This window comes from Streptomyces sp. NPDC020780, from assembly GCF_044334475.1.
Taxonomy (GTDB): Bacteria; Actinomycetota; Actinomycetes; order Streptomycetales; family Streptomycetaceae; genus Streptomyces.
Genome location: NZ_JBIRTB010000011.1, coordinates 55,737 through 113,407, shown reverse-complemented (window position 1 = coordinate 113,407; position 57,671 = coordinate 55,737). Strand labels below are relative to the sequence as shown.

47 protein-coding genes (2 of these 47 cut by a window edge) are annotated in these 57,671 nt (G+C 72.2%); 20 read left to right on the top strand and 27 right to left on the bottom strand.

Features of this window, described 5'->3' with window-relative positions; genetic code table 11:
- Window positions 1-550: the 3' portion of an aldo/keto reductase gene (locus ACH4VO_RS22290; RefSeq protein WP_360992296.1), read on the top strand. The gene continues 284 nt to the left of window position 1, outside the view; the window shows 550 of its 834 coding nt (coding positions 285-834); the start codon falls outside the window, past its left edge; the stop codon is at window positions 548-550.
- Window positions 551-989: 439 nt separating this feature from the next.
- Here the strand turns inward: ACH4VO_RS22290 and ACH4VO_RS22285 are convergent, their stop codons facing one another.
- On the bottom strand, window positions 990-1,295 hold the full coding sequence (locus tag ACH4VO_RS22285; protein ID WP_360992299.1) for a 4a-hydroxytetrahydrobiopterin dehydratase: 306 nt from the start codon (window positions 1,293-1,295) through the stop codon (window positions 990-992).
- Window positions 1,296-1,354: 59 nt separating this feature from the next.
- Between ACH4VO_RS22285 and ACH4VO_RS22280 the strand changes: the two genes are divergently transcribed.
- Window positions 1,355-2,173 carry a helix-turn-helix transcriptional regulator gene (locus tag ACH4VO_RS22280; RefSeq protein ID WP_360992302.1) on the top strand — a complete coding sequence of 273 codons (819 nt, stop codon included), beginning with the start codon at window positions 1,355-1,357 and terminating at the stop codon, window positions 2,171-2,173.
- A gap of 93 nt (window positions 2,174-2,266) precedes the next feature.
- On the opposite strand, the gene secD is transcribed toward ACH4VO_RS22280, so the two are convergent.
- From secD to ligA, 4 genes are all read right to left on the bottom strand, one after another.
- Window positions 2,267-4,579 carry a protein translocase subunit SecD gene (secD, locus tag ACH4VO_RS22275; RefSeq protein ID WP_360992305.1) on the bottom strand — a complete coding sequence of 771 codons (2,313 nt, stop codon included), beginning with the start codon at window positions 4,577-4,579 and terminating at the stop codon, window positions 2,267-2,269.
- 36 nt (window positions 4,580-4,615) lie between these two features.
- Entirely contained in the window at window positions 4,616-5,332 is a 717-nt protein-coding gene (locus ACH4VO_RS22270) for a hypothetical protein (protein WP_360992308.1), read from the bottom strand.
- Window positions 5,333-5,400: 68 nt separating this feature from the next.
- Window positions 5,401-6,240: a rod shape-determining protein gene (locus ACH4VO_RS22265; protein WP_360992311.1), complete on the bottom strand. Its 840-nt coding sequence runs from the start codon at window positions 6,238-6,240 to the stop codon at window positions 5,401-5,403.
- 210 nt (window positions 6,241-6,450) lie between these two features.
- Window positions 6,451-8,559 carry an NAD-dependent DNA ligase LigA gene (gene ligA, locus ACH4VO_RS22260; RefSeq protein WP_360992314.1) on the bottom strand — a complete coding sequence of 703 codons (2,109 nt, stop codon included), beginning with the start codon at window positions 8,557-8,559 and terminating at the stop codon, window positions 6,451-6,453.
- Window positions 8,560-8,696: 137 nt separating this feature from the next.
- Between ligA and ACH4VO_RS22255 the strand changes: the two genes are divergently transcribed.
- Window positions 8,697-9,749: a LacI family DNA-binding transcriptional regulator gene (locus ACH4VO_RS22255; protein WP_360992316.1), complete on the top strand. Its 1,053-nt coding sequence runs from the start codon at window positions 8,697-8,699 to the stop codon at window positions 9,747-9,749.
- 11 nt (window positions 9,750-9,760) lie between these two features.
- Here ACH4VO_RS22255 and ACH4VO_RS22250 read toward each other — a convergent pair whose 3' ends face one another.
- Together ACH4VO_RS22250 and ACH4VO_RS22245 are read right to left on the bottom strand one after the other, a co-directional pair.
- Window positions 9,761-12,130 (bottom strand): phage holin family protein, encoded by a 2,370-nt coding sequence (locus ACH4VO_RS22250; protein ID WP_398441221.1) that lies wholly within the window; start codon window positions 12,128-12,130, stop codon window positions 9,761-9,763.
- Between the two features lie 47 nt (window positions 12,131-12,177).
- Window positions 12,178-12,594, bottom strand: a complete 417-nt coding sequence (locus ACH4VO_RS22245; RefSeq protein WP_360992321.1) for a hypothetical protein — start codon at window positions 12,592-12,594, stop codon at window positions 12,178-12,180.
- 344 nt (window positions 12,595-12,938) lie between these two features.
- Here ACH4VO_RS22245 and ACH4VO_RS22240 point away from each other — a divergent pair, with 344 nt between their 5' ends.
- Window positions 12,939-13,715, top strand: coding sequence for an MBL fold metallo-hydrolase (locus ACH4VO_RS22240; protein ID WP_360992324.1), 777 nt, complete (start codon window positions 12,939-12,941; stop codon window positions 13,713-13,715).
- On the top strand, window positions 13,712-14,332 hold the full coding sequence (locus ACH4VO_RS22235; protein WP_360992327.1) for a VTT domain-containing protein: 621 nt from the start codon (window positions 13,712-13,714) through the stop codon (window positions 14,330-14,332). Before ACH4VO_RS22240 ends, ACH4VO_RS22235 begins: the two co-directional genes overlap by 4 nt.
- 12 nt (window positions 14,333-14,344) lie before the next feature.
- Here ACH4VO_RS22235 and ACH4VO_RS22230 read toward each other — a convergent pair whose 3' ends face one another.
- From ACH4VO_RS22230 to ACH4VO_RS22215, 4 genes are all read right to left on the bottom strand, one after another.
- Window positions 14,345-15,370, bottom strand: coding sequence for an MBL fold metallo-hydrolase (locus ACH4VO_RS22230; RefSeq protein ID WP_360992330.1), 1,026 nt, complete (start codon window positions 15,368-15,370; stop codon window positions 14,345-14,347).
- 13 nt (window positions 15,371-15,383) lie between these two features.
- A complete protein-coding gene (locus ACH4VO_RS22225) occupies window positions 15,384-16,622 on the bottom strand; it encodes an aminotransferase class I/II-fold pyridoxal phosphate-dependent enzyme (protein WP_360992332.1) in 1,239 nt (412 codons plus the stop codon).
- A 98-nt stretch (window positions 16,623-16,720) separates the two neighbouring features.
- The gene (locus ACH4VO_RS22220; protein ID WP_360992335.1) at window positions 16,721-17,569 is read right to left on the bottom strand and encodes an SMP-30/gluconolactonase/LRE family protein; all 849 of its coding nucleotides are present in this window, start codon (window positions 17,567-17,569) and stop codon (window positions 16,721-16,723) included.
- Window positions 17,566-18,339 carry an IclR family transcriptional regulator gene (locus tag ACH4VO_RS22215; protein ID WP_360992337.1) on the bottom strand — a complete coding sequence of 258 codons (774 nt, stop codon included), beginning with the start codon at window positions 18,337-18,339 and terminating at the stop codon, window positions 17,566-17,568. The genes ACH4VO_RS22220 and ACH4VO_RS22215 overlap by 4 nt, the downstream gene beginning before the upstream one ends.
- A 215-nt stretch (window positions 18,340-18,554) precedes the next feature.
- Between ACH4VO_RS22215 and ACH4VO_RS22210 the strand changes: the two genes are divergently transcribed.
- The 3 genes from ACH4VO_RS22210 (at window position 18,555) to ACH4VO_RS22200 (ending at window position 21,423) form a co-directional block, all read left to right on the top strand.
- On the top strand, window positions 18,555-20,051 hold the full coding sequence (locus ACH4VO_RS22210; RefSeq protein ID WP_360992340.1) for a phosphatase PAP2 family protein: 1,497 nt from the start codon (window positions 18,555-18,557) through the stop codon (window positions 20,049-20,051).
- A gap of 107 nt (window positions 20,052-20,158) precedes the next feature.
- The gene (locus ACH4VO_RS22205; protein ID WP_360992343.1) at window positions 20,159-20,968 is read left to right on the top strand and encodes a methyltransferase domain-containing protein; all 810 of its coding nucleotides are present in this window, start codon (window positions 20,159-20,161) and stop codon (window positions 20,966-20,968) included.
- Between the two features lie 101 nt (window positions 20,969-21,069).
- Window positions 21,070-21,423, top strand: a complete 354-nt coding sequence (locus tag ACH4VO_RS22200; RefSeq protein ID WP_069170304.1) for a VOC family protein — start codon at window positions 21,070-21,072, stop codon at window positions 21,421-21,423.
- 72 nt (window positions 21,424-21,495) lie between these two features.
- On the opposite strand, the gene ACH4VO_RS22195 is transcribed toward ACH4VO_RS22200, so the two are convergent.
- The 9 genes from ACH4VO_RS22195 to ACH4VO_RS22155 form a co-directional block, all read right to left on the bottom strand.
- Window positions 21,496-23,757, bottom strand: coding sequence for an N-acetylmuramoyl-L-alanine amidase (locus tag ACH4VO_RS22195; RefSeq protein ID WP_398441268.1), 2,262 nt, complete (start codon window positions 23,755-23,757; stop codon window positions 21,496-21,498).
- 237 nt (window positions 23,758-23,994) lie between these two features.
- Window positions 23,995-24,561 carry a GNAT family protein gene (locus tag ACH4VO_RS22190; protein ID WP_360992346.1) on the bottom strand — a complete coding sequence of 189 codons (567 nt, stop codon included), beginning with the start codon at window positions 24,559-24,561 and terminating at the stop codon, window positions 23,995-23,997.
- Between the two features lie 133 nt (window positions 24,562-24,694).
- The gene (locus ACH4VO_RS22185; protein ID WP_360992349.1) at window positions 24,695-25,267 is read right to left on the bottom strand and encodes a dihydrofolate reductase family protein; all 573 of its coding nucleotides are present in this window, start codon (window positions 25,265-25,267) and stop codon (window positions 24,695-24,697) included.
- Between the two features lie 143 nt (window positions 25,268-25,410).
- Window positions 25,411-27,240, bottom strand: coding sequence for a CocE/NonD family hydrolase (locus ACH4VO_RS22180; protein WP_360992352.1), 1,830 nt, complete (start codon window positions 27,238-27,240; stop codon window positions 25,411-25,413).
- Between the two features lie 167 nt (window positions 27,241-27,407).
- Window positions 27,408-28,352 (bottom strand): LD-carboxypeptidase, encoded by a 945-nt coding sequence (locus ACH4VO_RS22175; RefSeq protein WP_360992355.1) that lies wholly within the window; start codon window positions 28,350-28,352, stop codon window positions 27,408-27,410.
- A complete protein-coding gene (locus ACH4VO_RS22170) occupies window positions 28,349-30,343 on the bottom strand; it encodes a prolyl oligopeptidase family serine peptidase (RefSeq protein ID WP_360992357.1) in 1,995 nt (664 codons plus the stop codon). The genes ACH4VO_RS22175 and ACH4VO_RS22170 overlap by 4 nt, the downstream gene beginning before the upstream one ends.
- 20 nt (window positions 30,344-30,363) lie before the next feature.
- Window positions 30,364-31,707: a M20/M25/M40 family metallo-hydrolase gene (locus ACH4VO_RS22165; protein ID WP_360992360.1), complete on the bottom strand. Its 1,344-nt coding sequence runs from the start codon at window positions 31,705-31,707 to the stop codon at window positions 30,364-30,366.
- Entirely contained in the window at window positions 31,700-32,533 is an 834-nt protein-coding gene (locus ACH4VO_RS22160) for a M55 family metallopeptidase (protein ID WP_360992363.1), read from the bottom strand. The genes ACH4VO_RS22165 and ACH4VO_RS22160 overlap by 8 nt, the downstream gene beginning before the upstream one ends.
- A 187-nt stretch (window positions 32,534-32,720) precedes the next feature.
- A complete protein-coding gene (locus ACH4VO_RS22155) occupies window positions 32,721-33,722 on the bottom strand; it encodes an aldo/keto reductase (RefSeq protein WP_360992365.1) in 1,002 nt (333 codons plus the stop codon).
- Between the two features lie 127 nt (window positions 33,723-33,849).
- Between ACH4VO_RS22155 and ACH4VO_RS22150 the strand changes: the two genes are divergently transcribed.
- On the top strand, window positions 33,850-34,743 hold the full coding sequence (locus tag ACH4VO_RS22150) for a LysR family transcriptional regulator (protein WP_360992368.1): 894 nt from the start codon (window positions 33,850-33,852) through the stop codon (window positions 34,741-34,743).
- A 178-nt stretch (window positions 34,744-34,921) separates the two neighbouring features.
- On the opposite strand, the gene ACH4VO_RS22145 is transcribed toward ACH4VO_RS22150, so the two are convergent.
- Window positions 34,922-37,369: an MFS transporter gene (locus ACH4VO_RS22145; protein ID WP_360992371.1), complete on the bottom strand. Its 2,448-nt coding sequence runs from the start codon at window positions 37,367-37,369 to the stop codon at window positions 34,922-34,924.
- A 200-nt stretch (window positions 37,370-37,569) separates the two neighbouring features.
- The gene (locus tag ACH4VO_RS22140; RefSeq protein WP_360992374.1) at window positions 37,570-38,013 is read right to left on the bottom strand and encodes an SRPBCC family protein; all 444 of its coding nucleotides are present in this window, start codon (window positions 38,011-38,013) and stop codon (window positions 37,570-37,572) included.
- A gap of 148 nt (window positions 38,014-38,161) precedes the next feature.
- Between ACH4VO_RS22140 and ACH4VO_RS22135 the strand changes: the two genes are divergently transcribed.
- Window positions 38,162-39,214, top strand: a complete 1,053-nt coding sequence (locus ACH4VO_RS22135) for an Rv2578c family radical SAM protein (RefSeq protein ID WP_360992377.1) — start codon at window positions 38,162-38,164, stop codon at window positions 39,212-39,214.
- A gap of 338 nt (window positions 39,215-39,552) precedes the next feature.
- On the top strand, window positions 39,553-41,157 hold the full coding sequence (locus ACH4VO_RS22130) for an alpha/beta hydrolase (RefSeq protein WP_360992379.1): 1,605 nt from the start codon (window positions 39,553-39,555) through the stop codon (window positions 41,155-41,157).
- Between the two features lie 143 nt (window positions 41,158-41,300).
- On the opposite strand, the gene ACH4VO_RS22125 is transcribed toward ACH4VO_RS22130, so the two are convergent.
- Together ACH4VO_RS22125 and ACH4VO_RS22120 are read right to left on the bottom strand one after the other, a co-directional pair.
- Window positions 41,301-42,275, bottom strand: coding sequence for a hypothetical protein (locus tag ACH4VO_RS22125; RefSeq protein ID WP_360992381.1), 975 nt, complete (start codon window positions 42,273-42,275; stop codon window positions 41,301-41,303).
- A gap of 66 nt (window positions 42,276-42,341) precedes the next feature.
- On the bottom strand, window positions 42,342-42,692 hold the full coding sequence (locus ACH4VO_RS22120; RefSeq protein WP_360992383.1) for a hypothetical protein: 351 nt from the start codon (window positions 42,690-42,692) through the stop codon (window positions 42,342-42,344).
- A gap of 165 nt (window positions 42,693-42,857) precedes the next feature.
- Between ACH4VO_RS22120 and ACH4VO_RS22115 the strand changes: the two genes are divergently transcribed.
- The 4 genes from ACH4VO_RS22115 (at window position 42,858) to ACH4VO_RS22100 (ending at window position 47,845) form a co-directional block, all read left to right on the top strand.
- Window positions 42,858-43,322, top strand: a complete 465-nt coding sequence (locus tag ACH4VO_RS22115; RefSeq protein ID WP_360992386.1) for a hypothetical protein — start codon at window positions 42,858-42,860, stop codon at window positions 43,320-43,322.
- Between the two features lie 353 nt (window positions 43,323-43,675).
- A complete protein-coding gene (locus ACH4VO_RS22110; RefSeq protein ID WP_360992389.1) occupies window positions 43,676-44,710 on the top strand; it encodes a serine/threonine-protein kinase in 1,035 nt (344 codons plus the stop codon).
- Between the two features lie 92 nt (window positions 44,711-44,802).
- Window positions 44,803-46,539: a DUF262 domain-containing protein gene (locus tag ACH4VO_RS22105; protein ID WP_360992392.1), complete on the top strand. Its 1,737-nt coding sequence runs from the start codon at window positions 44,803-44,805 to the stop codon at window positions 46,537-46,539.
- Between the two features lie 37 nt (window positions 46,540-46,576).
- The gene (locus ACH4VO_RS22100; protein WP_360992395.1) at window positions 46,577-47,845 is read left to right on the top strand and encodes a HipA domain-containing protein; all 1,269 of its coding nucleotides are present in this window, start codon (window positions 46,577-46,579) and stop codon (window positions 47,843-47,845) included.
- On the opposite strand, the gene ACH4VO_RS22095 is transcribed toward ACH4VO_RS22100, so the two are convergent.
- On the bottom strand, window positions 47,832-48,104 hold the full coding sequence (locus tag ACH4VO_RS22095; protein WP_360992397.1) for a hypothetical protein: 273 nt from the start codon (window positions 48,102-48,104) through the stop codon (window positions 47,832-47,834). The two genes, ACH4VO_RS22100 and ACH4VO_RS22095, sit on opposite strands and share 14 nt — an antisense overlap.
- An 846-nt stretch (window positions 48,105-48,950) precedes the next feature.
- Window positions 48,951-49,523: an adenylosuccinate lyase gene (locus tag ACH4VO_RS22090; protein ID WP_360992399.1), complete on the bottom strand. Its 573-nt coding sequence runs from the start codon at window positions 49,521-49,523 to the stop codon at window positions 48,951-48,953.
- Window positions 49,524-49,888: 365 nt separating this feature from the next.
- Here ACH4VO_RS22090 and ACH4VO_RS22085 point away from each other — a divergent pair, with 365 nt between their 5' ends.
- Together ACH4VO_RS22085 and ACH4VO_RS22080 are read left to right on the top strand one after the other, a co-directional pair.
- Window positions 49,889-51,670, top strand: a complete 1,782-nt coding sequence (locus ACH4VO_RS22085) for a 3-hydroxybutyryl-CoA dehydrogenase (RefSeq protein ID WP_360992402.1) — start codon at window positions 49,889-49,891, stop codon at window positions 51,668-51,670.
- A 115-nt stretch (window positions 51,671-51,785) separates the two neighbouring features.
- On the top strand, window positions 51,786-52,601 hold the full coding sequence (locus ACH4VO_RS22080; protein ID WP_360992405.1) for a TetR family transcriptional regulator: 816 nt from the start codon (window positions 51,786-51,788) through the stop codon (window positions 52,599-52,601).
- Between the two features lie 168 nt (window positions 52,602-52,769).
- Here ACH4VO_RS22080 and ACH4VO_RS22075 read toward each other — a convergent pair whose 3' ends face one another.
- A complete protein-coding gene (locus ACH4VO_RS22075; RefSeq protein WP_360992408.1) occupies window positions 52,770-53,534 on the bottom strand; it encodes a restriction endonuclease in 765 nt (254 codons plus the stop codon).
- Between the two features lie 155 nt (window positions 53,535-53,689).
- Here ACH4VO_RS22075 and ACH4VO_RS22070 point away from each other — a divergent pair, with 155 nt between their 5' ends.
- The 3 genes from ACH4VO_RS22070 to ACH4VO_RS22060 all read left to right on the top strand — a co-directional run.
- Window positions 53,690-54,481, top strand: coding sequence for a GNAT family N-acetyltransferase (locus tag ACH4VO_RS22070; protein ID WP_360992411.1), 792 nt, complete (start codon window positions 53,690-53,692; stop codon window positions 54,479-54,481).
- Window positions 54,482-54,845: 364 nt separating this feature from the next.
- On the top strand, window positions 54,846-56,183 hold the full coding sequence (gene ccrA, locus ACH4VO_RS22065) for a crotonyl-CoA carboxylase/reductase (protein ID WP_360992414.1): 1,338 nt from the start codon (window positions 54,846-54,848) through the stop codon (window positions 56,181-56,183).
- An 8-nt stretch (window positions 56,184-56,191) separates the two neighbouring features.
- A protein-coding gene (locus tag ACH4VO_RS22060) for a protein meaA (RefSeq protein WP_360992417.1) crosses the window boundary here: on the top strand, window positions 56,192-57,671 show its 5' portion. The gene runs 533 nt beyond the window's last position; only the first 1,480 of its 2,013 coding nucleotides appear in the window; its start codon is at window positions 56,192-56,194; its stop codon lies off the right edge, out of view.

Here is a 57,671-nt window from a genome sequence, read left to right as displayed (position 1 = left end):
CGACAAGCTGGGCCTGGACTACGTCGACCTCTACCTCATCCACTGGCCGCTGCCGGCCAAGGACGCCTACGTCGACACGTACAAGGCCCTCGAGAAGATCCACGCCGACGGCCGGGCGAAGTCCATCGGTGTGTCGAACTTCCTGCCCTCGCATCTGGAGCGGCTGATGGGCGAGACGTCCATCGTCCCCGCGGTCAACCAGATCGAGCTGCACCCGCAGTTCCAGCAGGCGGAGGCCCGCGCCTTCCACGCCCGGCACGGCATCGTGACCGAGGCCTGGTCGCCCCTGGGGCAGGGCAAGGGCCTGGGCGGCCCGACCATCGGGGCGATCGCCCACAAGCACGGCCGGACGCCGGCCCAGGTGGTGCTGCGCTGGCACCTGCAGACCGGGCACGTCGCCATCCCGAAGTCCGTGACGCCCTCACGGATCGTGGAGAACCTGGACGTGTTCGGCTTCGAGCTGGACGCCGACGACCTCGCCGCGTTCGCGGCGCTCGACGAGAACAAGCGCATCGGCGCCGACCCGGCCACGTTCGACGCCGGCGCCTGACGCGCGCGGCACGGAGCCCCCGCCGCGGGTGAGCCCGTCCTCCCCCGTGTGGCGGGGGCTCACCGCCACCACCCGGCCGATGCCACCTGCCCGGCGGACGACCGCGGTTCCCCGCCACCGAGGCCGTGGCGAGGGCGGGGCGGGTGCACCCTTTCCGTGGACGCGGAGGCGGTGCGACAGGCACGCACCCCGGGCAGCCGATCGCCCGCGTTCCGGACTGCGGGCCGGCGCTCCGACGCGCGGGGCCGCAGTCCGAAAGTCACAGCGGTGCGTGGCTGAGGGTTGTCCCGCACTTCCCGGTGGATCAGCGCACGGCGTCGGATGCGGGGCATCGCACGACGGAGGGACGTCCGCATACGGGATGTATGAGGACGCTCCGACAACGCGGCGAGGTGCCGTAGCTGTCGTCGCGCGCCCGCCGCGAAGTGCGGGACAGCCCTTACTCGGCGCCGTGCCCGGCGGCGATCGCCTCCACCCGCCCGGCCAGCCTGAGGTCCTTGCTCGTGACCTTGCCGCCCGCGTCGTGCGAGTTCACCGCCAGGCGCACGGTGTTGTACCCCAGGGTCAGGTCGGAGTGGTGGTCGAGCTCGTCCTGGATCCGCGCGACGTGGACGGTCAGCGCGGCCGCGGCGAAGTGCGAGGGGAGCCGGTAGGTCCGGGTGATCCGGTCCCCCTCCACCTGCCAGCCGGGCAGGTCGCGCAGCCCCGTCTCGATGTCGTGCGCGGACAGCGGGTCAGCGGCCATGAAGCGGCTCCTGTCTGGGTCGGTGTGAACAGCGGTGTCCGTGACGCTACGGTCTCCGTATGACGACTGTCGCGCTCGACACGGGGGTAGGGCCGCTGTTGCGCGGCTGGCGGGAGCAACGGCGGATCAGCCAGCTGGAACTGGCGCTGCGCGCGGACTCCTCGGCCCGGCACATCTCGTTCGTCGAGACGGGCCGTGCGCGTCCCAGCGAGGAGATGATCCTGCGGCTGGCAGAGCATCTCGACATCCCGGTCCGGGAGCGCAACGCGCTGCTGGTGGTGGCCGGTTACGCGCCCCGCTTCGGGGAGACGGCACTCGACGATCCGGCGATGGAGGCCGTACGCGGGGCGCTGGAGCGGCTGCTCCACGGGTACGAGCCCTATCCGGCCCTCGTCGTCGACGCCACCTACACCGTGGTGGCCGCCAACCAGGGCATGCGGCTGCTGCTGGAGGGCGTGTCGCCGCAGCTCCTCACCCCGCCGCTGAACGCCATGCGGATCACTCTGCACCCCGGAGGGCTGGCCCCGCGCATCCTGAACCTGCCGGAGTGGCGCGCCGATCTGCTCGCGCAGATGGAACGGCAGATCGCCCTGCACCGCTCCCCCGAACTGCGCTGCCTGTACGACGAGGTTGCGGCCTACCCCGCCCCCGCTCCGCCGCAGGACCGTCCGGCGGGCGGAACGGCCGGGGCGGGCGCGGGGCTGCCGTCGCTCGCGCTGCCCCTGCGGATCGCCCACCGCGGGCGCGAGCTCTCCTTCCTCTCGTCCATCGCGACCTTCAACACACCGATGGACGTCACCGTGGCGGAGCTGGCCATCGAGACGTTCCTTCCGGCCGACCGGGCCACCGCGGAGCACCTGCACACGCTCATGCCGTGACGGGCGGGGCCCGGCGCCCCCACCTCCCCGCGGCGGACGGTTCGCTCCGGGCCGGCCGGGGTCCCGGCCGGCCCGGAGGCCGGGTCAGGCGCGCTACACCCGCGCACCGTTGTCGAACGGGTCCCGGGGTGCCCGCGGGGACCCGGGCGCACGCCGCGGCCCCCGCTTCCGGGCGGGGGGTGGGGCCTTGCTGCTCCTCTCCAGGACGAGCGCACCCGGGACGGCGGTCATGACCGAGGAGTACGTCCCCACACAGATCCCGATGAGCAGGGCCAGTGCGAAGTCGGCGAGCGAGTCGCCGCCCAGCACCGCGAGGGCGATCAGGATGAACAGGGCGCCCATGCCGGTGTTGACGGTGCGCGGCACGGTCTGGAGTACGGCGCGGTTGGCCACGTCGGCGACGGGGGTGCGCCTGCTCCTGGCCCACAGCTCGCGTACGCGGTCGAAGACGACGACCGAGTCGTTGACGGAGTAGCCGATGACGGTGAGCAGGGCGGCCAGGAAGATCCCGTCGACGGGACGCCCGAGCCAGGCGAACGCGCCGACCAGGATGACGACGTCGTGGACCAGCGCCCCGACCGAGGCCACGGCGAACGTCCACCGGAATCGGGCTGCCAGGTAGGCGAGTTGGACGAACACGGCGACGGCCAGCGCGATCAGCGCGTTGCGCCGCAGTTCGTCGCCGAGACTGGGCCCGATCAGCTCGTCGCGCACCTTGGTGGTCTCGCCGCCTTCTGCGGCGAGGGCGGCTCGCAGGGCGTGCTCCCCGTCGTTGTCCAGCTTCCCGGTCCGTACGGAGAGGTCGCGCTCCCCCGCGGTGGTGACCTCCGCGTCGCCGAATCCGGCGGCGGTGATGGCCTCGCGGGCCGTGTCGACGTCCACGGGACGGCTGGTGGAGTACTCGACGAGCCGTCCCCCGGTGAACTCCACCCCTAGGTTGACCCCGCGCAGGACGATGCCGAGTACGGCGACGGCGACGAGGGCGGCCGAGACCAGCAGCCAGCGGCGCGGCGACCGGAACAGTTGCGGGTCCCGCGCGGTCAGCCAGGTGCGGATGCGGCCGGGCCGGGCGATGCCGTTGACGCCCCGGTAGTCGCGTACGAAGCGGGAGCACGTCGCCGTCTCGGTGAGCGCGCGGGCGATGACCAGCGCGGAGAACATCGAGGCGAGGACGCCGATGGCGAGGGTGACACCGAAGCCCTTGACCGGTCCGGAGCCGAGGAAGAAGAGCAGGCCGGCGGCGATGAGGGTGGTGACGTTGGAGTCGGCGACCGCACTCCAGGCGTTGCGGAATCCGGCGGTCAGCGCGGAGCGCAGCGACCGTTTGGGGTGGGCCGCGCTCTCCTCGCGGGCCCGCTCGAACACGAGGACGTTCGCGTCGACCGCCATGCCGATCGCGAGGACGAACCCGGCGAGACCGGGCAGGGTCAGCGTGACACCGAGGACGACGAGCGCGGCGTACGAGATCACGCCGTAGGCGGCCAGGGCGAGGGCGGCGAGCCCGCCGAAGAGCCGGTACATGAAGGTGATGAAGAGTGCGGTGGCCGCGGCGCCGATGAGGGCCGCCCGGGCACTGGCGTCGATGGCGGCGGCGCCCAGGGTCGGGCCCACGGTCCGCTGTTCGACGATCTCCACGGGGACGGGAAGGGCGCCTCCCTCGATGAGCAGGGCGAGATCACGGGCTTCCTCGGCGCTGAAGGAGCCGGTGATCTGGGTGGACCCGGAGGGCAGGCCGACCTTGCAGCCGATCGACGGATCGACCTGGGGTGAGGAGATGACCTTGCCGTCGAGCACGATCGCGACCCGGCGCCGTTCGTCGCCGGCCGGGCTGCAGGCGGCCTCCCCGGTCAGCGCCGTCCACTTCTTGCCCGCGTCCTTGTGGAAGTCGAGCGAGACGGTCCATCCCGCGCCCTGCTGGGCGTCGAAGGTCGCGGAGGCGTCCTTGACGCCCGCGCCGGAGAGCGCCACCGGGCCCAGCGAGAGCAGGCCGCCCTGTTCGTCGGGGAGCGTCGGTCCGTCCTTCGCCGTGGCCTCTTCCGGCTTCGGTTCCGTTCCCGGTCCCTGGACCGCGTGGAAGGCGAGCTGGGCGGTCCTGCCGAGGACGTCGGCGGCCTCGCGCGGGTCCTGTACGTCGGGCAGTTCGACGATGATCCGGTCCTCACCGGAACGGGTCAGGGTCGGTTCGGCGACACCGAGCGAGTCGATGCGGCGGCGGAGCACCTCCAGGGTGCGGTCGGTGCCGGCCCGGTCCGCCTTCGCGGTGTCCGAGTCCTTGGCCTGCAGCACCATACGGGTGCCGCCCTGCAGGTCCAGGCCGAGTCTGGGTGACATGGTCAGCGTGATGAACACGGAGACGAGCAGCACGGCGGCAGCCAGAACCGCTCGCACCGTGGTGGCGCGAGTCATGGGGATTCCTCCGGGAGGGCGCCGTCCGCCCTCCTCTCAGAGGACGCGGGACGGCGGGTCTGTGGAGCAGGACCGGTGAAGGACCGGCTGACCGGCCGCGCTCCCGGGAGGACCGCGCACACCGGGCAGCGCCGCCCCGGTGCGGCCGGGTACGAGGACGGCGGCGCCCGCCGGCCCCTGCTGGACGGTGCAGGGTACGAGCAGGCCGGGCGCCCGGGGTGGCAGCGCGCCGTGACCGGGCGGGGGGAAGTGGTGCGGCGCGTGCGGACGATCGGCGCCCGCCCGGGGGCCGGGCGCGGGAACGGCCTGGGCCCACCACCCCGCACCGTCCAGCCCGGCCGCCGGCGCTCCGGCCACCGGCCCGGGGTCACGGGAAGCCTCCGGGGCGGAGACGGCGGACCACGGAGGGCCGGAGGGGAGGTCCGGTGCCGTGGAAGGTCCGGATCCTTGCGGGGCGACAGCGCGGGGCGCCGACGGGGCGGTCCACCGGCGTGCCGGGGAGGCGACGACGGCACGGTCCGGCGGCGCGGAAACCCGTAGACCGGGCGGGGCGAGGGCAGAACGCGCCGGCAGCGCGGCGACCTCGCGTGCGGGTGCCCCGGCCGGGGCCGGCAGGGCCGTCGTGGCCGGGTGGACGGATGTGGGCGGGTGCCCGGTGACCGCCCCCGGCGGGGGCACGGCGTCCGCGGCGGCGGGCACGCCGCCCACGACGGTGAGGACGGCGAGCAGCAGCGCCGCGAAGGCGTCGCGCACCCGGTGCCCCGGTGCGTCCGGCCGCCCCCGTGGGGGCGCGTTCCCCCGGGGTGCCCCCGGGAGGGGGCTCACCTCAGCCGGCCCGGAAGGGCGGGCACCGTGCGCGCACCGGCGGAGTGCAGAACGGCGTCCAGGATCAGCCCGGCGCCCCGTACGACGGCGGTCGAAGGGTCCTCGTCGAGGCGCACCCGGACACCGAGACATCCCGCGATGCGGTGGGTCACATCGGCGCGCAGCGCGCCGCCTCCGGTGAGCACGGGGCCCCGACGCAGCGCGCCGCGTACCGCTCCGTGCTTGTCCTGCCGCCACATGGCCATGATCATATCGAGCACGTTCCGGACGAGTTCGGCGGGCAGCGCGGCCGGTTCGACGTCGCTCAGGCCTATCTCGGCCTGGCGGGCGTCGGCGACCATCCCGTCGACGAGCAGGGTGACCTCGGTCAGCTCGGCCCCCATGTCGACGACGAGCAGCGGACCTCCGGACCCCGGCCCGGCGCTCGCCGCGGCGGCCCGGGCACTGTTGAGGACCACCACGCCGGACGGGCCGAGCGCGGCGAGGAGTTCCCGCGCGAGCCCGCGGTGTTCCGGCCCGGCCAGGACCGGGTGGCTGAGGACGATGACGCTGCCGTGGCGGTCCTCGCCCAGGGTGCTGTCGGCGAGGTGCCGGAGCAGTCTGCCGCAGGCTTCCGGGTCGACGATGCGGCCGCGCCGGACCGGCCTGCCGGTGCCGGCGTCCCAGGGGGAGCCGGCGACGAGCCCCTGCCCGGGGACCCAGGCGCGGGCCCCCGAGCTGCCCAGGTCGATGGCCAGCCCGCGCGACGCCCCGGGGTGGCGCGCCTCAGCGGTGTGTCCGCCCCGCAGCGGGTGGAGGGGCCGGCTGCGCCGCCGTCCGTCACGCAGAGAACGCATCGCCCCTCGCCCCCGGCTCGCCCTCGCGGCCGTTCATCACCCGATGACCCGCTGATAGCGAGGCATGACCGAACCCTCACTATGCAATATCGGGCATAGGAAAGCCACTCCCTCGACGATTCCAAGGTTCGGTCCCGGCATGGCGCCGCCCGGCCACCCGCTGCCGCTCCCCTCGCCTCCCCTCCCGGTCACGCCTCACCGCCCTCCCGGTCACACCTGCGGAGTCAGGTAGGCGGAGATCAGCTCCGCGAACGCGTCCGGCGCGGTGATCGTGACGCCCAGGTCCTCGGCCTTGGTCCGCTTCGAGCCGGCCTTCTCCCCGGCGACCAGCAGACTCGTGCGCTTGGAGACGCTGGAGGAGGCCTTCCCGCCGGCCCGCTCGATGAGTTCGTTCATCTCGTTGCGCGAGAGCTTCTCCAGGGCGCCGGTCATGGCGCCGGTGACCACCACGGTCATGCCGTCCAGGGGCAGCCCCGCCGTCCGGTCCCCGGTGCCGGCGGTGTCCTCGCCGTCCTCGCGCACGGCCCCGGCCTCCGGCGGCGGAGTGGCACCGGGCTCCGTCATGTTGACGCCGGCCGCCACCAGCTTGGCGATCAGCGGGGCCAGTTCGCCCAGCTCCGTGACGACCCCCGCCGCCTTCTCCTTGCCGATGCCGTCGACCTGCTGCAGCGTCTCGGCGTCGGCGGCGACGATCCGGTCCATGGTCGCGAAGTAGCGAGCGATACGCCGTGACATGGACCGGCCGGTGCCGCGTACGCCCAGGGCGCAGAAGACGCGGGAGAGCGGGCGCTCGCGGGCCGTCCGGATGGCCGCGAGCAGATTGTCGGTGGAGGTCTCCCCCATCCGCTCCAGGGAGAGCAACTGCTCCCGTTCCAGGGTGAAGAGGTCGGCGAAGTCCTGGACGAGGCCCGCCTCGACGAGCTGGACGACCCGGGTGCCGCCGAGGCCCTCGATGTCCAGCTGGTCGCGTCCCGCCGCGTACGAGATGGAGGCGACCAGGCGGCAGTCGCGGCCGCGGGTGCAGCGCCAGCGCTGCTCGCTCGTGTCGATCTCCGAGCCGCACCGGGGGCAGGTCTCCGGGAACTCGATCGGCTTCTCGTCGCCCGTCCGCAGGTGCACGACGGGCGCCTCGATACGGGGGATGATGTCGCCCGCCTTGTAGACCATCACCTGGTCGCCCAGGCGCAGATCGCGCCGTGTGATGTCGGCCGGGTTGTGCAGCGTGGCGTAACTGACGGTGGATCCGTCGATCTCCACGGGCTCCAGCACGGCGCGCGGTGCGATGATGCCCGTCCTGCCGACGTTCCACTCGACGTCCAGGAGCCGGGTGACCTTCTCCACGGCCGGGAGTTTGTACGCGATGGCCCACCGGGGTGCCCGCGTGCCGGAACCGGCGTCGGCCTGGTCGGCCGCGAGGTCCGCCTTGATCACGATGCCGTCGATCCCGAACGGCAGCGAGGCGCGCAGCGCGGCGATCTCCTCGATCCGGGCCTGCACCTCTTCGGCCGTGGAGACGGTGCGCGGCGCCACGGCCGTGTCCGCAGCGGTGTGGACGCCGAGCCCGGCGACGTACTCCAGGGCCTCGCTGTGCGGGAGTTCGGCCAGGGTGCCAGTCAGCTCGCCGGAATCCGGCAGGGCGAGGGCACCGTAGGCGAAGAAGGTCATCTCGACGCGGTAGGGCCGGTCCTTGGCGCGCAGGGTGCCCGCCGCTCCGTTGCGCGGGTTGGCGAAGGGGGTGCCGCCGTGCTGCGTGCGCACGGTGTTGGCCTGCTCGAACTGCTCGTCGGTCATGAGGATCTCGCCGCGCACCTCCAGGGTGGCGGGGGTGCTCAGCTGCCCGGGAAGACCGGTCACCGTACCGATGGCGTGCGAGACGTCCTCCCCGGCCGTCCCGTCACCGCGGGTGATCAGCTGTTCGAGGCGGCCCTGGCGGTAGCGCGCGGCGACGGCCAGACCGTCGAGCTTGGGCTCCACGCTCCAGACCGCGACGGGTCTGCCGATCCGGCGCTCCACGGACGCGGTCCACGTGACGAACTGCTCGGCGGAGAAGACGTTGTCCAGCGACAGCATCGGCACCGTGTGCGGCACGTCGCCCACCGCGGCCCCGCCCGCGACCTTCCCCGTCGGTGAGGCGGCCAGCGTGTCCTGCGGATGCTCCTGCTCGTAGGCGGCGACAGCCCGCGCCAGCCGGTCGTACGCGTCGTCGTCGAGGGTGCTCTCGCCCGTTGCGTAGTACGCGGCGGCGGCCTGCGTCGCCTGCTCCACCGCGGCGGCGTAGGCGGCGGCATCGGCGAGCACAACAGCTGAGTTCGTCGTCATGCCCCCATCCTGCCGCCCACCACTGACATCGATCCTCGTGCACGGTCTCGGTCCGTCGGCCGGCGGCGGTCGGCGGGCAGGGCGCTGACGTGCCGGAACCCTCCACGCACTCCTCGGAGCACCGGTATAAAGACTCCATGCCTGCCAATGTTCCGCCGCCCCCGCGCCCGGCCACCCTGGAGGACGTGGCCGCGGTGGCGGGCGTCTCCCGCGCCACGGTCTCCCGGGTGATCAACGGCGCGCCCACGGTCGATCCGGCTCTGCGCCGGGTCGTGGAGGAGGCGGTCGCCACCACGGGCTACGTGCCCAACCGCGCGGCCCGCTCGCTGGTGACCCGGCGGACCGACTCGATCGCGCTGGTGGTGTCCGAGCGTGAACGGCGCCCGGACGTCGAGCCGTTCGTCGGCCGGATGTTCTCCGACCCGCACTTCGGCCGCGTGGTCGCGGGACTGCTCGACGTACTGCGCCCGGCCGGCGTCCAGATGGTGTTGATGCTGGCCGACGACGAGGCCTCCCGCAAGCAGCTCCTCTCCTATCTGCGTCAGGGGCACGTCGACGGGGTGGTGCTGATCTCGTCGCACGGCGAGGATCCGTTGCCCGGCCTCCTCCGGGACACCGGGCTGCCGGCCGTGCTGGCCGCCCGGCCACGGGATCCCACGCCGCTGACCTGTGTGGAGGCCGACCAGCGTGCGGGGGCGCGGCTGGCCGCCGACCATCTGGTGTCCCTGGGGCGCCACCGCGTCGGCACGGTCGCGGGGCCGCAGGACGTGCCCGCGGGTCGGGCACGGCTGACCGGATTCCTGGACGCGCTGACCCGGCACGGCGTCGAGGACGTGGTGATCGCGGAGGGCGACTTCACCCAGGCGGGCGGGGCTTCGGCCATGCGGCACCTGCTGCGGGAGCGGCCGGACCTGGACGCGGTGTTCGTCGCCTCGGACCTGATGGCGCTCGGGGCCCTGCCCGTGCTGCTGCGGGCGGGCCGGGACGTGCCCTCGGACGTGGCGGTCGTCGGCTTCGACGACAGCAGTGCGGCGGTGGCCTGCGACCCACCCCTGACGACCGTGCGGCAACCCGTGGAGGAGATGGCGGCGGAGATGGCCCGGCTCCTGCTGGAGCAGATCGGCGGACCGGGCGGGCCCGCGCGGTCCGCCGTCTTCCAGCCGACCCTGGTGCGGCGCGAGTCCGCGTGAGGCATCAACCCTCAGCCGCGGGCACCCGGCCCGACGCCGCCCGCGCTAGGACCCGGCACGGCATCGCTCCCGCCCGGCCCCGGCACCGCGCCACTCCCGCCCGGGGGCGGCACCGCAACGCTCCCTGCTGGGGGCGGCACCGCACCGCCCGCGCCCGGCGGCACGGCGGCCCCCGCCGCCGCGCCTTCCCCTCCGCCGCGGGGGGCCGCACCGGAGGCCGGAAAGGGCTCGTCCGCCGGCCCGGCGCCGCCGTAGCCCTCGGCCAGCAGCGGCACCTGGGGCCCGGAGAGTTCCCGTAGCCAGCGCGCCAGCACCCGGTGCACGCTCTCCGCGCCCACCAGTCCGGCCGCTGTCTCCGTCCCGGACGCGGCATCCGCCGCCACGGCGTCCAGCGGGTCCGTCAGGGTGCGCGGCGACAGCAGGAACGGCCGGGACTGCGCGCCCCCCAGCCCTCCGTGCGAGCCGATCTGCTCCTCGAACGCGTGCACGCATCCGGTGTCGGGGTCGTACATCGAATTGACCATGACATCGGCGACGTGCGGGAAGCCGTCGGTCCGCCGCACGGCCTGGGCCGCCCCCGGCCCGTAACCGGCGAGCGGGCCCTCCCCGTCCCGCAGCTCCGACACCGGGACCTCGACGCCGTGCCCCAGCACCACGGAACCGTGCCGCTCGCTCCGCACGAGCAGGAAGCCGATGCCCGGGTGGTCGGCCAGGGTGCTGAGCAGCGCCGGGTGGCGGTGGTCGAGCTCCTCGCGCGAGGCCCGGCCCGCGATGTCCGGGAAGGACAGCAGCCCGAGGTTGCCCGAGGCCAGCACCACCGGGTCCGACGGCGTGGCGGGATGCTCCGCCTCCCCGTCGCCGACGGGCCGGTGCAGGGCGATGCGCACGGCGTCCCGCGCCTCGGAGGCACTGCGGGTGCGCTGAGCCCTGCGGGGCACCGGAAGCCCGCAGCCCGCCCGTACGAGGTCCTTGAGGGTGAGCCCGTAGCGCCCGGCGAAGGTCTCCCCCGGGCTCTGGCCGTGGTCGGAGAGCAGCACGATCCGGTAGGTACGGGGGGTGTGGTCGGCGACCTTCGTGATGAGGCCCAGCGAGCGGTCGAGGCGCTGGAGGACCTTCTCCGCGTCCCTGCTGTGCGGCCCGGAATGGTGGGCGACCTCGTCGTAGGCGACGAGGTCGGCGTAGACCGCCGTGCGCCCCGCGAACATGTCGCCGATCACCGCGGAGACCACCACGTCGCGCTCGACGACCGTCGCGAAGGCCCTGATGAAGGGGTACAGCCCGCCGCGTTTGACCCGGGGTGACGCCCTCCTCGCCCGGGCCGCGGTGGACTGGCCGATCTCGCGGACCACCTCGGCGACGAACGACACGGCGGTGCGGACGGCGTTGGCCGGGTCGGAGAAGTAGGCGAAGTAGCCGGCGCGCGAGCGCCGGCCCTTGCCGCGCCGGGCGGCCATCGACAGGACGAGGGCGAGCTGGTCGGCGCCGCCGCTGAAGAGGTTGCCCCGGCTCGCCCCGTCCATGGTGAGCAGGCCCCCGTCGTGAGTGCGGGCGATGGCCCTGCGCTGGAGTTCCAGGGCGCTGGCCGGCCGGCTGGAGACCATGAGGGTGCCGGTCTCCTTCTCGTACCAGCGGAAGGCGGGCACGTCGAAGGTGCTGCCGTGCAGGATGCCGAGCTGGCTGGCGCCGGTCTGGCTGGACCAGTCGGTGGTCCACGGCGTGAGCCGGTGGCCCGCCTCGTCGGCCAGCCGGGCCGCCACGGTCGGCATGAGGCCGGCGGCGGCCGCCCGTACGAGGACGTCGTGGCCCACACCGTCGAGCTGCACGAACACGATCCCGGGCGGTCCGCCCCGCCCGCCGTCCGCCGTCCCCGGCGTCCCGCTGCGCCGGCGGCGGCGGTCGGCCAGCCGGGAGAGTCTCCGCCGGTAGGCGTCGTCGTCGCGGACCGCGAGGGCGGTGGAGGTGGCCGAGGCGACGGCGGACATGACGGCCGCCACGACGACGGCGTTCTCCGGGCCGGCGGCCCCGCGTCCGTCCGGGATGAGCCGCAGGGCTATCAGCAGCAGAGAACCGTTGAGGAAGAAGACGAGGGCGCCCAGGACCAGGGCGGGGACGACGAGCAGCGCCCTGACGAGGACGGGCCACACCACTGCGGAGAGCAGGCCGAAGGCGCCCGCTCCCCAGGCCGCGGTGAACGCGGTCCTCGTGACGCTGTCACCGTCGTCGGACTGGAGCTGGAAGTCGGGCAGGATCCCGGCGAGCGCCAGCATCGTGAGCGTGGAGACCGCCCACACCGCGGCCACGCGCAGGAGGGCCCTTCCCGCCGTACGCCATCTCCCGTCAAGCACGCCGTTCCACCTCACGTCCGGGCCCGGTGTCGTCATGGGCCCGCGTCCACCCTGTCACAGCCGGTCCCGGTACCCGCCGGGGGTCAGGAACCGTCGTACCCGGCGGTGGGCATGGACAGCCTGCGGTGGACGCCGGCCTTGTCGCGCGCGGTGTACGCGGGCTCCTCGAGCCCGGCGAGCTCCAGCCGTACGCCGCGCCGCTCGCACTCCGCCGCGAAGTCCGCCGCGGAGAGGAGTGCCCGGGCGAGCACCCGGTCGTTGGGCGCCACGAACAGCTCGACCTCTCCCTCGTCGACGTCGGCCCACAGGGCGTGGTGGTCGGGGCGCAGGCCGTAGACGCGCAGCTGCCGGGTGATGACGTACCCCCGGTCGGCGGCCCAGTGTGCGCACATGGCGTGCTGGCTGCGGGTGTCGACGAGGAAGGGGTCCTCGTCGAGCTCCTCCAGCGGTGTGAGACTGGCGATGGCCGCCACCCGTACGTCACCGACGACGTCCCCCATCGGGCCCTCCCCCCGCGTGCGGACACTGGGCCCGACCTTACCGGGCCGATAGCCCTCCGTGACCACGCGTGTCCGCACCGGAACCGGCGGGAAGGAGTGCACCGGCGTGCCGGGGGCGCGGAACGCCCAAGGCCTGTTCCGTCATCCCTGGTGGATCAGCGCGCGGCGTCCTTTGCGGTGCACCGCAAAGCGGAGGGACGTCCGCGTACCGGATGTATCCGGGCGTTCCGACAACGCGGCGAGGCGCCGTAACTGACACCGCGCGCCCGCCAGGGATGACGGGACAGCCCTTACGCTCGTACGCGTACGAACGACGGCTGGGGCACGGGCGAGGAGGCGGGACGGTGGAGGTCACGTGGTGGGGGCATGCCACCTGCACGATCGAGGACTCCGGGACCAGACTGCTGACCGACCCGCTGTTCGTCAGACGGTTCGCGCATCTGCGCCGCCGCAGGGGCGAGGTGCCACCGCCCGAGGCCGCGTTGGCCGACGCCGTCCTGATCTCCCATCTGCACTCCGACCACCTGCATCTGCCCTCCCTGGCCCGTCTCGCCCCCGGCAGCCTGCTGATCGTTCCCAGGGGCGCGCTCGGGGCGGTGCCGGGTCTGCGGGTGCTGCGCCGGATGCGGGGGCTGCGGATCGCCGAGGTCGCCCCGGGCGACGAGGTGCGGGTCGGCGGGGTGCTGGTCCGGGCGGTCGTGGCCCTGCACGACGGACGGCGCCTCCCGGTGGGCCCGCACCGCGTTCCCGCCCTGGGGTACGTGGTCGAGGGCGGCTCGCGTACGTACTTCGCCGGGGACACCGGGCTGTTCGACGGCATGGCCGAAGCGGTCGGGCCGGTGGACGTGGCCCTGCTGCCGGTCGGCGGCTGGGGCCCGTACCTGGGCCACCACCACCTGGACCCGGCGCGCGCCGCCCGGGTGCTGGCGCTGTTGGCCCCGCGCTCGGCGGTGCCGGTGCACTACGGCACGTACTGGCCGATCGGGATGGACGCGGTCCGGCCGCACGAGTTCCACTCGCCGGGTGACGAGTTCGTCCGGCACGCGGCGCTGGTGGCACCGGAGGTGGCGGTGCACCGGCTGGGACACGGCGAGCATGTGAGACCGGAGGCCCGTAGGTGATACAGGAGTGGGTGCGGCAGCTGCCGACGGAGTCGACCCAGCAGGCCGTGGGCTATCCGTCGCTGTTCCTGCTCGTGGCACTGGGTTCGCTGGTGCCGGTGGTGCCCACGGGGGCACTGGTGAGTTCGGCCGCCGTGGTGGCGCTCCACCGGATGTCACCGTTCGCCCTGCTCGTGGTGTTCGCTGTGGCCTCGTGCGCCGCGTTCCTGGGCGACCTGTGCCTGTACTGGCTGGGGCAGCGCGGGGTGCGGTCCAAGAACGGCTCGAAGTGGCTGGCGGCCATCAGCCGCCGGGCCGCTCCGGACCGTCTCGCGCAGGCGCGGCAGAAGCTGGAGGAGCACGGCACGGTGGTGCTGGTGCTGTCCCGGCTCGTGCCGGCCGGGCGGATACCGGTGATGCTGGCCTGTCTCCTCGGCCGGATGCCGCTGCGGCAGTTCGCCCGGGGTGACGTGCCCGCGTGTCTGGCGTGGGCGGCGACGTACCAGCTGATCGGGATCCTGGGCGGTTCGCTCTTCCCGGAGCCCTGGCAGGGGGTGGTCGCGGCGGTCTTCCTGGCGCTGCTGATCAGCGGGACGCCCGCGCTCTGGCGCCGGCTGCGGACGTGCTTCGCGCACTGACGTGGCCGGCTCTCAGGCGCCCAGCACACGGGAGCCGCCGACCGGCAGGTCCCAGAGGCTCCCGCGGGGGTGCCCGGCCCGGCGCCAGGCGGTGCGGAGCCGGGTCAGGGGCTCGAGGACGGGTTCGGCGGACAGCAGGAACGTCGCCCAGTGCATCGGCGCCATCGCGCGGGCGCCCAGATCCTCGTATGCCTGCACGGCTTCCTCGGGGTCGGTGTGCACGTCCGAGAGCCACCAGCGCGGCTCGTACGCCCCGATGGGCAGCATGGCGAGGTCGAGTCGGGGGTAGCGGTGGCCGATCTCCCGGAACCAGTGGCCGTAGCCGGTGTCCCCGGCGAAGTAGATCCGCCGCCCCCACCGGTCGCCGATCACCCAGCCGCCCCACAGGGAGCGGCAGGTGTCCAGCAGGGTGCGCTTGGACCAGTGGTGGGAGGGCACGAAGTCGAACCGGACGCCGTCCAGCTCCGCCGACTCCCACCAGTCGAGTTCGGTGACGCAGGTGAAACGGCGGCGCCGGCACCAGCGTCCGACGCCGGCGGGGACGAACAGCGGGGTGTTTCTGGGGAGCCTGCGGAGTGTGGGGGCGTCCAGGTGGTCGTAGTGGTTGTGGCTGATGAGGACCGCGTCGACCGGGGGCAGCTCCTCCCAGGCGACACCGACCGGGGTGATCCTGGCCGGGGTGCCGAGGATGCGGCGCGACCAGACGGGGTCGGTGAGGACGGTGAGCCCGCCGACACGGACGATCCAGCTGGCGTGTCCGGCCCAGGTGACGGCAAGGGTGTCCGTGCCCGCGGCGGGCAGGGGTGCGGGGGCGTACGGCAGGCGGTGGATGCCCCGGATGCCTTCGGCGTTGGGCCGCAGGGCGCGCTCACGCGCCAGGCGGGTCATGCCCCTGACACCCGGGAGCGGGGCGGTGAGCCGGTCCGCGAAGCTGCGTGGCCAGACACGGAGTTCACCGAGCGGGCGGGGCGCGTCGACGGGGTGGCCGGTGGGCGCCGGGCCGGCACCGGCAGGCGGGCGCTCGGTCTGTTCCGTCATCGAGAGGCTCCCGTCATCGGAGTTCGTCGAAGGCTCCTGCGAAGATGCTCAGTGCTCGTGCGACATGGGGCAATTCCAGGGGCTCCACCGCAGTGAGGGACTCCGTCTGCTCCTGAGGGGTCGAGCCGAGCAACGGCCCGGTGCCCAGCCGCACCCGGAGCGCGCCCAGTTCGTCCCCGAACCGGTGCCCGCCGGGGACGGGCGCGCCGAGGCGGCCCGTGAGGTACTCCTCCAGTTCCATGGAGTCCGTGACGCCCCGGGTGGCCAGCCGGGAGCGGAGCGGACCGAGGTCGGCGTAGAGGTGGCGCCCCGCCTGCGGGGGCCTGGCCAGCGCGCCGGAGGCGAGTACGGCCCGGTGGGCGGCGGCGGCGACGTGGGTGTGGAGGGCGGCGGCCTGCCTGCCGCGGGTGGTGACGGCTTCCGGTTCGGCCAGCGCGTGGGCGGCGGCGCGGGCGACCGGTTCCGCGACAAGGGCGCCGAGGGCGGTGAGGATGTCGAGCACCCGGGCCCGGCGGGCGGCGGCGCGCCGGGTGGCGGGGAAGCGTGCCACGGCGGCCGGCCAGGCGGACGGGGTCAGGGAACCGGCCAGATCGGTGAGGACGGTGACGTCGTCGGCGCACATCTCGGCGGGGCTCAGCAGGACCGTGTCCTGGGGGCGGTGCAGGGTGTCGCGCCAGGTCTCGTCACTGACGATGTGCAGCCCCTCGGCGACCGCGGCCTCGCAGGCCTCCCTGACCAGCTCCGGCGGTGCGACGGTCGCGGTCGGGTCGTCGGCCACCGAGAGCAGGAGCAGCCGGGGCCTGCCGCCCTCGGCGCGCACGCGGCGTACGGTCTCCAGCAGGGCGTACGGGTCGGGGACGCCCCCGCACTCCGCCGGGGTCGGCACGTGGTACGCGGGCCTGCCGAGGAGGCGGGCCTGCGGCATCCAGGAGGCGGGGCAGGGCCGGGGCATGAGCACGTCCCCGCCGTACGCGGCGATGAGCGCGAGCAGGAGGGGCTGGGCGCCCGGGGCGGCGGCGACGTCCTGCGGGGCGCACGGCAGACCGCGCCTGTGCCAGTAGGCGCAGGCCGCCTCCCGCAGGGTCGTCCCGCCGCCGGGGGGCTCGGGCCGGGGGCGGGCCGCCGACGCGGCCAGGACGCCCGCGAGCTCGGGCAGCACGGGGAGACCGGGGTCGGGCGCCGGGGGCCCGTACCGGACCGGGCCGTGGTTCTCTGGGGCCGGACGGGACCGCTTCCGCTCGCTCGACCGCATCCGGGGCCCTCCTTTGCCTGTCGACACCCTCAGGCCCCTTTATACGGAGGTTCCCGGCGCAGTGCCCCCGCACCCGGGCGCCCCGGCCCGGGGAAAGGTCACCCCGCGAACGGCGTCCCCGGCAGACCGTGCCCCGCGTCCGGCACCACCAGCAGGGAGCCCGACAGCGGATGAGGGGCGTCCAGCCCGGTCCGCGCGGTGGAGACGTACAGGTCACGCAGGCCCGGCCCGCCGAACGCGCAGGCGGTGGGGCGCCGCACCGGTAGCTCCAGGACCCGGTCCGGCCGGCCGTCGGGGGTGAAGCGCCGCACCGCGGCACCGTCCCAGAAGGCGACCCAGACGCAGCCGTCGGCGTCCACCGTCAGGCCGTCGGGCCATCCGTGGCCCGGTTCGACCGTGACGAAGGGGCGGCGGCCGCCGACGCTCGGGCCGTCCACGTCGAACACGTCGATCCGCCGCGTCGGGGTGTCGATGTAGTACATGAGCCTGCCGTCCGGACTCCAGCCCGTGCCGTTGCTGACCGTCACCGCGTCCGGCAGGACCGCCACCGTGCCGTCCGGGGCGACGCGGGAGAGGCCGCCGCCGCCCTCACGCTCGTCGTAGCGCATGGTGCCGGTCCAGAGCGCGCCGTCCGGCGCCACGGCCGCGTCGTTGCCCCGCCGGCCGGGGACGGGGTCGTGGACCAGCCAGGAGAAGGCACCGTCGGTGTCGTACAGCCCGGTGCCGTCGCGCAGGGTGACCACGAGCCCGCCGGCCGCCCGCGGCTTGGCCGCGCCGACGTGCTGCTCGGTGGCCATGACCGTACGGCGACCGGTGGACGGGTCGTACGTGTGGACACGGGCGGAGAGGATGTCCACCCAGATCAGCCGCCCGGTCGCCGGGTCCCAGGTGGGGCCCTCGCCGAGCTCCGCCCGCTCGCGGACGGCCACCTCCCAGACGGAGGTCATCCCTGCCCCCGGTGGTGTCCGAGCCGGCCGGACAGCGCGTCGGCGCCTCCCGCGGCAAGCTGGGCGAGCTCCGCCTCGCGCTCCTCGCTCCAGCGGATCATGGGTACGGAGATGGAGAGCGCGGCGACGACGCGTCCGGACCGGTCGCGGACCGGCGCGGCCACACAGCTCACGTCCGGGTTCGACTCGCGGTGCTCGACCGCTATGCCGCGCTCGCGCACGACGGCCAGCGCGGCCCGCAGTTCGGCCGCGTCGGTGAGGCTGTTGTCGGTCATCGCGACGAGTTCGCGTCCGTCGAGGCGGGCGTCGAGCTCCGCCTCCGGGAGCGCGGCCAGCAGCAGCTTGCCCACGGAGGTGCAGTGGGCGGGCAGCTTGCGGCCGGCGGCCGACACCATGCGGACCGCGTGCGTGGAGTCCACCTTCGCGATGTAGATGACCTCGGTGTCCTCCAGGATCGCCACGTGGACCGTCTCGCCGCACGTCTCCGCGACCTCGCGGGCCACCTGCTGCCCCTCGGCCGCCAGGTCGAGCTGCTCCGCGTACCGGCTGCCGAGCTGGTAGGTGCGGACACCGAGTCGGTAGCGTCCCGGCTGCCCCGGGACCGTGACCAGGTAGGACCGGGCCGCGAGGGTGGTGAGCAGTTCGTGGACGGTGGTCCGTGGCAGTTGCAGTGTGCGGGTGACCTCGGGGGCGGAGAGAGTGCCCTCACCCTGGAGGAAGAGTTCGAGCACGTCCAGCGCCCTGGTCACCGCAGGGACGAGTCGCCCCATGTTCGCCCACCATTCTGTTCGACACTCCGGTCAATGACCGGAATCACGAACGCAGGCTAACCGCAGGGAACTTGTCCCGGCAACGTCCGTGACGCGGTGGCGCGGCAGGACACAGGCACGCTTCGGCCCGTGTATACGGACTTTTCACGCTTTCACGGGGGTCCGGTGGGCGCGCCTCCTGATTCACGGGCCCGCGCCAGGGTATTCGCTGTCCCATGCCGACTACGAGCAGCACTCCCTTCCCGGGCCACCTGCGCGCCTGGCTCCACGGGCGCGATCTCGCCGCCTTCCGCAGCGTGGCCGAGAGACACTGGCCCGGCGCCGCGCCCGTCCTGCCCCGGCTGAGCCGCAGCGCCAACCACGGCCTGCTGTGGTTCGGGGCAGCCGCGGGCATGGCGGCGCTGGGCGGCAGCGCACGGTCCCGCCGGGCGGCGTTGCGGGGGGTAGCCTCACTGGCCGTCGCCTCCGTCGCCATCAACACGGTGGGCAAGGGGGCGGTCCGCAGGGAGCGGCCGATACTGGACATGGTGCCGGTGATACGGCAGCTGAAGCGGCAGCCCTTCACCACCTCCTTCCCTTCGGGCCACGCGGCGTCGGCGGCCGCGTTCGCCACGGGTGTCGCCCTGGAGTCCAGGGGCTGGGGTGCGGTCGTGGCGCCGGTGGCGGCCGCCGTGGCAGCCTCCCGCGTCTACACCGGGGTCCACTACCCGAGCGACGTGCTGGCCGGAGCGGCGCTCGGCGTCGGTGCGGCGTTCGCCCTGCGCGGGGTCGTACCGACCCGTGGCCAGCTGCCCGCCCCGGGCCGGCCCCCGGGCGAGGCACCGGCCCTGCCCGACGGGCGGGGCCTCGTAGTCGTCGTCAACCAGAAGTCGGGCTCCGCGACGGCGGCGGCGGCCGTGATCCGCGACACTCTCCCCCTGGCCGAGGTGGTGGAGTGCGCGCCGGCCGACCTGTCCGCGTGCATGGAGAAGGCGGCGGGCCGGGGCAGGGCGCTCGGCGTCTGCGGGGGCGACGGAACCGTCAACATGGCGGCGGCCGTAGCCGCGACCCACCGCCTGCCGCTCGCCGTGTTCCCCGGCGGGACCCTCAACCACTTCGCGTACGACCTCGGCATCGAGACGGTGCAGGACACGGCGAGGGCCCTCGCGGCGGGCGACGCGGTACGGGCCGACCTGGGCCGCTTCCGGCCGGGCCCGAAGGGGCCGGAAGGGGCGGACGGCTACTTCCTCAACGCCTTCAGCCTCGGGGTGTACCCGGAGCTCGTACGGACCCGGGAGCACTGGGCCCCCAGGATCGGCGGCTGGCCCGCAGGAGTCCTGGCCGCGGTCGAGGCACTGCGCGGATCGCGCCCTCTGACCGCCGAACTCCAAGGGCGGACACGACCGTTGTGGCTGCTCTTCGTGGGCAACGGACTGTTCCAGCGCCTGGGCCCCGCCCCTGGCCGCCGGCACAACCTGGCGGACGGGCTGCTGGATGTGCGGGTCGTGCACGGCGGCCGGACGCCAGGGCTCCGCCTTCTGGCCGCAGCCGTCGCGGGCCCACTGACCCGGTCGCCCGTGCACGCCGCGGTTCGGCGGCGCAGGGTGCGGATCTCCGGCCTCGCACCGGGCACTCCCTACGCGTACGACGGTGAAGTGGCGCACTCCGAAGGCGATCTGGTGATCGACAAACTGCCGGAGGCGCTCACGGTCTACTGCCCGATGCCGATCTGAGTCCCGCTATTGATCCCGCATCCTGAGATACGGATCTCAGGATGCGACATCGCGGCGTACTGTCGTCGTCCCGCCTGCGACTGAAGTCCGAGAGAGGACGCACGGCCATGCCGAAGGAATCCGCTGTCTACACCCACGGGCACCACGAGTCGGTGCTGCGCTCCCACGAGTGGCGGACCGCCGCCAACTCGGCGGCCTACCTGCTCCCCGGACTCCGCCCGGGACAGGCGGTCCTGGACGTCGGCTGCGGACCGGGGACCATCACGGCCGACCTGGCGGAACGCGTCGCGCCGGGCCGGGTGACCGGCCTCGACACCGGGCGCGGCATCCTGGACCGGGCGGCCGCGGTCGCCTCCGGACGCGGCCTGGACAACGTCGAGTTCGCCACCGGAGACGTCCACGCACTGGACTTCCCCGACGACTCCTTCGACGTGGTCCACGCACATCAGGTCCTGCAGCACGTGAGCGACCCGGTGCGGGCGCTGCGTGAGATGCGGCGGGTGTGCCGGCCCGGCGGCCTGGTTGCTGCGCGCGACAGCGACTACGCGGCGATGACCTGGTATCCGGAGACGGCCGGAATGACGCGCTGGCAGGAGCTGTACGGCAGGGTGGCCCGCGCCAACGGCGGCGAGCCCGACGCGGGCCGCAGGCTGCTGTCCTGGGCGCGGCAGGCCGGGTTCACCGACATCACCCCGAGCGCGGCGGTATGGTGCTTCGCCACGCCGCCGGACCGCGCCTGGTGGAGCGGCCTGTGGGCGGACCGTACGACGGTGTCGGCGTACGCGAGATCGGCGGTGGACGGCGGGCACGCGGACCCCGCCCTGCTGGCGGAGATCGCGGACGCCTGGCGCGCGTGGGGCGAGGAGCCCGACGGGTGGTTCATGGTGCCCCACGGCGAGGTGCTCTGCCGGGCCTGACACCGGGGATCGGGCAGCGTCCGGCCGGGCCCGTGGAGTTCGGTGCGGGTCCCGCCGGGGAATCGATCACATCGCCGCGGACCGCCAACTACCCTGGGGCCATGGACATCCTGGGAACCACGCTGCGCATCTGCGTCGACGACCTGGAGGCCTCGGTGGCCTTCTACGAGGGCCTGACCAGCACTCCGGCGCTGCGCTTCGAGCGCGGCGGGGTCTCGGTCGCGGCGATCGGCTGCTTTCTCCTGATGAGCGGTCCGGAATCGGAGCTGGAGGTGCTGCGCAAGGTCACGGCGACGATCGCCGTCAAGGACGTCGACGAGGCCCACGCGGCCCTGACCCGAGTAGGAGCGAGGGTCATCGCCGGCCCGGTACCCACACCGGCCGGCCGCAACCTGATCGCCCTGCACCCGGACGGTTCGGTCTTCGAGTACGTCGACCGGAACGTCCCGGCCTGACCGGTGCGACCGGCGCGGGGCGCACGCGGCCCCCGGCCCCCAGGCATCACGCCGGGGGCCGGGGGCCGTCTTCTACTTGAGGTAGACCAGACCGTCGGTCGTCACGGTGGGACGGCCCGAGGTACCGACCACCACGACCTTGACCGTGTGCTTGGCGCTACTGGTCCAGGTCTTGGTCCACAGCGCGTCCCGGTACTTGGTGGTGGCCGACTTGAGGTCGACGGTCGCCACCTTGGTTCCGTCGACGTAGACGTACGCCTGTCCGGAGGTCGAGGCGCGCGAGACGACCCAGGCGGCCGAGCGGCCGGTGAACGTCCAGGTCAGCGAGGCGTTCTTGGAGGAGCTGGAGTACGACTTCCCCCCCAGGTAACTGCTCGACGACTTGGCCGCCCAGGTACCGGACTTGACGGCCGAGCTCTCCTGGAGAATCACCGGGGTACCGGAGACCGAGGCGGAGGCGGCGTTCCCCGCGTAGTCGTAGGCGGTCAGCTTCCACGTCGTGGCGATGGCCGACTTGGCCGTGTGCGAGGCACTGGTCGTGGTGGGGCCGTAGGTCTTCGCCGGGGAGGCCAGCCGCACTTCCTTGAGAGCCGCGCCGTCGGTCGCCTTCCAGCTCAGCTTGAGGGGTACGGCGGCGGTGTTCACGGTGCCGGCGCGAAGGGCGAGTGAAGGCTTGGTGGTGAAGGCGGGGACGGTGGTCTCCGCGATCACGGTGACCGCCGTACTGGTCGTCGCCTTGCCCGAGATGTGCGTGGCGCGCACGGCCACGGTGTGGGTACCGACGGCGAGCGACGCCGTGGCCGAGGTGGTCGTGCCGGTGGTGGTGGCCACCGCCTTGCCGTCGACCAGCAGCGCGTACTGCTTGATCAGGACGGACGGTGTGGTGGCGGACCAGTTCACCGTGATCCCGGCCTTGGTGTAGTACTTCCCGCCCGAACTACCCGCGCCGGTCAGGGATTTGACACTCAGACCGGTGACGGGCCCGGCCGCCAGGGTGCGGATGGTGGCGAGCTGGTTGTAGAAAGCGTTGCCGGGGCACTGCGTGTTGTACCCGTCCCGGTGACCGTGGATGACCGGGAAGGAGAGCTGGGCGCCCTTGGCCCAGCTCTTGCGGAAGTAGTTGGTGCCCACGTCACCCGCGGTCAGCGTGGTGGTGCCCGCGGGGTCCACGCCGTACTGCCCCAGCTTCCATGCCGCGATCCGGGCGACGGACAGCAGGGCGGCCTGCGGCGGTGCGGCGTCGGTGTAGGTCCCGAGGACGGAGATGCCGACGGTCTCGGCGTTGAAGCCGTAGGCGTGGGCGCCCTGGACCGGGCGGTCGACGCCGCCCTTGCGGCCCTCGTAGACGGTGCCGCACTTGTCGACGAGGAAGTTGTATCCGACGTCCTTCCAGCCCAGTTGCCTGACGTGGTAGGCGTAGATGCCGCGCACCACCGCCGGCGCCTCGGCACACGTGTAGGCGTTGGACTCAGCGGTGTGGTGGACCACCACCGCCTTGATCTTCCCGCCCGGCAGGTAGCCCGGCGCCTCGGGGCTGATCGACTCGTCGGCCCCCCAGCCGGCCCGGGAGGTGATGGGCGGCCGGGGCATGGTGCTCGGCGGGGCGGGGGGAGCCGTGTCGCTGGGCGTCGGCGTCGGCGTCACGGTGACGGACGGCGAGGGCGAGGCGGACGGCGTGCCCGGGTCCGAGGACGGCGACTCGGAGACGGAGGGCGACTCGCTCACCGGCGGCTCGGTGGTCGGATCCGGGTCGGCGGTGACCGGGGGGTCCGAGGTGACGTCGGGCTGGGGCTCGGTGGAGACCGAGGGCTCGGCGGTCGGTTCGTCCGTCCCCTCGACCGCGTAGGCCGCGGGCTCGACACCGCCGGTCCCGGGGTCGACCATGTCCAGCCGCAGACCGGCGGGCAGGCCGGCGGACGTTCCCTTCTCCGAGACGACGCGGGCCTCGACGCCGTCGGACGGGCCCACCCAGGCCGGCTCGGTGCCACCACGTGCGGCCCCGTCCTCCCCCTGGCCGCTGTTCCCGTCCAGCCGCAGCCACGGCGACCACTTCCCGGTCTCCAGGGCGCGGGTACGCACCTCGACCCGCCCGGCGACGTGGGCGCCGGGGTCCGTCCACGTCAGGCCCAGCATGCTGAACCGCTCCACGTCACGGCGCGCCAGCGAGGCGCCCGACCCGTCGCCGGTGGTCCGCAGCTGCGCGGTGGACGCGTGGGACGGGACCGGCTTCCGCCCGCCTCCGTCACCGACGCTGCCGTCCGCGCCGCCGGTCGCTCCCTGAAAGATCAGGACTCCGGTCAGTCCGGTCACCACGGCCGCAGCCGTGCCCCATATCCGATGCCGCTTCACGCAGCCCCACCCCTCGTTCCGTCACCCTGCGGCCCCCCACGGAGCACGTACGTCACAGGCTCCGCCAGAACGTACACCGCCGACTGTTCGCATGCTCGACCGGTCCCAAGAATTAGGCGTGAGCTCACGAAAGCGGGGTAGGAGATACCTTTTTGGCCGCCGAAGGTGACGTAGTTCACACCGTCGTCGGCACGCCGCACACGGGATGCGGTGACGCGCCGATCACCGCGGCGACGGGCGGCGGTGAGTGGCCCAGTGCTCCGCCGCGGTGATGCCGAGCAGAACCACGTCGTGGTAAGCGCCGGCGAGGAACTCGTGCCGGCGCAGCCGTCCCTCCTCGACGAAGCCCAGCCGGCGATACAGGGCGAGGGAGGCGTCGTTGACGTCGTGGACCTTCACCTCGCACTTGTTGTACCGCTGTTCGGCGAACATGTAGGTGAGGACGAGTTCGGTCGCCTCGGCCGCGTATCCCCTGCGACGGTGCTCCCGGGCGATCGCCACTCCCGTGCTGAAGCGTCCCGCCCGGCTGTCGGTCTCCCCGACGGTGACGGTCCCGGCGAACGACTGGTCGGCCACCGCCTCGATCACCAGGCGGAACGCCTCGCCCCCCGGCGGACGTACGGCCCGCTCCGCGGTCCAGGCGCGGAAACCCTCGGCGGAGCGCGGAGGGTCGACCAGGTCGGAGTTGCGGACGTCCAGGGTGTGCCGGGCGAGTCCGCGAAAGCCCTCCCAGTCCTCTGGCTCCACCCCGCGCAGGCGTACCTTTCCGCCGGTCCACAGGTCACTCACGGCGCCCCCTCGCTCTCGGCTGCAGGCGCTGACGGCCGTGCACACCGAGTGCGCACCCTAGCGGCGCCGGACCGCCGCGCGCACCCGATATGGGGGCCGTGCGCGCCGGCCGGCCGACGACCACGGGCACCCGTCAGCGGACGACGTCGAAGACGTTCTTCTGCAAGCCGTTGGCGTACGCCTCGTGTTCGACCAGCTTCAGCTTCTGCGTGTCCTTGTCCGTGGCGCTGAACAGCCGCTTGCCCGCACCGAGCAGCAGCGGGAAGACGAGCAGGTGGTAGCGGTCGATCAGGCCGGCGTCGGACAGGCCGCGGTTGAGTGTGGCGCTGCCGTGGACGATGAGGGGGCCGCCCTCGGTCTCCTTCAGCGCGGCGACCTCGTCGAGCGAGCGCAGGACGGTGGTCTCGCCCCAGTCCGACACCAGGTCGTCCCCGGTGAGGGTGGTGGAGACGACGTACTTCGGCATCACCTTGTAGTCGGCGAAGTCCTCCATGCCGGGCCAGACGGCGCTGAACGCCTCGTAACTGACCCGGCCCATGAGCATCGCGGTCGCCTCCTTCTGCTCCCGGCCCTTGATCTCGAAGGCCTCGGGGAGGAACTCCACGTCCTTGAAGGTCCACCCCGAGTTCCGGTAGCCGGGCTCGCCGCCGGGGGCTTCCACCACGCCGTCGAGTGAGACGAAGGCGGTGCTGATCAGGGTGCGCATGACATGTCTCCTGGACTCTCGGGCCGGTTCCCGGCAGGTTCGGCCGGTGTCGCTCCAGTCGGCTCGCGGCTGAAGTACACCACCTGTCACTGACAGACCGCGCATCCCCGGGAAACTCATCGGTCGACGGCGTACCGCGCCGTTCAGCCGACGGCAGGCAGGTCCAGTACCCCCGTGTCCTGGGGCGCGCTGACGACCGTGACCGGCTTGACGCCCCGGTTGCCGAAGTACGCCGTGTCACTGGTGGCGATCACGAACTTCAGCCGGTGGCCCGTCCCGTACCGGTGCACGACGGCCGGGAGGTCCACGGTGAAGGGGCGGGTGACGTCAGGGACGCGTACCGGCGCGACCAGGCGGTTCACCAGCTTCTGGGTGCCGTCGGGCGCCACGTCGTACACCTTGGCGAACAGGACCAGCTTGTCGGCGGCGTCACCGCTGTTCTGGACCCGCTCCGTCTTCGGCGAGGCGACTTTCAGGGTGGCCTTCGGCGCACCCACGACGTCCAGCGGCGCGGTGAGCGGAGCGCTGGTCCAGGCGAGGTGGGTGCCCCTGGTGTCGTACGGCGCCGGGTCGGTCAGGCCGATGAGGCCCGCGAGCGAGCTCTCGGAGTGACTGGTCGGCAGGAGCCGGTTCGTGTACTGGCGGCTGCCCCGGACGACCTTCGACCGGTTGTCCACCAGGGTGCCGTCACCGGAGAGGTACATCGTCCGTGACAGGGCCGGCACACCGGTGGCGGTGCCGTAACCGTCCGCCCAGTCACGGTAGTAGGCGAAGTCGGGGCCGGTGTCGGTGTCCGGTACGTGCCGGAGGTAGCGGTCGAACCAGGCGAGGATCCGCTGCCCCGTGTAGCTCGTCCCCGGATTGCCCGCCGACAGGTCGAGTTCGCCCGGCACCTGGCCGCCGCTGTGGCCCCAGGCCTGCCAGATCATCTTCGTCGTCGTGCCCTGGGCCTTGAGCGTCCGGTAGGTGGCGGTGGCCTCGTTGAGGTGGAACAGGGTGTCCGCCTGGCCCTGGACGAGCAGGGTGGGAGCGGTGACACCGGACAGGTACGAGACGGGCGAGACGCTGCGCGCGTACGTCAGCATGGCGTCGGTCCTGCCGGCCGGATAGCGGCCCGAGTTCAGGAAGCGGATGGTGTCACAGGCCCGGGGGGCGAAGTGGAGGCAGGCGAGGGTACCGAAGCGGGACGGGTCCAGGCTCGGGACCAGGAGCGACTGGCCCTCGCCCATCAGGTAAAAGCCGTTGGTCCACTGCCACTTGAAGACACCGGCCGTGTCCGAGGAGACGCCCCGGGACGCTCCGGCGGCGTTGGGGGCGAGCGAGTACGCCAGGTCGTTCCAGGTGATGAGGGGGACGAGGGCGTCGACCCGGTGGTCGACGGACGCGGTGGCCAGCTGGACGGCGCCGCCGTACGATCCGCCGATCATGCCGACCCGGGGGTCCCCAGGGCCGTCGCCGCTCACGTAGTCGGCCCTCGTGCCGTCGTCGGCGGCGCGGGTCCCGGCGAGGAAGTCGATGAGCGCGGAGGCCGCCCGGCCGTCGGCCGCGGGGTCGTCGAGCGTGATGAGGCAGCCGGACGCGCCGAAGCCCAGGCCGGAGTGGACGAGGCCGACGTAGCCCCGGGAGGCGAAGGCCCTGCCGAGGGCGTCGGTGGATCCGTCGGCCTTGCTGCCGCCGAAGCCGTTGGTCGCCATGACCGCCGGGGCGGGGTGCCCGGCGTCGACCCCGTCCGGCCGGTAGAGGTCCGCGTCGACGGTGCAGGTGCGGTCTCCGGCCCGGACCGTGAACTCCAGGGGGGTGACGGTGTATCCGGAGGCGGCCGACGCGTCCGTGGCGCCCAGCAGGGTCAGCGGGGCCAGGAGCGCCGCCCCGGCCAGGAGGGTGAGGGGACTGCGGAGCCTGGAGACAGCACGCGACACATGGACCTCCGTACCGAGGGACCTTACCGACTGGTAAGTACCGGGCTGGACCATGCTGTGACACAGGTCATACCGCTGTCAACGCACGGACCGGCGTTTCCGCCGGGCCGGCAGCCGGGCCCGGGGGGACGGCCGTTCGCGCGACCGGGACCGCGCAGCCCGGCCGTGCGGCACGGCGCTGCCGGCTGGCCGCCGGGTCCCGTGCGGCCCGCTCCCGTGCCTCACACCAGGGCGGGCACCTCGACGGTGAGCGTGCACCGGCTTCCGTCCGCCGGCGCGTCCAGTACCGCCGGTACGCCCAACGGGACCGTCAGCGCCGTCGGGCCGTGGCCGAAACCCAGCTCCTCGACGACCGGCACCCCGAGTCCGCCGAGCCGGTCGGCGAGCACCGCCCGCACCCGGTCGTACGGTCCGCACTGCTCCCAGGAGCCGCAGACGACACCGGATATTCCCTCGAACGCCCCCCTGCGCAGCAGCCGGGTGAGGATGCCGTCGAGCCGGTACGGATCCTCCGTGACGTCCTCGATCAGCAGCAGCCCGCCCCGCGCCGAGGTGCGCGCGTGCGGGGTGCCCGCGTCGGCGGCGAGCAGGCTCACGCAGCCCCCGTACGTGATGCCCCGGGCCGTGCCGGGCACCAGGGCGGCCGCCGTGTCCAGGCCGAGCGTGCGCACCGACTCGGGCGCGAACAGGGTGGAGCGCAGGGCCTCTTGGGTGTCCGCGTCCTTGAGGAAGACCTCGGTGGCGGTCATGGGCCCGTGCAAGGTCGAGAACCCCGCCCGCAGCGCGAACGCCTCGTGCAGCACGGTGATGTCGCTGTAGCCGACGAACACCTTGGGTCCGGCCTCCCGGATCGCGGCCCAGTCCAGGAGGTCGACCATGCGGTGTGCGCCGTACCCTCCCCTGGCGCACAGCACCGCGTCCACCGAGGGGTCGCACCAGGCGTCCTGGAGGTCCCGGGCGCGGGCCTCGTCCGTACCGGCGAGGTAGTCGAGCGACGGGTGGACGTCCAGGACGTGGGGGGCGGCCACCGGGTCGAGGTCCCAGGCGCGCAGCAGGTCCAGCCCCCTCGCCAGGCGATCGGCGGGTACGGGGCCGCTGGGCGCGACGACGGCGACCCGGGACCCGGGCCGCAGTCTGGCCGGGCGGGCGAGGGCCACCAGGCTCACTTCGTCAGCTCCAGCCGGGGCACGTCGGCGCGATCAAGGCCGAACGTCTGTGCGTACAGGGAGAGTTCGGCCTCCAGCGCCCGGATCAGGGTGTCCGCGCGGCGGAACCCGTGACTCTCGCCCTCGAAGGCGAGGTAGGCGTGCGGAATCCCGCGTCCCTCGATCGCCGCGATGAACCGTTCGCACTGGGCCGGGGGGCAGATCGGGTCGTCCAGTCCCTGGAGCAGGACGAACGGTGCGGTCAGCCGGTCGGTGCGGTTGATGGGCGAGCGTTCCCGGTAGCGCTCGGGCACCTCGGCGAGCGGGCCGACGAGCGACTCCAGGTACTGCGACTCGAAGTCGTGCGTCTCCCCGGTCGCCCAGCCTTCCAGGTCCAGGATCGGATAGCTGATCGCCCCGCAGGCGTACACGTCGGTGGCCGTCAGGGAGGCGGCGGCGGTCCAGCCGCCCGCGCTGCCGCCCCGGATCGCCAGCCGGTCACGGTCGGCGGAGCCCTCCGCGGCCAGGGCCAGGGCGACGGCCGCGCAGTCCTCGACGTCGACGACGCCCCACTGTCCGCGGAGCCGTTCGCGGTAGGCGCGGCCATGACCGGTCGAGCCGCCGTAGTCGACCGCGACGACCCCGATCCCGCGGGAGGTGAAGTAGGCGATCTCCAGGTCGAGCACGAGCGCGGAGCGCCCGGTCGGCCCGCCGTGCACCCAGACGGCGTACGGCGGCAGTTCACCCGCCGGGCCGGTCCGCTCGGGGTGGTGCGGCGGGTACACGTGGGCGTGGATGTCCCGGCCGTCCGGGCCGGTGAAGGTGCGGGTCCGCGGCTCGGGGTAGTAGGCGGGATCGACGGCGTCCCGGTGGGGTGCGCCGACGGTCCGGGTGTGACCCGTCGCGGTGTCCAGCTCCACCACCTCGAAGGAGGTGCGGGGGCTCGCGGCGATACCGAACACCCTGGTGTCGTGCACGGCGAGCGTCTCGGCCCACGCGGTCCAGGGGCCGACCGCGTCGACGAGTTCGCCGGTCTCGGGGTCGAGGACGCCGAGTGTGGTGGTGCCCCGGCCGTGGATGACGGCGATCAGGCCGTTGTCGAGCAGGTGGAACCAGCGCAGTCCGATCTTCCACAGCGGCCCGCCGAACTCCTCGCGCCGGCCGGAGCAGAGCCGGTCGCCGGGCACGCCGGCTCCGGCGTCGGGCCTGATACGCCGGAGTTCCCACCAGCCGCCGGTGTCGGAGACATACACCAGCGAGCCGTCCCGGTCCCACTCCACCTGGACCACCGATTCGCCGGGGCCCCCGACGAGTGGCCGCACGGCGGTGAAGGTGCCCCGGGGGGTCACCTCGGCGGTCATCACGACGGTGCCGTCCCACGGCATCCGGGGGTGGTCCCACGCGATCCAGGCGGCCCGGCGGCCGTCGTGGGAGAGCCTGGCTCCGGTGACGAACCGGTGCCGGTCGTCGCTGAGTTCGCGTACGGCACCGCGGTCACCGGCTGCCGAGCCGTCCAGCGGTACCGCGGCGATCACCCGTCGTACGTCGGTGGGTGCCTCGCCGGTGAACTCTTCCATGACGCACCACACCTCGTCCCGTCCGGGCCGCAGCTGCGGATCGACCCAGCGCAGTCCGCCGCCGATGGCCGAGACCGGGGTGAGTGGCCGGGGCGCGTCGTGCCCGTCCGGCGCGTAGGCGTACAGCCGCTGGTCGGCGTGGTTCACGAAGACGACCAGCGGCCCGCCCTCCGCACGCGCTACGGCGGCCCACGGCACGCCGCCGTACTCGATGACGCGGCTGCGGGGGTTCCACGGCTCCGGGAGTACGGAGTCGGTGGTGCCGTCGGCCCGGCACCGCACCAGGGCGCGGCGGCCTCCCTCGGCGGGGCGCGGTTCCGTCCACCACACCTCGTCCCCGACGCTGCCGACGAACTCGGGCCGCCCGTCGTGCGCGGCGGCGAGCGCCGCGTCGATCGGCGAGGGCCAGGTGCCGTACGCCGCTGTGGTCACCATCGTCGATTCCCCCTCGTGGGTCAGGCGCTGCGCAGGAAGTGGTCCAGGACCCGGACGCCGAAGTGCAGGGCGTCGACCGGGACCCGCTCGTCGACGCCGTGGAACAGCGCCTGGTAGTCGAAGCCGGGTGGCAGTCTCAGCGGGGAGAAGCCGTAGCCGGTGATGCCGAGGCGGGAGAACTGCTTGGCGTCCGTGCCTCCCGACATGCAGTACGGGACGGCGTGAGCCCCCGGGTCGAACAGCTCGACCGCGGCACGCATCTTCGCGAACGTCGGTGAGTCGACCGGTGCCTCCAGGGGCACCTCACGATGGTGGTACTCCCAGGTGACGCCGGGACCGGTCAGCCGGTCCAGGGTCTCGCGGAACTCGTCCTCGCCGCCGGGCACCACACGGCCGTCGATGTGGGCGGTGGCCCGGCCGGGGATGACGTTGACCTTGTAACCGGCGTCCAGCATCGTCGGGTTGGAGGTGTTGCGGACGGTCGGCGCGACGAGGTCGGCGGCGGGGCCGAGCTTGCCCAGCAACTCGTCCACGTCGAGACCAGGTTCGTCGAGGTCGAGGGGGATGTGGTGGAGGGCGGCGATCTCGGTGAGTGCGGCCCGCACGGTCGGGGTGAGGCGCACCGGCCACTCGTACGCGCCGATCCGGGCGACGGCGGCGGCGATCCTGGTGACGGCGTTGGCCCTGTTCACCTTGGAGCCGTGCCCCGCCTTGCCCTCGGCGGACAGCGTGAGCCAGCCCGTGCCGCGTTCACCCGCGGCGATGGGGTAGAGCGACATCCCCGGGCCGGCGTGGAAGGTGAAGGCCCCAGACTCGCTGATGCCCTCCGTGCACCCCTCGAAGAGTCCGGGGTGCGCGTCGGCGAGGAAGCCGGAGCCGTCGTCCGCGCTCGCCTCCTCGTCGGCGGTGTACGCGATGACGATGTCGCGGCGCGGACGGACACCGGCGCGTGCCCACGCGCGGACGACGGCGAGCACCATCGCGTCCATGTTCTTCATGTCGACGGCGCCGCGTCCCCACACGACGCCGTCGCGTACCTCGCCCGAGAAGGGGTGCACGGTCCAGTCGGAGGCCTCGGCGGGGACCACGTCCAGGTGGCCGTGGACGAGGAGGGCGTCGGCGGCGGGGTCGCTGCCCGGGATGCGCGCGACGACGTTGGTCCGTCCGGGGGTGCGCTCCAGCAGGACGGGTTCCAGCCCGGCGCCCGCCAGCCGCTCGGCGACGTACTCCGCGGCCGGGCGCTCACGGCAGCTGCCGTCGCCGTGGTTGGTGGTGTCGATGCGGATCAGTTCGGAGGTGAACGTCACCGACTCGTCGAGTGCCCGGCCGTCGACCGGTCCGGACGGGGGGATCGCCTCAGCCATACTGCTCCTCCACGGCGGACGACACGATCGTCGTCACCGCCTTGAACGTGCGAATTCCGTCGTACATGGTCCCGCTGGTATAGGCGACGCGCCGCTCACCGGTCGGCGCCACGCCGGGAACGACCGTCGCGGCCGCCGCAAGGTGCTCGGCGTCGAACTCCAGCTCGACCGCGAAGGAGCCGCCCGTCACGGGGGTGTGGCGCACGGCGAGCGCGGCCGCCTCCTTGGCGGCGGCCCGGATGTCGGCGGCGGTCCTGGCCGGGGTGCGGCAGACGGCCGCGTACCGCGAGACGTGGTCCTTGACCGCGACCTTGCGGGCATCCGGCGCGTAGGTGTCGGCGTCCTTGCAGGTCAGGTCGTCGCCGGTGACCAGGACGACGGGCACGCCGTACTCCGCCGCCACATGGGCGTTCAGCAGGCCCTCGCTCGCGCGCACGCCGTTCAGCCAGACGCCGGTGATGGAGTTGGCGAGGTAGGTGTGGGCGAGCACGCCCTCCGTGCCGGCGCCGGTGTGGTAGCCGACGAAGGCGACGGCGTCGACGTCACCGTGCTGGATGCCCTCCACCATGGAAAGCGACTTGTGCTTGCCGGTGAGCATCTGGACACGGTCGTCGAGCCGCTCCAGGAGGAGGTTGCGCATGCTCCAGTGGGCCTCGTTGACGAGCACGTCGTCGGCGCCCCCGTCGTAGAAGCCCAGTGCGGCCGCGTTCACGTCGGAGGTGAACAGGGAGCGGCAGCGCTCCCACTGCGGGGTGCCGGGCAGCACGTCGGCCGGCCAGGTCACTCCGGTGGCGCCCTCCATGTCGGCGCTGACGAGGATCTTCACGGTGCGCGGTCCTGTCGCTGGTCGGTCACTCCCCGGCCTGCGGGGCGGGAAGAGGATCTTCGTGCCGCTTCACCGTACGCGGCACGGCAGCACCGGACCAGTGCCATGGGGATCTGTCACCGGTCCAGTCCGGTGGTGCCGTCCGCCGACACGCACGTGCGGCCGGGGGCTGCGCCGGGGCCCGGGATCAGGGGCGGGCGGTGCCCTTCACCGTCTCCTCGATCCGGGCGAGCTCCTCCTCGCCGAACTCCAGATTGCCGACCGCGGCCACACTGTTCTCCAGCTGGGCCACGCTGCTCGCGCCGACCACCGCGGAGGTGACCCGGCCGCCGCGCAGCACCCAGGCCAGCGCCATCTGGGCCAGCGACTGGCCGCGCTCGCGCGCCAATGCGTTCAACGCGCCCAGACGGTCCACCAGTTCGGGGGTGACCGCGTCGGCCGAGAGGAAGGGGCTCGCGCCCGCCGCCCGCGAACCCTCCGGAATGCCGCCCAGATAGCGGTCGGAGAGGATGCCCTGCTCCAGCGGTGAGTAGGCGATGGAGCCGGCGCCCAGCTCGTCCAGGGTGTCCAGGAGGCCGTCCTCGACCCAGCGGTCCAGCATCGAGTAGCGCGGCTGGTGGATGAGGAGGGGGGTACCCAGCTCGTTCAGGATCCGGGCGGCCTCGCGGGTCTGCTCGGCGGAGTAGTTGGAGACGCCGACGTAGAGCGCCTTGCCCTGGCGCACCGCCGTGTCCAGCGCCCCCATCGTCTCCTCGAGCGGGGTGTCGGGGTCGAAGCGGTGCGAGTAGAAGATGTCGACGTAGTCGAGTCCGAGCCGGGTCAGGCTCTGGTCCAGGGATGCGCGCAGGCTCTTGCGGGAGCCCCACTCGCCGTACGGGCCCTCCCACATGTGGTAGCCCGCCTTGGTGGAGATGACGATCTCGTCCCTGAGGTGGGCGAAGTCCGTCCCGAGGGCGCGGCCCATGGCGGTCTCGGCGGCGCCGGGCGGCGGGCCGTAGTTGTTGGCCAGGTCGAAGTGGGTGATGCCCAGGTCGAAGGCCCTGCGCAGGATCGCGGCCTGGGTCTCGGGCGTCCGGTCGCCTCCGAAGTTGTGCCAGAGACCGAGCGACAGCGCGGGAAGCAGCAGGCCACTGCGGCCGGTGCGCCGGTAGGGCATGGCGGTGTAGCGGTCGGGGGACGGAACGTACATGCGAGCACTCCGCGAGAGAGGTCCGGGGCGCGCGCCAGGTCTGGTGCGCTCGTCCCAGCCTGGCGGAGAACGATCCAGCAGTCCAACAGGAGATTCCGCTGGGATTCATCGCCTAGATTGCTCAATCATGGAACTGCGTCAGCTGGAGCACTTCGTCGCCGTGGCCGGGGAACGGCACTTCACCCGCGCCGCGGAACGTCTCGCCGTGTCCCAGTCCGGACTGTCCGCGTCCGTGCGGGCGCTGGAGCACGAGCTGGGGACGCCCCTGTTCAGCCGCACCACCCGCACCGTGCGGCTGACGGAGGCGGGACAGGCCCTGCTGGTGGAGGCGGAGCGCACGCTGGCCGGCGCGAGGGCGGCCCGGGACGCCGTCGACGCCGTACGGGGGCTGCTGCGCGGCACGCTGACGCTGGGGGTGGAGCAGTGCGTGGCCGGTGTCAGCCCGGCACGGCTGCTCGCGGCCTTCCACCGGGAGCACCCGCACATGGAGATCCGGCTGCGGCAGGAGGGGACGTCCAGCCTGCTCGAAGGGGTGGCCGGCGGGCGCCTGGACCTCGCGTTCGCGGCCACCGTCAGCCCACCGGAGTGGCGGGGTGAACTGCTGCCGCTCGCACGGGAGGAGATGGTCGTCCTCTGCGGGCCGGACCACCGCATGGCCCAGCAGGGGCAGCGGGTGGCGTGGGCCGCACTGCGGGGCGAGCCGTTCATCGACTTCCACCCGGACTGGGGTCCGCGGCGCGCGGCGGACGAGGCGTTCGCGGCGGCGGGCGTGCGCCGCACGGTGGCGTTGGAGGTCAACGACGTGCACAGCCTGCTGGAGCTGGTGCATGAGAGGCTCGGCATCGCCGTGGTTCCGCACCACTTCTCGCGCAAGCCGGAGGCCGCGGGCCTGGTGGCCGTGGAGCTCGACGGACCGCACCCCCCGGCGTACGAGAGCGTGGTGGTCCTCCCGCCGGCCGGGGCCATGAGCCCGGGGGCCAGGGCGCTGCTGTCGCTGGTACGGGAGGCTCTGCCGCGCTGAGACCGGCCGTCCGCCCTCGCCGCCGAGGCCGGTGGACCGGCCACCGCCCCCGCGGAGCTCCGTTCGAGCCGACCGTACGGCTCCGCAGCCGTCCACGCACCGACCCGGGCGCGGCTCACGGCGTACGGGGCCGGGGCGGACCCGCCCCGGCCCCGCACGCCGCCGCTGCGTCGCGGGCTCAGTCCTCGTGCCCCAGCTGGAGATCGCGTTCGGTGCGGCCCCCGCCCGGGACCTGGAGCACGGTGGCAACCGGCGGGTAGCCGGCCGCGATGACGGTGTACTCGCCCGTCGACAGGTCCACGAAGCGGAACGACCCGTCGGGCCCGGTGGTCAGGGTGTCGACCACGTTGCCCGCCGCGTCCAGCAGGGTGACCCGGGCGTCCTCCACCGCCCGCCCGCCGGGGGCCCGTACGACTCCGCGCAGGACGGCGCCGCCGGCCAGTTCGATGTCCTGCCGCGTCTCGCGGGCCGCCTGCACGCTGACGGGCAGGGCGGCGGGGCGGAAGGCCGGCGCGCTGGCCGCCAGGGTGTACTCCCCCGCCACTAGTTCCGCGAGCACGTAGCCGCCCTCCCGCCCGGTGCGGGTGGTCGCGACGACCTCGCCGCGCACGTCGGTGAGGGTGACGGCGGCGTCCCGCACCGGAGCGCCGTCCGGTGTGACGACCGCGCCAGCCAGCCGTCCCGCCCCGCCGAGCACGACGTCGAGGTCCACGGGGCGGGCCCCGACGGTGACGCTGACCGCCTGCGGCTGGTGGCCGCCCGCGGCGGCGATCAGCACGTACGAGCCGGCGCCGGGAGCGCTCAGCGCGTACCGCCCGTCGTCGCCGCTCGCCCCCCGTCCGACCTGCTGTCCCTGGACGTCGATGAGGGTCAGCGCGGCACGGCCCACCGTCGTGCCGTCGGAGTGCTGGACGCTCCCGCGGACCGGGACCCCCGGAAGGTGGGCGGGGGTCGGCGGACCCGCGTCGAGGCGGGCCGCCGGGATCGCCGTGTGCGTCGGTGACGGCTCGGCGGCGGGAGGGGAGGTGGGGTGGGACACCAGCGGTTTCTCCTTGAGGAAGAAGGCGAGGAACAGGCCGAGCAGGAGCACCGGCACGAGGTACAGGAAGATCCGCGGCATGGCGTCGGCGTACGCCTGGATGTAGGCGTCACGCAGCGCCGGTTCCATGGCGTGGACCAGTTGCGGGGTGATCGACTCCGGGTCGGGCAGGCCGGCGCCGGACGGGAGCCGCACCTCGAGGGCGTCCGCGAGGCGTCCCGCGAACAGGGTTCCGAAGATCGCTGCGCCGACGCTGCCGCCGATCTGCCGGAAGTAGTTGTGGGCACTGGTGGCGGTCCCGAGGTCCGAGGGGCGTACGGAGTTCTGCACGGCCAGCACCAGGATGGACATGACGAGGCCGATCCCGATGCCCAGGACGGCCTGCCAGACGCCGTACTGCAGCGCCGGGGTGTCGGTGTCGAGGAGGGAGAGCAGCCACATACCGACGGCCGACACCGCTCCGCCCACCAGCGGATAGACGCGGTAGCGGCCCGTGCGCGAGACGAGCTGTCCGGAGACGACGGACGAGAGGACGATGCCGCCCATCATGGGCAGCATCAGCAGCCCCGACTCGGTGGCGGACACGCCCTCGACCATCTGGAGATAGGTCGGCAGATAGCTCGCCGCCCCGAAGAGCGCGACCCCGATGACCGCGCCCACCAGCGAGGTGACGTTGAAGACGGAGTCGCGGAACAGGCGCAGCGGGATGAGGGGTTCGGCGGCCCGGTGCTCCACGACGAGGAAGAGCAGAGTCGTTCCGGTGGCCCCGGCGGCGAGCCCCAGAACGGTGCGGGAGCCCCAGGCGTACTCCGTCCCGCCCCAACTGGTGAGCAGTACCAGGCAGGTGGACGCGACGGCCAGCAGCAGCGCTCCCAGTACGTCGAGGCGGGGACGGACGGCGGGCTTCGGCAGTTTCAGTACGAGCGCGATGACGGCAAGGGTGGCGAGCCCGAACGGCACGTTGATGTAGAAACACCAGCGCCAGGAGGCGTGGTCGGTGAAGAAGCCGCCGAGGAGCGGGCCGGCCACCGAGGCAAGGCCGAAGACGGCCCCGATGAGGCCCATGTAGCGGCCTCGCTCCCTGGCCGGGACGATGTCGGCGATGATCGCCTGGACGCCGATCATGAGTCCGCCGCCGCCGATGCCCTGGACGGCACGGAAGACGATGAGTTCGTCCATGGTGCGCGACCAGCCCGCCAGGGCGGAGCCGATGACGAAGATGACGATCGCGAACTGGAAGACGCCCTTGCGGCCGAAGAGGTCACCGAGCTTCCCGTAGAGCGGCAGACCGATCGTCGAGGCGAGCAGGTAGGCGGTGACCGCCCAGGACATCTTGTCCAGGCCGTGCAGCTCGCCCACGATCTTGGGAAGTGCCGTGGCGACGATCATCTGATCGAGGGCCGCGAGCAGCAGGGTGAGCATCAGCCCGAGGAAGACCAGCCGAACCCGGCGGGGCGTGATCTCCTCTGGCGGGGAGGCCGGCAGTGCGGCGGTCGGTAGGTCCGGCGGCGTGGGAGGCGCGGGTTCGACCGCGACGCCTCCCGTACCGTCCGGCCCGTCCTTCACCAGAGTGATCCCACCCACCACGTGACGCTCCCCTCGTCGCACCTGCGCCGCACATTTCTCGCACCCAGTGGCAAGGCGGGGCAAACGCGAACGGGCGTGCACACGGCGCACACTGAGGGCTTATGCGCCGGTGGGAGGCGTTACGGCGCACGACCGGCCATCCCGGAAAACCACCCGTTCCGGTGAGGCCGGCCGTGACGCCGACAGCAGGCGGGGCAGCGTTACTTCTCGACCTCGGTGGCGAGGTTCTGCAGCAGTTCGTCGTAGATCCGGCCGAGCCCCTTGGGGGCGAAGGTCTTCTCGAAGAACCCGCCGATGCCGCCCGCGCCGTTCCACACGGTCAGCACGACCACCCGGGACCTGCCTTCACCGGCCGGGGTGACGGTCCAGGTGGTGACCATGGAGGAGTTGCGGTCCTTCTCCACGAGCCGGCCCTCGGACGGCTCCGTGACCTCGAGCAGGCAGTCGCGGACGCGCTTGCTGGTGGCCTGGAGCTTCCAGTGGACGAGGGAGCCCTCACCGTCTCCGCCCTCGCGCACCTCGTACTCACTGAAGTGCCCGGGCAGCACCTTGCCCCGGACCTCCTTGTAGTCCGCCAGCGCGTCGAACACCGTCTCTGCGTCCGCCGCGATGATCCGCTCCGTCGTGGCCTCGACCTGCGCCATGCCTGCTCCTCCAGCACTCGGTTGTTCGGGGTGCTGCTGAGCCAACCACCTCGGGTGCGGCCCCTCAAAATCGGGGTCGGCGTCCCGTCGCGCACGATCAAGGGAACACATGTTCTATTCTCGGCCCAGCACTACCGAGGAGGAGTCCATGCGCTGGGACAACCTGGCAGAAACCACCGCACAGAGCGCGAAGCCCGAGCCCGGCGCGCTCTTCGCCGCGGACTCGGTGACCACGCGCACCTTCGACACCCCCGAATTCCGGGGGATCACCTTCCACGAGATCCGGGCCCGCTCGATCGTGAACCGGGTGCCCGGCGCCTCACGGATGCCGTTCGAGTGGACCGTGAACCCTTACCGGGGCTGTTCCCATGCCTGCGTCTACTGCTTCGCCCGCAAGACGCACAGCTATCTGGACCTGGACACCGGCCTCGGCTTCGACTCGCAGATCGTGGTCAAGATCAACGCAGGTGAGCTGCTGAACCGCCATCTCGCCTCCCCCCGGTGGCAGGGCGCACACATCGCCATGGGCACCAACGTCGACTGCTACCAGCGGGCAGAGGGCCGGTACCGGCTGATGCCCGGCATCATCGAGGCGCTGCGGGACCACGCGAACCCCTTCTCGATCCTGACGAAGGGCACCCTGATCCTGCGCGACCTGGACCTGCTGCGGCAGGCGGCCGAGGTCGCCGAGGTCGGCATCTCCGTCTCCGTGGGCTTCACGGACCGCGAGCTGTGGCGCACCGTGGAGCCGGGGAGCCCCTCCCCCGAGCGCCGGTTGGACGTCGTCCGCGCCCTGGCCGGCCAGGGGATCGACTGCTCGGTGCTCATGGCTCCGGTCATCCCCTTCCTCGGCGACAGTCCCGACCAGCTGCGCGTCACGGTCCAAGCCATCGCCGCGGCCGGCGCGGCCTCGGTGACACCCCTGGTGCTGCACCTGCGGCCCGGCGCCCGCGAGTGGTACATGCAGTGGCTCGGCCGGCACCACCCGCACCTGGTGCGGCGCTACGAGCGGATGTACGCGGACGGGGCGTACGCGCCCACCTGGTACCAGCGCCGCATCACGCGCCGGGTGCACGAGCTGGCCGCCGAGTTCGGCATCGGCCCCGCGCACCGGGGCGAGTCCCGGCGGATCACCGTACCCGGAAGGGCGGCGGTGCCGGAGGTCGAGGAGCAGGGGCCCACCCAGTTGACCCTGCTCTGAGGGCCGGCCTGCGCTGACGGGGTGTCACCCTGCTGCGCGGCACGTCGTCCGGCCGTGCCCGGGCGCCGCACTGGCGCGTTCGCAGGTCAGCTCCGCGTCCGCCTGCGCGGCTCGCTCCCGCGCTGACCCGTAACTCACCCTCACCTGTCCGCACACCACTCTTCTGTGTCCGCGCACACTCTCCCGTGTCACCGCTCACACTCCCGTGCCCACACGTTCGCGCGATGATCAATCGGGTCAACTCTCGCCGGAATCTGTCCTTCCGCGCCCGTTTTCGGGGAGCATGCGGCGGAGGCCGTGTCCCTCACAGCCGCGTACTCTCCACCACGGGAGGCCATATGACGAAACGTGCAGGAATCCTGGTCGCCGTCGGCGCCACGGTCGCGGGCGTGTTGACCGCCGTACCGTCCGCCGCCTCAGCCCCACACGCCGCGTCACCCTCATCCGCCGCGTCGGCCGGTGCTCGCGCCTCCGCGCCGCTGAAGTGGACCGGCTGCGCGACGACGTCCTACCCGACCCTCCAGTGCGCGACGGTCCGCGCACCGCTGGACCATGACCGGCCCTCGGGCAGGCAGGTCACCCTCGCCCTGTCCCGGATCCCCCACACGGCGAAGACCTTCCAGGGCCCGCTGCTGGCCAACCCCGGCGGCCCCGGCGGGAGCGGCCTCTCGATGGCCGGCTTCGTGGCGTCCTCGCTCCCCGCGGAACTCGCGGCCCAGTACGACGTGATCGGGTTCGACCCGCGCGGGGTCGGGAAGAGCACCCCCGCACTGGACTGCGCGCCGAAGCACTTCGACCCGGTGCGCCCCGACACCGTGCCGGACTCCTACGCGGCCGAGAAGGCCAACCGCGACCGGGCGGCGTCCTTCGCCGCCGCCTGCGGGAAGACCCACGGTGACCTGCTGCCCTTCATGGACACCGTCAGCACGGCCAAGGACCTGGACGTCATCCGCCAGGCCCTCGGCGCCCGGCGGATCAACTACTTCGGCTACTCCTACGGCACCTACCTGGGCGCGGTCTACGCGAAGCTGTTCCCCGAGCGCGTGCGACGCCTGGTGCTCGACTCGATCGTCGACCCGGGAGGAGTCTGGTACGAGGACAACCTCGGCCAGGACTACGCCTTCGACGCCCGCCACAAGGCGTTCGCCGCGTGGGTCGCCCAGCACGACGCGACCTACCGGCTCGGCACCGACCCGGCGCAGGTCGAGGCCGCGTGGTACCGGATGCGTGCCGCCGTGAAGAAGCACCCCGCGGCCGGCAAGGTCGGCCCGAGCGAACTGGAGGACACCTTCCTGCCCGGGGGCTACTACAACGGCTACTGGCCCCACCTCGCCGAGGCGTTCGCGGCGTACGTGAACGACGAGGACCAGGACGCCCTCGCCACCGCGTACGACAACTTCGCCGCCGTCGACTCCTCGGGCGACAACGGGTACTCGGTCTACACGGCCGTGCAGTGCCGCGACGCGGCCTGGCCCCGCAGCTGGAACACCTGGCGCAACGACACCTGGCGGGTGCACCGCAAGGCGCCCTTCATGGCGTGGAACAACACCTGGTACAACGCCCCTTGCGCCACCTGGCCGGTGAAGCCGCTGAACCCGGTCCGGGTCACCAACCACAAGATCCCCCCGGCCCTGCTGCTCCAGGCCACCGACGACGCGGCCACCCCGTACGAGGGCGGCGTCGCCATGCACCGCAAGCTGAAGGGCTCCGGCCTGGTCGTCGAACAGGGTGGCGGCAACCACGGCATCAGCCTGAGCGGCAACGACTGTCTGGACGCCTACCTGGTGGACTACCTCACCGACGGCACGGTCCCGGACGCCGGAGGCAGCGGGGCCGACGCCGTCTGCGACGCCCTGCCCGACCCGGAACCGCTGACGAACGCGAAGGCCGGCTCCACCACGCAGGGCGCGGCACTGCACGGCCTGCTCGGCTCTCGCGGCTGAGAGCTACCGGGCGCCGCACCGGGGGCGTACGCACGGGTGAACCGCGCCACGAAGCGCCCCACGCCCGCGTACGTCCCCGCAGGCAGCCCTCCTCATGCGCGTCCCTGGGGCGACGCTGGGCGCGTATCGGACCCGCGGCTCCGTCAATCGGGCCGCAGGCCTCTGCCGGGCCCGGAGGCCGCCGCGGGGACCGGGGCACCCGGCCCGATCGGCAAGGTGCTCAGCTTCAGATCGTCGAAGACGGCCGTGATGTGATGACCGACCCCGTCCTGACCCGACCCGCCCCAGTGCAGCCCCACCACCTGACGCCTGTCACCGGGGGCCTCAGCTCCGTGCGCGAGCAGGTAGAGCGCTCCCGAGTCACCGCCGAGCGAGAAATCCCCGCCCTCCGCGTCGATCCACAGATCGGAGTGCGATCCCCGGTAGTCCGAGTCGAAGTCGATCAGGTCGACGGTGCCGAAGGTGAGACCTGTCGCCCGACCCGTTTTCTGCACGCGCGCGTCCAAGGCCGCCTCGGCGATCTCGAAGACCGCGGGCCCTCCCTGGACGATGGACGCGCTGACCGTCGACGCATCGGCAGGCGCGGCTATCGCCGCGTCGAGTGACCCCGCTCGCAGGACGGAAGCGATTCGGTCGGCCGGGGCGGTTCCGCCGTCCTCCCGTGCGGGCTGAACGACGCTCACACCGGCTCGTGAGCCGAATACATGGGCATTGGACAGTGCGACCACCTGCTCGGTGACGGTGTCCCACACCCACCCTCCCAGCGTGCCCGATCCCGCGTGTGTGCCCACGGTGCCGACGCCGACACCTCCCGGAACCGGGCGGACCCTGCCTGCTTCCGGTGTGGGTTTCGCATGCTGTTGCACGTCTACGCGTACAGCGACGTCTCGCCCGTCCCGCTCGGTGAAGTGCAGTTCTCGGGGCAACAGCCGGTCGGGAGGAATCTCGCGCTCAGGCAGCTTCCGGCGCAGATGCACGACCACGGCGTACTCGTCCGTCTTGTCGCCGGCCCGCCGACGCCGCCCCACCCCCACCCCGTCCACATCGGGATGGGCCAGCAACTGCGGCCCGAAACGCTCTTTCGCCTCTCGGGCGATGCGCAGATCGTCGTTCTTCATGGCGTCCGCCTCGGGTCTCGGGGGTGCCTGCCGATCGACATGGGCAGGCCGGCCCCTCGCGCCCACTCACTGGGGGCGCTCACCCGCGTCTCCCGCACCGGCGTCTCCGCCACCGACGGGGGTCACGGGAGGACGACCACTGATCGAGTCGCACCCGCACTCGGGTGTCACCACCGCGTCCGAGTGATCGGCCTCTTCCGGAAGAAGACCTTCCTTCGCGGCGACCAGCTCACTGATCACGCGAACCGGACGGATATCCATGGCGACCGTGTCGATACCGGCTTCCCCCAGGGCGCCTCTTACCTCGTCCCACAGGTTGTGCCTCTCGATGAAACGGATGTGACTGCGGAACGTGTCGACGGGCACGTCAGCAAGCCGCTCACCGTCAACTGTCCTGTCGTAAGTGTGTGTTCCCACGACACCACTCCTCACTCACCCCCTCGTTCCCACCTCTGTCAGGATCTCACGCACCTTCTCACCACGCACACCCTCGGCGTGATCCCTCCGGCCCGTGCGTTCGCACGCCGTTCCCGGATGTGTGTCAATGACAGATAGGCCGATCGTCAGGAGGAGGTTCGACCCGTGAAGCTCACCTATGACGACGTCGTACGGATGCTGCGCGACAGGCCCGAGCGGACGAGGACCTACGAAGTCGAACCCGGCGTCATCGAGCGGCTTCCCTCGGACACACCGGCGTGTCTGCGTCTGATGAACGAGGACGAGATTCAGGAGCTGGCGGACTACCTCGAAATCCGGCCCTCTGCTCTGCGCGGCCCTTTCCACGTAGTCGATCACACGTGTTCCTCCTGTGATCGCACCACCACGTTCCTGGACTTCGTCAAGACGGCGGTCGGTGCGCAGCAGCATGGCCGTGACGAGTTGCGGTCCGTCCTCACCGACGCCGAGGCCGCATGGGTCACGGTCCGCGGCCGGGACGGCGGCCGACCGGTCATGTGCGCCGACTGCGGCAACCCTCTACTGGGCGCTCTCAAGTGCGGAGGCGGCGAATACTCCGAATACTCGTCGAGTTCCTACGCCTACGCCTGAGGCGTGCAGGGACCGTCAGCGGCCGCGACGGCGTACCCTGCGCGTACGCCCCACTCCCCTTCGGGGACCGCGGTCCGCGCTCGCGGACCGCTACCGCCCCGTACCCAGGAGCGGGTGCGGCAACGCGGCTCCAGGACCGGGCGGGCTGAACCAGCAGACCGCCGGGTGTACGGCGCGTAACCGGCGCCACGCTCCCGAGAATCGGCGGATCGACCAGCCCTGTGAATCACGCCCTCACGGCCTGGCCGATCGATTACCGTATCCATGCGGACATACGGACGATCCGCCTGATCAGGCCGCCGGACAGATTAGCCGGCCCGGCCGACGACAAGGACCAAGGGCCAAGGAATCACGTGCACACCACTCCGCTCAGCCCCGAGGACCCCGCGGAACTCGGTGGCTTCGAGCTGCTCGGGCGGATCGGTCACGGAGGCATGGGGCAGGTCTTCCTCGGTGAGTCCCAGGGCGGCGAGCCCGCTGCCGTGAAGGTGATCAAGCCGACGGTGGTGGACTCCGAGTCGCGGCAGCATTTCGCGCAGGAGATCGAGATCCCCAAGACCGTGTGGGGCCCGCGCATCGCCGCCTTCGTCGGCGCGGACGCCGAGGCGGAGCAGCCCTGGCTGGCGACCGAGTACGTGGACGGTCCGGACCTCGGCAAGCACGTCACGACGCACGGCCCCCTGCCGTCACTCCTCGTCGCCTCGCTCGGTGCGACGCTCGCCGAGGCGCTGGCCTCGGTGCACACGCAGGGGCTCCTGCACCGCGATCTCAAGCCGGCGAACATCCTGCTCGGCCCCAACGGGCTCAAGGTGATCGACTTCGGGCTCGCCGTCTTCGCCGAGTCGAACGTGTCCCTCACCGCGCCCAACCACGTGGTCGGTAGCCCTGCCTGCATGGCCCCGGAGCAGGCTGCCGGCGTCAAGCCGCTCACCGGCGCTGTCGACGTGTACGCACTCGGTGCGCTTCTCCTGTATGCGGCGACCGAGCACTACCCGTACCAGGGGGCGACCCCGTTCATGGTCTTCCACCTGACGACCGACCCGAACACTCTCCCCGACCTCACCGGCCTCCCCGCCGAGCTCACCCCGTTGCTCACGTCGATGCTCGCCCAGGATCCGACGGAGCGCCCCGCACGCTCCGAAGCCGTCAGCCGTTGCCGGGCGGTCATCGAGGCACAGGGCATGAAGGTCGCACTAGGGACGCCGCAAGTTGACCAGTACAAGCACCACATACCTCGACCATCTGGCCTCCCCCACCACCCCACCCCCCGTCGGCTACACCGCCTCCCCCTACGAGGCCGACCGCGAAACAGAAATGCGTGCCGCCCACGCCCACTTCCAGGCCCGCCGGCACGCCGAGATCGCCGCAGGCCGCTGGTCTCCACCTGAGTCGGCTGCCGAGCGTGACTGATGGCGCGAAACCTGTTGCCGAAGCTCCCCCGCCCCGCGAACCTGATCACATCTACCGAATGCGAGGCACGATGACCACAGGGACCACGGGTCTGGAGACGCAGCCCAGCGCGACCACGTACGAATTGGGCGACCTCGTTGCGCAAGCTTGGAACGGGAAGGTACATGTCCCGCATTTCCAGCGCGAGTTCCGTTGGGGCACCACCGATGTCCTGCGCCTCTTCGACAGCATCGTCAAGGGTTACCCCATCGGCAACCTGCTCCTCTGGGTGCGCCGAACCCCCGAGCGTTCCATCACGCTGGGTTCCCTCAAAATCACCGCCCCGGCCTCCGAGGAGGCGTTCTGGGTGGTTGACGGGCAGCAGCGCATCACCAGCCTCGCCAACGCGCTGCACCCCGAGGGGCACCTGCACGAGCCCTTCTCGGTCTACTACGACCTGGCGGAGCAGAAGTTCATCGCCCAGCCCAAATATCGCGAGCCACAGCACATCGCGCTGCCGGTCCTCTTTGACCTCAAGAAGCTGCTCGGCTGGTTCCGTACGGAGGGCGAGGCCGTCGCGGACCTTTTCGACGAGGCGGAGCGGGTGGCCACGGCCCTGCGCCAGTACAAAGTTCCGGCCTATCTCGTGCGGCAGGACGACCTCGATGTCCTCACCGACATCTTCGACCGCATGAACAACTACGGGAAACGACTCAACCGCGCGGAGATTTTCTCGGCGCTGTACGCGGGACCGGAGGAGGGTGCCCAGGAGCGGCTCAGTCTTTCCCGGATCGCGGACCGGATCGCCGCGCGGACCGGCTTCGGGACCGTCGACACCGACACGGTGCTCGCTTCGATCCTCGCCCGGCGAGGACCGAATCCGACTCGCGACATCCGTAACGAGTTCACATCCGCCGGCCGCCGCGTCACACCGGAGTTCGCAGGTGAGGACCAGAACACCGCGTATGCGGAGGGAGAGGAGGCGCTGGTCCGGGCCATCGAGTTCCTCCGCTCACAGGCCGGGGTTCCCCATGTGTCGCTCCTGGTCTACCGCGCGCTCCTCGTCGTCATGACCCGGTTCTTCGCGCACTTCCCCGATCCCGAGCCGAATACGCTGCGCCTCTTGCGCCGCCTGTACTGGCGTGTGGCCGTCTCCGGACCCGCCGTCTTCAAGGGAAGCTTCACCCAGGTCTCCCGGGTACTGTCCGCGCGCATCCGCAAGGGGGATGAGCACGGCTCGATCATGGGCCTCATGGACACTATGACGGAGGCCCACCCGTCACTTCCCACCATCGAGCGGTTCCGGACCAACGAGGCCGCAGCGAAGATCATCCTGAGTGCTTGGTGGTCGCTCCGCCCACGATCCCTCGTCACCGGAATCCCTCTGGACGCACAAGACCTGTCCACCTTGCTCGCTGACCAGAAGACGGCCGCGACAGCCGCGCATGTCATCTTTCCACGTGGGCTGACCGCTCAGCAGGTCCTGTACGCAGGGAACCGCCTGTTCCTGCCCACTACCGAGGACCCCGTCTCCGAAATCCCCACTCTTCTTGCCCGTCGCCCGGACAACCTCGACGACGAGACGTGGAACAACGTGCTGGCCTCCCATGCCATGGACCGGACGACGAGCCAGGCTCTGGCGGACGGCGATCGCGAGGGTTTCCTTCACTTGCGTCAGGAGATCATCCGGTGTCAGCTCTCCGGCTTCCTGTCGCGCATGGCCGAATGGGACTACGAGGACACACCGTCCTTGGATTCCCTGGACTTCGACACCCTCGGTGAACTCGACGAACCCGAGGAAGACGGAAAGTCCGACCAACTCTTCTGACGAGCCCCAGCACGACCCGAACAGGAGCCCATCCAGGGTGAGCACACTTCCCGAGAAGTACTACGCGGTCCTTCTGCACGGTCGCCGCATCGGGACCCTCTGCCAGAAAGGCGACCACACCCGTTTCGTCCTCAGTGAGTCCTACCTGGAGGATCCTCGCCGTCCGGTTCTCGGCCTGCGGTTCGAGGAGAATCTGCGCGCCCCGTATTCCTCTGCGCTGCGACTACCCAAGTGGTTTTCCAACCTGCTGCCGGAGGGGCCGCTCCGGGAATGGATCGCCGACGACCGCGGTGTGTCGCTGGACCGTGAAATGGAGCTGCTCGCCCAGGTGGGCAACGATCTTCCGGGAGCCGTGCAGGTTCTGCCCGCCGATGGCCCCGACGACGGATGGGAGTGGCCGGACGGCGGAGAGTCCGGGTCTCGTCCCGGCGGCGCCTACGGTTTCCCGGCCGATTCGCCATGGAGGTTCTCGCTGGCCGGGGTCGCCCTGAAGTTCTCCATGCTGGCGTACGGTGACCGGTTGACCGTTCCGGCTGCCGGTGAGCACGGGGACTGGTTGGTCAAGTTTCCCGACTACCGCCATCAGGACGTTCCTCGCAACGAATTCACGATCATGTCTCTCGCAAAGGCAGTGGGGCTCGACGTCCCTCCTGTACGCCTCATGCACCGCGACGAACTGGTGGGGCTACCCGACCGGATGTGGCCGAACGCCGAGCAGTGGGCGTACGCCGTCAAGCGGTTCGACCGGACCGATGACGAACACCGCTCGCCCATTCACATCGAGGATTTCGCTCAGGTGCGGGACAAGTACCCGCAGGACAAGTACCAGTCGACGTTCGAGACCGTTGCCGCCGTCGCGTACCGCGGCCATGATCTCGGCTCCTTGCGTGAGGCGGCTCGCCGCATAGCGTTCTCCGTCGTGATCGGCAATGGAGACGCTCACCTCAAGAACTGGTCGTTGATTTACCGCGACCACCGCAATCCCGCGTTGTCCCCCGTGTACGACCTGGTGTCCACGGTCCCGTACGCACCCAGTGACGAACCAGAGGACCTGGGGCTGAAGTTCGGCGGCAGCAAGTCCTTCGAACGGGTACGTCTTGCCACCTTCGACCGGCTCGAATCCGCTCTGGACCAGCGTTTCGGAACCTCGGGTGCACACCTACTGACCACGGCGATCGAGACGGTCAGGCGCGTGCGCGACACATGGCCGGGCCACGAGGAGTCCCTCGCGGCCAGTCCCGAGATCCGCCGGGCGATCGGGGTATGGATCGACGAGTCCGCACGCCGACTGCTCAAGGAAGGGTGATCCGGCTCCTCAACTCCCTGTCGTCCACCCCGATAGGTCCGCCACCATGCCGGGCAGTCCAGCCCGAATCGGCCGCGCCGCCCGGCCCGCCGCCGAGCTCGTGCGTGGTGTACCCGCCCGTGATCAGCGGCTTCGCAGCAGCGGCGGGTGGCGGGGCTTCGTGCAGGATGAATCCGTGGGAACCGCCGTCCGCGACCTGCTTGCCGCGTGCGACCGACGCGCCGGCCATCGCGACCGGGACGAGGTGGCCGTCCCCCACGGAACGTGATCTTCTCGGACGGCTCGTGCGGACCCCGCACGGGCGATAGCCCTTTTCGCCCTGGTGACCGAGCTGTTGGCCGCCGCCGTCACGGATGCCCTCGTCGCGCTGGTGCGGATGCGGTGCCGGCGGTTCGTCATCCCGGCCGTACTGGTCCCTGCGCGATCGCGCGGATGGTGTTCCCGCCGGTTCCGTGACGGCCTTGGCGGAAGCCGGGCGGGCGAACGGGCAGCCGGCGGGCACGTGCGGGGGACATCCACACTGGAGGGGGTGACTCCGGCGTAACCGCAGCTCCACAGGGTCCACGCTGATACAGAATCCGTTGTACCGACTCGAAAGACACGCAGAAGAGCCCGCTGACCGTATCCCTGGGCGCCTGGTCGGCGTTCACCGCGCTCGCGGCCGGCTCCGTGGTGTGACACGGAGCAGCGGGGCAGCCCCCACGCGCTGCCCCCCTGACGCGTCGTAGCTACTCCTCCTCCGGGGGCGCCTGGCTTGGCAGGCTTGCGACCCCGTGTTCCCACGATGCGCCCGACAGGTGACGCCTTGCTGTCGCGCCGCCGCCTGATCGTCGCCGGGTCAGCGGCGGGCTGATCCCCGAGGGACGAGGTGAACCGAAGGCGTACCACTGGTCCGCTACCGGCGCGAAGTCCAGCAGGCACGCTCACTGCTGTTCGTCGCCACCACACGGGCCCGCGACAGCCTGGACGTCTTCTGGCACGGCACTCCGAATCCCTTCCTCGCGCCGCCGGTGACCGCCCGCCGGTGACAGGGTCGCGCGAACCACCCGAGCGACGCCACAAGGCCGCCTGCGTGCAACGGCTGCCCGAGGGCCGACCCGCCCGCTCAGCCCTCCGGCAGCCGCCGCAGGGCCGCTGCCGCCGCCCCACCCAGGCGCGGGTGCGGCAGGGCGGCCTCCAGGACCGGGCGGGCCGCTGCGTCGCCCAGGCTGCCCAGCCCCTCGACGCAGGCGAGGGCGACGCGCCAGTGGGGATCCTGCGGTGCCAGCAGTCCGCGCAGGGTGCTGACGAGAGCGGGTACGGACTCCGGTGCGCGCAGGGCGGTGAGCAGCCGCACCGGGTGCAGGGCGTAGGCCGTCCGCAGAGGGTTGGTGGCAAGTGCCGCCGCGGCCCGGGGTGTTCGGGGGTCGCCCAGGGCCAGGAGCGCGTGGGCGGCCGTGACGCACCGCTCCGGGTCGCGGTGGTTGAGCAGGAGGACCAGCGCCTCGAAGGCGCGGCGGTCGCCCCGGCAGCCGAGCCGGAACGCCGCGAGCTCGCGGGCCCAGAGGGGGCGCTCGGCCTCGACGAGGACCCGGGCGAGTTCCTCGGCGTCCTCGGTGGCCACCAGCCGGTGAAAGGCCGGCGACTCCCCCGCCTCGCTCCGGAGCCGGTCGGTCAGCGAGCGGAACCCCTCTTCCATGACGGTGAGTTTACCCGTGCACACGGAAAGTGGCGCAGGGGTGGAGCGGGAAAGTGTGGGCCAGCGCACAGACGACCAGGGCTGGCGCGCTCGTTACCCGCCGGTTAATCTCATGTGAGCGGGACAATCTCCCGCCGGCTCCGGTGGCCTGGTGACGCAGCCGCCCGGAGTGCTTGTCGGTTCGGCAGCTTTGTGAGACGTGACTCCGGGACAGAGTCCGTCGCCCTTCCCAGGTCCCGGTGCTCCCCCGAGCACCCGGGACCCGTGCACCACGACACGCAACTTCCGCACGCCGAGCGCCGGTTCCTCTCTGCGGCCCGCGCCCGGGTGCTCCTCACAGCCGTCACTCACCCTGGAGTCCCGTGATGGACACCCCGCTCAGCACCATTGCCGTCGTCGGCCTCGGCACCATGGGAACCGGCATCGCCGAGGTCCTGGCCCGTGCGGGCCGCGAGGTCATCGGCGTCGACGTCAGCGAAGCCGCCGCCCTGCAGGCCGTCGCCTCCCTGGAGGCCTCCACGGCCCGCGCCGTGCACCGCGGGCGGATCTCCGAGCAGGAGCGGCGTGACGTCCTCGCCCGGTTCCGCACGTTCACCGATCTGCGGGCCGCCGCGGAAGCGGAGCTGGTCATCGAGGTGGTGCCGGAGACGTACGAGATCAAGCAGCAGGTCTTCCGGGAGCTCGACGCGGTCGTCTCCCCCACCGCGATCCTCGCCACGGGCACCAACGCGCTCTCCGTGACCCGGCTGGCCGCCGAGTCGCAGCACCCGGAGCGTGTCCTCGGCCTGCACTTCTTCAACCCGGCGCCGGCGATGAAGCTGGTCGAGGTGGTCTCCTCGGTGCTGACCGCGCCGCCGGCCGTCGAGAGCGTGACCCGCCTGGCCCGCGAACTGGGCAAGGAGCCGGTGGCGGTCGGTGACCGGCCGGGTTTCGTCGCGGACGGGCTGCTGTTCGGCTACCTCAACCAGGCGGCGGCCATGTACGAGGCGAACTACGCCTCCCGTGAGGACATCGACGCCGCGATGAAGCTGGGCTGCGGACTGCCGATGGGCCCCCTCGCCCTGCTCGACCTGATCGGCATCGACACCGCCCGTACGGTGCTGGAGGCCATGTACACGGCCTCGCGCGACCGGCTCCACGCGCCCGCGCCCGTGCTGGGTCAGCTCAGCGAGGCGGGGCTGACCGGCCGGAAGGCGGGCCGCGGCTTCTACACGTACGACGCCCCCGGCGGCCAGGACGTGGTGCCGGACGCCCTGACGCCGTCCGGCGGTTCAGGCGAGGTCGCCGGGCGCGCGGTGTCCGCGGTGGGTGTCGCGGGCTCCGGGACGATGGCCTCGGGCATCGCGGAGGTCTTCGCGAAGGCCGGGTACTCCGTGGTCCTCGCCGCCCGCAGCCAGGAGAAGGCCGACACGGCCAAGGCACGGATCGCCACGTCCCTGGGCCGTTCCGTCTCCAAGGGGCGGCTGACGGAGGAGGCCCGGGACGAGACACTCGCCCGGATCACCCCGGCCGGCTCGCTGGACTCCTTCTCCGACGTCGATCTGGCGGTCGAGGCCGTCGCCGAGGACCTGGAGATCAAGCGCGAGCTCTTCGCAGCCCTGGACAAGGTCTGCAAGCCGGGTGCCGTGCTGGCCACCACGACGTCCTCGCTGCCGGTCGTGGCGGTCGCCCGGGTGACCTCACGCCCCCAGGACGTCATCGGCATGCACTTCTTCAACCCGGCGCCCGCGATGAAGCTGGTCGAGGTGGTCCGCACGGTGCTGACCGCCGACGACGTGCACGCCACCGTCCGCGAGGTCTGCGTGAAGGTGCGCAAGCACCCGGTGGACTGCGGCGACCGGGCAGGCTTCATCGTGAACGCGCTGCTGTTCCCGTACCTCAACAACGCCATCAAGATGGTCGAGGCGCACTACGCCACGCTCGACGACATCGACGCGGCGATGAAGCTGGGCGGCGGCTACCCGATGGGCCCGTTCGAGCTCCTGGACGTCGTCGGGCTCGACGTCTCGCTCGCCATCGAGAAGGTCCTCCACAGCGAGTTCCGCGATCCGGGTCTGGCCCCGGCGCCGCTGCTCGAGCACCTGGTGGCCGCCGGCTGCCTCGGCCGCAAGACGGGGCGCGGCTTCCGCGAATATGCCCGGCGCTGAGTCGCCGGCCTCCCGGCCCTCGGGAACGGGGGCCGGGTGGGGCGGGCTGCTGGGGTCCACCGGCGGCCCGCCCCCACAGGCGCACCCCCCGGCCCGGATGAGCTACGTTCACACCATGTCCCAACCCGCCAGGTCCCCCCGTTCCTCCGCCGCGCCCGACGCCCCGGAGAGTGCCGCAGGCACCCGCGCCGCCGCCCAACGGCTCAAGATGCGCCGTGAACTCGCCGCGGCGGCGATGGAACTCTTCGCGACGAAGGGGTACGAGGCGACGACGGTCGACGAGATCGCGGGCGCCGCCGGGGTGGCCCGGCGTACGTTCTTCCGCCACTTCCGTTCCAAGGAAGAGGCCATCTTCCCGGACCACGACGACACCCTCGTCAGGGCCGAGGCCGTCCTGAACGCGGCCCCCGCGCACGAGCACCCGCTCGACACCGTGTGCCGCGGCATCAAGGAGGTCATGAAGATGTACGCGGCCAAGCCCGCGGTCTCCGTGGCCCGCTACAAACTGACCCGTGAGGTCCCCACGCTGCGGGAGGCGGAGATCGCCTCGGTGGCCCGCTACGAGCGGCTGTTCACCCGCTACCTGCTGGGCCATTTCGACGAGCGCGACCACCATGTGGGCAATGACGACCCGCTGCTGGCCGAGGTGGCCGCCTCCGCCGTCGTCACCGCGCACAACCATGTGCTCCGGCGCTGGCTGCGGGCCGACGGCCAGGGTGACGTGGAGGCGCAGCTGGACCACGCCTTCGCCATCGTCCGGGACACGTTCGGATCGGGCATCGGCGCCGGGCGCACGGTGGGCGCAGAGCCCGCGAAGGCCCCGGCGGCCACGGTGGCGTCCCAGGGCGAGGTGCTGGTCGCGGTGGCGCGCACGGACGCGCCGCTCGACGAGGTGATGCGCACGATCCAGCGGGCGCTCGAGGAGCGCTGAGCGCTCCGGCATCCTGGGGCCGTTCCACGATCCCGGGCGGGTGCGCGACGACGGCTGCGGCACCTCGCCGCGTTGCCGGAGCGTACGGATACCTCCCGCAGGCGGACACTCGCGATGCGCCGCGTCCGACTCCCTGCGCCGATCCGCCAGGGACGGCCGGGACAGCTCTCAGGCGTCCGCCGGCGGCCGTTCCATCCGGGCGGCCTCCGCGTCGTGCCAGGGCAGCACGCCCTCGTCGCTCCACGCCGTCAGGGAGGGCAGGTCGACGCAGAGGATGCCGCACTGTCCGGCGTATTCGAGGGCGGGTTCGGTGAACGCGCTGGTGGTGACGATGACGGCGATCTCGGCCTCGTGCACGGCGTAGCAGGTGCCGCCGAAGCGCTGGAGTTCCTGGGAGCCGACCTTGTTGTCGGGGGCGTACCGCTTGCACTGGATCACCAGGCGGCGCCCGTCGGGGGTGGTGGCGACGACGTCGGCCCCGAGGTCGCCGGCGCCGCCGACCACCTCCGCCTCCGCGCAGCCGTCCCGGCGGCAGAGCCCGGCGACGGCCTCCTCGAAGACGTACGGGTCCATGCCCAGGTAGTCGACCGGCTCGGGGCGCGCCTGCGGCTCCGGGGTGGCGAGCACCGCGCCGGCCTCCGCGACTCCCGCGTCCACCAGCTCGTACGTGGCCTCGACGACCGCCGCCGCCCCCTGGACCGCCGCCCGGCGGTTGCGCCGTCGGCGCAGGTACGCCGCCGCCACGGCGGTCAGGGCCACCGCGGCCGTCATGCCGGCGGCCGGGTGGTGCACGGCGCTCTGCCAGACCGTGCGCAGGACCAGTCCGGCGCCGCAGAGCAGCAGGGCCGCGAGAACGAAGCCGAGCGCGGTACGGCGCAGGCTGAACGCGGGCCCGTCGGCCCTCGGGACGCCTCTGCGGACCGGTATCGCCATGGGTAGCCCCCTGTTTTCGCTTCCTGTGCGCCTCGGTGTGCGCTCCGGTACGGCCAAGTTCAAGATCACTTCCGTCTGCCCCGGGTGCCGCTGTTGACGCAGGCGGCCGTCAAACCTGTTCGACCGCTCCCGGAGGCCGTGCTCGGGTGGGGCCCATGAACCCTTCCGAACTGCTTGACCTGTTCGACCGTGAGATGCGAAAGCACGCCCGGCCCGACGGCCCCGGGGTGCGGGTGGAACGCGACGGCCCCGTCGTTCGCCAGGTGGGCGCCACCGACGACTGGAACGGGGTCGTCTGGTCGGCGCCGGAGATGGACGGCGCGGCCGCCGACGCGGCGATTGCCGCGCAGGTCGCCTACTACGCGGGCCTGGGCCACGAAGAGTTCGAGTGGAAGTGCTACGCCCACGACCGGCCGCACGACCTGGGGCAGCGGCTGCGCGCGGCCGGTTTCGTGCCGGAGGGCGCGGAGACCCTGCTGGTCGCCCCCGTCACGGAACTGCCCACCGCGGTGACGCTGCCCCCGGACGTCGGGCTCCACCCGGTGACCGACGCGGCCGGGGTGGAGCTGATGGTCCGCGCGCACGAGGCGGCCTTCGGCGGCGACGGGGCACGGCTGCGCCATCGTGCCCTGGCGCGGCTCGCCGAGGGCCCGGACACCTTCGTCGCGGTCGTCGCCATGGCGGGCGACGAGCCGGTGAGCGCGGCCCGGATGGAGCTGGTGCCGGGCACCGGGTTCGCCGGGCTCTGGGGCGGCGGTACGGCCCCGCGGTGGCGGGGCAGGGGCGTCTACCGGGCCCTGATCGCCCATCGGGCCCGTATCGCCGCGGAGCGCGGCTACCGGTATCTCCAGGTCGACGCGACCGATCAGTCCGCCCCGATCCTGCGCCGGCTCGGCTTCACCGCCCTGAGCACGACGACGCCGTACGTGTACCGCACCACGCCGTAGGCGCCGCAACAGAGGGACCAAACCGGCATACCACGCATGATGTTGCTCATGCGTGCCGCCGAGATGACAACTGAGGGAAATTGTTGGCACTGGGTGCCTTGCCACCTGTCACGCAGTGCCATACGTTGAAGATGTCCGGGCGGCCGGCGTGCAGAGACCTCTCGCACGTCGGCTGTCCCCGCAAACCTTGTGTCTGCGCGCCCGGACGCCTGCGTCACAGGCAACCCCTTCCGCTCCACCGAGCAAGCCGAAGCACCACCCGCCGAACCGACGGCACACCTCCACACCGCACCGCTCCCCCTGTCCACAGGGGCTCTCCGGCGTTCCCTCGACGCCGGGGACCCGATCTGCCGGAGGCATCACCGTGAAGGAAATCCTGGACGCGATCCAATCGCAGGACAGCACGGCCGCGGACTTCGCCGCCCTGTCCCTCCCCGAGTCGTACCGCGCGGTGACCGTGCACAAGGACGAGGCGGAGATGTTCGCGGGTGTCGCCAGCCGCGACAAGGACCCCCGCAAGTCCCTCCACGTGGAGGACGTGCCGGTCCCCGAGCTCGGCCCGGGCGAAGCCCTGGTCGCGGTCATGGCCAGCTCGGTGAACTACAACTCCGTCTGGACCTCGATCTTCGAGCCGGTCTCCACATTCGGCTTCCTGGAGCGCTACGGCAGGCTCAGCGAGCTCACCAAGCGCCACGACCTCCCGTACCACGTCATCGGCTCCGACCTGGCGGGCGTCGTCCTGCGCACCGGCCCCGGCGTCAACGCCTGGAACCCGGGCGACGAGGTCGTCGCGCACTGCCTCTCGGTCGAGCTGGAGTCCTCCGACGGCCACAACGACACGATGCTCGACCCCGAGCAGCGCATCTGGGGCTTCGAGACCAACTTCGGCGGCCTCGCGGAGATCGCGCTCGTCAAGTCCAACCAGCTGATGCCGAAGCCGAAGCACCTCAGCTGGGAGGAGGCCGCGGCGCCCGGCCTGGTCAACTCCACCGCGTACCGCCAGCTCGTCTCGCGCAACGGCGCCGGTATGAAGCAGGGCGACAACGTCCTGATCTGGGGTGCGAGCGGTGGACTCGGCTCGTACGCCACGCAGTTCGCGCTGGCTGGCGGCGCCAACCCGATCTGTGTCGTCTCCAGCGACACGAAGGCCGAGATCTGCCGGAAGATGGGCGCGACGGCGATCATCGACCGCACCGCCGAGGACTACACGTTCTGGAAGGACGAGCACCACCAGGACCCGCGCGAGTGGAAGCGGTTCGGCAAGCGCATCCGTGAACTGACCGGCGGCGAGGACGTGGACATCGTCTTCGAGCACCCGGGCCGTGAGACGTTCGGTGCCAGTGTGTACGTGACCCGCAAGGGCGGCACGATCGTCACCTGCGCCTCGACCTCCGGCTACACCCACGAGTACGACAACCGCTACCTGTGGATGTCGCTCAAGCGGATCATCGGCTCCCACTTCGCCAACTACCGCGAGGCGTGGGAGGCCAACCGCCTGATCGCCAAGGGGAAGATCCACCCGACGCTCTCCAAGGTCTACTCCCTGGAGGACACCGGGCAGGCGGCCCACGACGTCCACCGCAACGTCCACCAGGGCAAGGTCGGCGTCCTCGCGCTGGCGCCCCGCGAGGGTCTCGGGGTGCGCGACACGGAGCTCCGGGAGCAGCACATCGACGCCATCAACCGTTTCCGCGACGTCTGAGGCCCGCGATGACCGAACGCCACAAGGACCGCCCGTGGCTCATGCGGACGTACGCGGGCCACTCGACCGCCGAGGCGTCCAACGAGCTCTACCGCCGCAACCTCGCCAAGGGCCAGACCGGTCTGTCGGTCGCCTTCGACCTGCCCACGCAGACCGGCTACGACCCCGACCACGTCCTGGCCCGCGGAGAGGTCGGCCGGGTCGGGGTGCCCGTCTCGCACCTCGGTGACATGCGCAGGCTGTTCCAGGACATCCCCCTGGAGCAGATGAACACCTCGATGACGATCAACGCCACCGCCATGTGGCTGCTGGCGCTCTACCAGGTGGTCGCCGAGGAGCAGGGAGCGGACCCCGGCAGACTCCAGGGCACGACGCAGAACGACATCGTGAAGGAGTACCTCTCGCGCGGGACGCACGTCTTCCCGCCGGTTCCTTCGCTGCGGCTGACGACCGACATGATCACGTACACGGTCAACCGCATCCCGAAGTGGAACCCGATCAACATCTGCAGCTACCACCTGCAGGAGGCCGGAGCCACACCGGTCCAGGAGATCGCCTACGCCATGTCGACGGCCGTGGCCGTCCTCGACGCGGTGCGCGACTCCGGGCAGGTGCCCGAGGAGCGGTTCGGCGATGTCGTCGCCCGCATCTCCTTCTTCGTGAACGCGGGAGTCCGCTTCGTCGAGGAGATGTGCAAGATGCGCGCGTTCGGCCGCATCTGGGACCGGATCACCCGCGAGCGGTACGGCATCGCCGACCCGAAGCAGCGCCGCTTCCGCTACGGCGTCCAGGTCAACTCCCTCGGGCTGACCGAGGCGCAGCCGGAGAACAACGTCCAGCGCATCGTCCTGGAGATGCTGGGCGTCACCCTCTCCAAGGACGCCCGCGCCCGCGCGGTGCAACTGCCCGCCTGGAACGAGGCGCTGGGGCTGCCCCGGCCCTGGGACCAGCAGTGGTCACTCCGTATCCAGCAGGTACTGGCCCACGAAAGCGATCTGCTGGAGTACGAGGACATCTTCGAGGGCTCGCACGTCATCGAGGCCAAGGTGGCCGAGCTGGTCACCGAGTCGCTGGCGGAGATGGACCGGATCCAGCAGATGGGCGGCGCGATGGCCGCCGTCGAGTCCGGCTACCTCAAGTCGGAACTCGTCGCCTCGCACGCGGCGCGCCGGGCCCGGATCGAAGCCGGCGAGGAGAAGATCGTCGGCGTCAACGTCTACGGGACGACCGAGCCCAGTCCGCTGACGGCCGACCTGGACGCGGCGATCATGACGGTGGACCCCGAGAACGAGGCCCGGGTCGTCGCCGCGCTGCACGAGTGGCGCGACAACCGCGACGAGGCACGCGCCACCGAGGCGCTCGCCGCCCTGAAGAAGGCCGCGGCGGGCACCGAGAACATGATGGAGGCGACCGTCGAGTGCGCGCGGGCCGGCGTCACCACGGGCGAGTGGGCCTGGGCCCTGCGGGACGTGTTCGGCGAGTTCCGGG

Coding starts and splice junctions, on each gene's coding strand:
- ACH4VO_RS22285 (WP_360992299.1), bottom strand. CDS start 1,295: ATGGCCGCTGACCCGCTGTCCGCGCACGACATCGAGACGGGGCTGCGC.
- ACH4VO_RS22280 (WP_360992302.1), top strand. CDS start 1,355: ATGACGACTGTCGCGCTCGACACGGGGGTAGGGCCGCTGTTGCGCGGC.
- secD (WP_360992305.1), bottom strand. CDS start 4,579: ATGACTCGCGCCACCACGGTGCGAGCGGTTCTGGCTGCCGCCGTGCTG.
- ACH4VO_RS22265 (WP_360992311.1), bottom strand. CDS start 6,240: ATGCGTTCTCTGCGTGACGGACGGCGGCGCAGCCGGCCCCTCCACCCG.
- ligA (WP_360992314.1), bottom strand. CDS start 8,559: ATGACGACGAACTCAGCTGTTGTGCTCGCCGATGCCGCCGCCTACGCC.
- ACH4VO_RS22255 (WP_360992316.1), top strand. CDS start 8,697: ATGCCTGCCAATGTTCCGCCGCCCCCGCGCCCGGCCACCCTGGAGGAC.
- ACH4VO_RS22250 (WP_398441221.1), bottom strand. CDS start 12,130: ATGACGACACCGGGCCCGGACGTGAGGTGGAACGGCGTGCTTGACGGG.
- ACH4VO_RS22245 (WP_360992321.1), bottom strand. CDS start 12,594: ATGGGGGACGTCGTCGGTGACGTACGGGTGGCGGCCATCGCCAGTCTC.
- ACH4VO_RS22230 (WP_360992330.1), bottom strand. CDS start 15,370: ATGACGGAACAGACCGAGCGCCCGCCTGCCGGTGCCGGCCCGGCGCCC.
- ACH4VO_RS22225 (WP_360992332.1), bottom strand. CDS start 16,622: ATGCGGTCGAGCGAGCGGAAGCGGTCCCGTCCGGCCCCAGAGAACCAC.
- ACH4VO_RS22220 (WP_360992335.1), bottom strand. CDS start 17,569: ATGACCTCCGTCTGGGAGGTGGCCGTCCGCGAGCGGGCGGAGCTCGGC.
- ACH4VO_RS22215 (WP_360992337.1), bottom strand. CDS start 18,339: ATGGGGCGACTCGTCCCTGCGGTGACCAGGGCGCTGGACGTGCTCGAA.
- ACH4VO_RS22210 (WP_360992340.1), top strand. CDS start 18,555: ATGCCGACTACGAGCAGCACTCCCTTCCCGGGCCACCTGCGCGCCTGG.
- ACH4VO_RS22205 (WP_360992343.1), top strand. CDS start 20,159: ATGCCGAAGGAATCCGCTGTCTACACCCACGGGCACCACGAGTCGGTG.
- ACH4VO_RS22200 (WP_069170304.1), top strand. CDS start 21,070: ATGGACATCCTGGGAACCACGCTGCGCATCTGCGTCGACGACCTGGAG.
- ACH4VO_RS22185 (WP_360992349.1), bottom strand. CDS start 25,267: ATGCGCACCCTGATCAGCACCGCCTTCGTCTCACTCGACGGCGTGGTG.
- ACH4VO_RS22180 (WP_360992352.1), bottom strand. CDS start 27,240: ATGGTCCAGCCCGGTACTTACCAGTCGGTAAGGTCCCTCGGTACGGAG.
- ACH4VO_RS22170 (WP_360992357.1), bottom strand. CDS start 30,343: ATGGTGACCACAGCGGCGTACGGCACCTGGCCCTCGCCGATCGACGCG.
- ACH4VO_RS22165 (WP_360992360.1), bottom strand. CDS start 31,707: ATGGCTGAGGCGATCCCCCCGTCCGGACCGGTCGACGGCCGGGCACTC.
- ACH4VO_RS22155 (WP_360992365.1), bottom strand. CDS start 33,722: ATGTACGTTCCGTCCCCCGACCGCTACACCGCCATGCCCTACCGGCGC.
- ACH4VO_RS22150 (WP_360992368.1), top strand. CDS start 33,850: ATGGAACTGCGTCAGCTGGAGCACTTCGTCGCCGTGGCCGGGGAACGG.
- ACH4VO_RS22140 (WP_360992374.1), bottom strand. CDS start 38,013: ATGGCGCAGGTCGAGGCCACGACGGAGCGGATCATCGCGGCGGACGCA.
- ACH4VO_RS22135 (WP_360992377.1), top strand. CDS start 38,162: ATGCGCTGGGACAACCTGGCAGAAACCACCGCACAGAGCGCGAAGCCC.
- ACH4VO_RS22130 (WP_360992379.1), top strand. CDS start 39,553: ATGACGAAACGTGCAGGAATCCTGGTCGCCGTCGGCGCCACGGTCGCG.
- ACH4VO_RS22125 (WP_360992381.1), bottom strand. CDS start 42,275: ATGAAGAACGACGATCTGCGCATCGCCCGAGAGGCGAAAGAGCGTTTC.
- ACH4VO_RS22105 (WP_360992392.1), top strand. CDS start 44,803: ATGACCACAGGGACCACGGGTCTGGAGACGCAGCCCAGCGCGACCACG.
- ACH4VO_RS22090 (WP_360992399.1), bottom strand. CDS start 49,523: ATGGAAGAGGGGTTCCGCTCGCTGACCGACCGGCTCCGGAGCGAGGCG.
- ACH4VO_RS22085 (WP_360992402.1), top strand. CDS start 49,889: ATGGACACCCCGCTCAGCACCATTGCCGTCGTCGGCCTCGGCACCATG.
- ACH4VO_RS22080 (WP_360992405.1), top strand. CDS start 51,786: ATGTCCCAACCCGCCAGGTCCCCCCGTTCCTCCGCCGCGCCCGACGCC.
- ACH4VO_RS22075 (WP_360992408.1), bottom strand. CDS start 53,534: ATGGCGATACCGGTCCGCAGAGGCGTCCCGAGGGCCGACGGGCCCGCG.
- ACH4VO_RS22070 (WP_360992411.1), top strand. CDS start 53,690: ATGAACCCTTCCGAACTGCTTGACCTGTTCGACCGTGAGATGCGAAAG.